This window comes from Pseudoclavibacter helvolus (assembly GCF_049707175.1).
Classification (GTDB): Bacteria; Actinomycetota; Actinomycetes; order Actinomycetales; family Microbacteriaceae; genus Pseudoclavibacter; species Pseudoclavibacter helvolus_A.
In genome coordinates, this window is sequence record NZ_JBNAFM010000005.1 from 115,344 (window position 1) to 173,014 (window position 57,671).

The 57,671-nt window shown below is 68.8% G+C and carries 44 protein-coding genes and 1 tRNA gene (2 of these 45 cut by a window edge); 20 read left to right on the plus strand and 25 right to left on the minus strand.

The window, feature by feature from the left end; genetic code table 11:
* Nucleotides 1-243: the end of a bifunctional metallophosphatase/5'-nucleotidase gene (locus ACPYN9_RS05705; protein ID WP_424464719.1), read on the plus strand. It extends 2,052 nt beyond the left edge of the window; 243 of the gene's 2,295 nt are visible here — the last part of the coding sequence; the start codon falls outside the window, past its left edge; its stop codon occupies nt 241-243.
* A gap of 171 nt (nt 244-414) precedes the next feature.
* Here ACPYN9_RS05705 and radA read toward each other — a convergent pair whose 3' ends face one another.
* Nucleotides 415-1,770, minus strand: a complete 1,356-nt coding sequence (gene radA / locus ACPYN9_RS05710) for a DNA repair protein RadA (RefSeq protein ID WP_424464720.1) — start codon at nt 1,768-1,770, stop codon at nt 415-417.
* Between the two features lie 161 nt (nt 1,771-1,931).
* On the opposite strand from radA, the gene ACPYN9_RS05715 reads away from it, so the two are divergent.
* Nucleotides 1,932-2,864, plus strand: coding sequence for a diacylglycerol/lipid kinase family protein (locus ACPYN9_RS05715; protein ID WP_424464722.1), 933 nt, complete (start codon nt 1,932-1,934; stop codon nt 2,862-2,864).
* Nucleotides 2,865-2,924: 60 nt separating this feature from the next.
* Nucleotides 2,925-3,014 (plus strand) — tRNA-Ser (locus tag ACPYN9_RS05720).
* A 108-nt stretch (nt 3,015-3,122) separates the two neighbouring features.
* Here the strand turns inward: ACPYN9_RS05720 and ACPYN9_RS05725 are convergent.
* The 3 genes from ACPYN9_RS05725 to ACPYN9_RS05735 all read right to left on the minus strand — a co-directional run bounded on the left by ACPYN9_RS05725 (nt 3,123) and on the right by ACPYN9_RS05735 (nt 6,016).
* Entirely contained in the window at nt 3,123-4,637 is a 1,515-nt protein-coding gene (locus ACPYN9_RS05725) for an FAD-dependent oxidoreductase (protein WP_424464724.1), read from the minus strand.
* A gap of 85 nt (nt 4,638-4,722) precedes the next feature.
* The gene (locus ACPYN9_RS05730; RefSeq protein ID WP_424464726.1) at nt 4,723-5,556 is read right to left on the minus strand and encodes a CPBP family intramembrane glutamic endopeptidase; all 834 of its coding nucleotides are present in this window, start codon (nt 5,554-5,556) and stop codon (nt 4,723-4,725) included.
* A gap of 97 nt (nt 5,557-5,653) precedes the next feature.
* Nucleotides 5,654-6,016, minus strand: a complete 363-nt coding sequence (locus ACPYN9_RS05735) for a hypothetical protein (RefSeq protein WP_424464728.1) — start codon at nt 6,014-6,016, stop codon at nt 5,654-5,656.
* Between the two features lie 264 nt (nt 6,017-6,280).
* Between ACPYN9_RS05735 and ACPYN9_RS05740 the strand changes: the two genes are divergently transcribed.
* Nucleotides 6,281-7,219, plus strand: a complete 939-nt coding sequence (locus tag ACPYN9_RS05740) for a DUF808 domain-containing protein (RefSeq protein WP_424464730.1) — start codon at nt 6,281-6,283, stop codon at nt 7,217-7,219.
* On the opposite strand, the gene ACPYN9_RS05745 is transcribed toward ACPYN9_RS05740, so the two are convergent.
* The 5 genes from ACPYN9_RS05745 to ACPYN9_RS05765 form a co-directional block, all read right to left on the minus strand.
* Nucleotides 7,220-8,734: a lipopolysaccharide biosynthesis protein gene (locus ACPYN9_RS05745; protein WP_424464732.1), complete on the minus strand. Its 1,515-nt coding sequence runs from the start codon at nt 8,732-8,734 to the stop codon at nt 7,220-7,222.
* Nucleotides 8,731-9,714, minus strand: a complete 984-nt coding sequence (locus tag ACPYN9_RS05750) for a glycosyltransferase family 2 protein (protein WP_424464733.1) — start codon at nt 9,712-9,714, stop codon at nt 8,731-8,733. The genes ACPYN9_RS05745 and ACPYN9_RS05750 overlap by 4 nt, the downstream gene beginning before the upstream one ends.
* 23 nt (nt 9,715-9,737) lie before the next feature.
* Nucleotides 9,738-10,472: a glycosyltransferase family 2 protein gene (locus ACPYN9_RS05755; protein WP_424464735.1), complete on the minus strand. Its 735-nt coding sequence runs from the start codon at nt 10,470-10,472 to the stop codon at nt 9,738-9,740.
* A gap of 135 nt (nt 10,473-10,607) precedes the next feature.
* On the minus strand, nt 10,608-12,782 hold the full coding sequence (locus tag ACPYN9_RS05760) for a hypothetical protein (RefSeq protein ID WP_424464737.1): 2,175 nt from the start codon (nt 12,780-12,782) through the stop codon (nt 10,608-10,610).
* Nucleotides 12,779-14,023, minus strand: coding sequence for a glycosyltransferase family 2 protein (locus ACPYN9_RS05765; RefSeq protein WP_424464739.1), 1,245 nt, complete (start codon nt 14,021-14,023; stop codon nt 12,779-12,781). The genes ACPYN9_RS05760 and ACPYN9_RS05765 overlap by 4 nt, the downstream gene beginning before the upstream one ends.
* Before the next feature lie 85 nt (nt 14,024-14,108).
* Between ACPYN9_RS05765 and ACPYN9_RS05770 the strand changes: the two genes are divergently transcribed.
* A complete protein-coding gene (locus ACPYN9_RS05770; protein ID WP_424464741.1) occupies nt 14,109-15,299 on the plus strand; it encodes a glycosyltransferase in 1,191 nt (396 codons plus the stop codon).
* A gap of 3 nt (nt 15,300-15,302) precedes the next feature.
* On the opposite strand, the gene ACPYN9_RS05775 is transcribed toward ACPYN9_RS05770, so the two are convergent.
* Nucleotides 15,303-16,820 carry an aminoglycoside phosphotransferase family protein gene (locus ACPYN9_RS05775; protein WP_424464743.1) on the minus strand — a complete coding sequence of 506 codons (1,518 nt, stop codon included), beginning with the start codon at nt 16,818-16,820 and terminating at the stop codon, nt 15,303-15,305.
* A gap of 52 nt (nt 16,821-16,872) precedes the next feature.
* On the minus strand, nt 16,873-17,763 hold the full coding sequence (locus ACPYN9_RS05780) for a LysR family transcriptional regulator (protein WP_424464745.1): 891 nt from the start codon (nt 17,761-17,763) through the stop codon (nt 16,873-16,875).
* A 135-nt stretch (nt 17,764-17,898) separates the two neighbouring features.
* Between ACPYN9_RS05780 and putP the strand changes: the two genes are divergently transcribed.
* Complete coding sequence (putP, locus tag ACPYN9_RS05785) at nt 17,899-19,419, plus strand: sodium/proline symporter PutP (RefSeq protein WP_424464747.1); 1,521 nt, start codon at nt 17,899-17,901, stop codon at nt 19,417-19,419.
* An 88-nt stretch (nt 19,420-19,507) separates the two neighbouring features.
* Here putP and ACPYN9_RS05790 read toward each other — a convergent pair whose 3' ends face one another.
* Nucleotides 19,508-21,223 carry an amidase gene (locus ACPYN9_RS05790; RefSeq protein WP_424464749.1) on the minus strand — a complete coding sequence of 572 codons (1,716 nt, stop codon included), beginning with the start codon at nt 21,221-21,223 and terminating at the stop codon, nt 19,508-19,510.
* Entirely contained in the window at nt 21,220-22,278 is a 1,059-nt protein-coding gene (locus tag ACPYN9_RS05795; protein ID WP_424464751.1) for an agmatine deiminase family protein, read from the minus strand. The genes ACPYN9_RS05790 and ACPYN9_RS05795 overlap by 4 nt, the downstream gene beginning before the upstream one ends.
* An 83-nt stretch (nt 22,279-22,361) precedes the next feature.
* Here ACPYN9_RS05795 and ACPYN9_RS05800 point away from each other — a divergent pair, with 83 nt between their 5' ends.
* From ACPYN9_RS05800 to ACPYN9_RS05810, 3 genes are all read left to right on the plus strand, one after another.
* A complete protein-coding gene (locus tag ACPYN9_RS05800) occupies nt 22,362-22,997 on the plus strand; it encodes a TetR/AcrR family transcriptional regulator (protein WP_424464753.1) in 636 nt (211 codons plus the stop codon).
* The gene (locus ACPYN9_RS05805; RefSeq protein WP_424464754.1) at nt 22,987-24,804 is read left to right on the plus strand and encodes a DEAD/DEAH box helicase; all 1,818 of its coding nucleotides are present in this window, start codon (nt 22,987-22,989) and stop codon (nt 24,802-24,804) included. The genes ACPYN9_RS05800 and ACPYN9_RS05805 overlap by 11 nt, the downstream gene beginning before the upstream one ends.
* A 235-nt stretch (nt 24,805-25,039) precedes the next feature.
* Nucleotides 25,040-25,501: a hypothetical protein gene (locus ACPYN9_RS05810; RefSeq protein ID WP_424464756.1), complete on the plus strand. Its 462-nt coding sequence runs from the start codon at nt 25,040-25,042 to the stop codon at nt 25,499-25,501.
* Between the two features lie 83 nt (nt 25,502-25,584).
* On the opposite strand, the gene ACPYN9_RS05815 is transcribed toward ACPYN9_RS05810, so the two are convergent.
* Nucleotides 25,585-27,903, minus strand: a complete 2,319-nt coding sequence (locus tag ACPYN9_RS05815) for an Ig-like domain-containing protein (protein WP_424464758.1) — start codon at nt 27,901-27,903, stop codon at nt 25,585-25,587.
* A 236-nt stretch (nt 27,904-28,139) separates the two neighbouring features.
* Here ACPYN9_RS05815 and ACPYN9_RS05820 point away from each other — a divergent pair, with 236 nt between their 5' ends.
* From ACPYN9_RS05820 to ACPYN9_RS05830, 3 genes are all read left to right on the plus strand, one after another.
* The gene (locus ACPYN9_RS05820; RefSeq protein ID WP_424464759.1) at nt 28,140-29,615 is read left to right on the plus strand and encodes a GH1 family beta-glucosidase; all 1,476 of its coding nucleotides are present in this window, start codon (nt 28,140-28,142) and stop codon (nt 29,613-29,615) included.
* Nucleotides 29,616-29,695: 80 nt separating this feature from the next.
* Complete coding sequence (locus tag ACPYN9_RS05825) at nt 29,696-30,283, plus strand: HAD family hydrolase (protein WP_424464761.1); 588 nt, start codon at nt 29,696-29,698, stop codon at nt 30,281-30,283.
* The gene (locus tag ACPYN9_RS05830; RefSeq protein WP_424464763.1) at nt 30,280-30,912 is read left to right on the plus strand and encodes a GyrI-like domain-containing protein; all 633 of its coding nucleotides are present in this window, start codon (nt 30,280-30,282) and stop codon (nt 30,910-30,912) included. Before ACPYN9_RS05825 ends, ACPYN9_RS05830 begins: the two co-directional genes overlap by 4 nt.
* A gap of 54 nt (nt 30,913-30,966) precedes the next feature.
* Here the strand turns inward: ACPYN9_RS05830 and ACPYN9_RS05835 are convergent, their stop codons facing one another.
* Genes ACPYN9_RS05835 through ACPYN9_RS05845 form a run of 3 tightly spaced genes read right to left on the minus strand, consistent with a single transcriptional unit; the run spans nt 30,967 to nt 34,150 of the window.
* Nucleotides 30,967-31,863, minus strand: a complete 897-nt coding sequence (locus ACPYN9_RS05835) for a glycine betaine ABC transporter substrate-binding protein (RefSeq protein ID WP_424464765.1) — start codon at nt 31,861-31,863, stop codon at nt 30,967-30,969.
* A 44-nt stretch (nt 31,864-31,907) separates the two neighbouring features.
* Nucleotides 31,908-32,885 carry an ABC transporter permease gene (locus tag ACPYN9_RS05840; protein ID WP_424464766.1) on the minus strand — a complete coding sequence of 326 codons (978 nt, stop codon included), beginning with the start codon at nt 32,883-32,885 and terminating at the stop codon, nt 31,908-31,910.
* On the minus strand, nt 32,882-34,150 hold the full coding sequence (locus tag ACPYN9_RS05845; RefSeq protein ID WP_424464768.1) for a quaternary amine ABC transporter ATP-binding protein: 1,269 nt from the start codon (nt 34,148-34,150) through the stop codon (nt 32,882-32,884). Before ACPYN9_RS05845 ends, ACPYN9_RS05840 begins: the two co-directional genes overlap by 4 nt.
* A 483-nt stretch (nt 34,151-34,633) precedes the next feature.
* Here ACPYN9_RS05845 and ACPYN9_RS05850 point away from each other — a divergent pair, with 483 nt between their 5' ends.
* Nucleotides 34,634-35,476: a CPBP family intramembrane glutamic endopeptidase gene (locus ACPYN9_RS05850; protein WP_424464769.1), complete on the plus strand. Its 843-nt coding sequence runs from the start codon at nt 34,634-34,636 to the stop codon at nt 35,474-35,476.
* A 313-nt stretch (nt 35,477-35,789) separates the two neighbouring features.
* The gene (locus ACPYN9_RS05855; RefSeq protein ID WP_424464771.1) at nt 35,790-36,731 is read left to right on the plus strand and encodes an endonuclease domain-containing protein; all 942 of its coding nucleotides are present in this window, start codon (nt 35,790-35,792) and stop codon (nt 36,729-36,731) included.
* A gap of 152 nt (nt 36,732-36,883) precedes the next feature.
* Here ACPYN9_RS05855 and ACPYN9_RS05860 read toward each other — a convergent pair whose 3' ends face one another.
* From ACPYN9_RS05860 to ACPYN9_RS05870, 3 genes are all read right to left on the minus strand, one after another.
* Entirely contained in the window at nt 36,884-39,385 is a 2,502-nt protein-coding gene (locus ACPYN9_RS05860) for a glycoside hydrolase family 65 protein (RefSeq protein WP_424464773.1), read from the minus strand.
* Nucleotides 39,382-40,221, minus strand: a complete 840-nt coding sequence (locus tag ACPYN9_RS05865) for an HAD family hydrolase (protein ID WP_424464775.1) — start codon at nt 40,219-40,221, stop codon at nt 39,382-39,384. Before ACPYN9_RS05865 ends, ACPYN9_RS05860 begins: the two co-directional genes overlap by 4 nt.
* 166 nt (nt 40,222-40,387) lie before the next feature.
* On the minus strand, nt 40,388-41,044 hold the full coding sequence (locus tag ACPYN9_RS05870) for a helix-turn-helix domain-containing protein (protein WP_424464777.1): 657 nt from the start codon (nt 41,042-41,044) through the stop codon (nt 40,388-40,390).
* Between the two features lie 59 nt (nt 41,045-41,103).
* Between ACPYN9_RS05870 and ACPYN9_RS05875 the strand changes: the two genes are divergently transcribed.
* On the plus strand, nt 41,104-42,072 hold the full coding sequence (locus tag ACPYN9_RS05875) for an NAD(P)/FAD-dependent oxidoreductase (RefSeq protein WP_424464779.1): 969 nt from the start codon (nt 41,104-41,106) through the stop codon (nt 42,070-42,072).
* Nucleotides 42,073-42,102: 30 nt separating this feature from the next.
* Here ACPYN9_RS05875 and ACPYN9_RS05880 read toward each other — a convergent pair whose 3' ends face one another.
* Nucleotides 42,103-44,508 (minus strand): PhoX family protein, encoded by a 2,406-nt coding sequence (locus tag ACPYN9_RS05880; protein WP_424464781.1) that lies wholly within the window; start codon nt 44,506-44,508, stop codon nt 42,103-42,105.
* A gap of 683 nt (nt 44,509-45,191) precedes the next feature.
* Here ACPYN9_RS05880 and ACPYN9_RS05885 point away from each other — a divergent pair.
* The 3 genes from ACPYN9_RS05885 (at nt 45,192) to ACPYN9_RS05895 (ending at nt 49,399) form a co-directional block, all read left to right on the plus strand.
* The gene (locus ACPYN9_RS05885) at nt 45,192-46,226 is read left to right on the plus strand and encodes an LLM class flavin-dependent oxidoreductase (RefSeq protein WP_424464783.1); all 1,035 of its coding nucleotides are present in this window, start codon (nt 45,192-45,194) and stop codon (nt 46,224-46,226) included.
* A gap of 175 nt (nt 46,227-46,401) precedes the next feature.
* Complete coding sequence (locus tag ACPYN9_RS05890) at nt 46,402-47,871, plus strand: NAD-dependent succinate-semialdehyde dehydrogenase (RefSeq protein ID WP_424464785.1); 1,470 nt, start codon at nt 46,402-46,404, stop codon at nt 47,869-47,871.
* Nucleotides 47,872-48,322: 451 nt separating this feature from the next.
* The gene (locus ACPYN9_RS05895; protein WP_424464787.1) at nt 48,323-49,399 is read left to right on the plus strand and encodes a hypothetical protein; all 1,077 of its coding nucleotides are present in this window, start codon (nt 48,323-48,325) and stop codon (nt 49,397-49,399) included.
* A gap of 253 nt (nt 49,400-49,652) precedes the next feature.
* On the opposite strand, the gene ACPYN9_RS05900 is transcribed toward ACPYN9_RS05895, so the two are convergent.
* The 3 genes from ACPYN9_RS05900 to ACPYN9_RS05910 are packed head-to-tail and all read right to left on the minus strand — an operon-like array spanning nt 49,653 to nt 56,090.
* Nucleotides 49,653-50,426, minus strand: coding sequence for a DNA-formamidopyrimidine glycosylase family protein (locus tag ACPYN9_RS05900; protein WP_424464788.1), 774 nt, complete (start codon nt 50,424-50,426; stop codon nt 49,653-49,655).
* Entirely contained in the window at nt 50,413-51,105 is a 693-nt protein-coding gene (locus tag ACPYN9_RS05905; RefSeq protein ID WP_424464790.1) for a pentapeptide repeat-containing protein, read from the minus strand. The genes ACPYN9_RS05900 and ACPYN9_RS05905 overlap by 14 nt, the downstream gene beginning before the upstream one ends.
* A gap of 26 nt (nt 51,106-51,131) precedes the next feature.
* Nucleotides 51,132-56,090: an Lhr family ATP-dependent helicase gene (locus ACPYN9_RS05910; protein ID WP_424464792.1), complete on the minus strand. Its 4,959-nt coding sequence runs from the start codon at nt 56,088-56,090 to the stop codon at nt 51,132-51,134.
* A 126-nt stretch (nt 56,091-56,216) separates the two neighbouring features.
* Between ACPYN9_RS05910 and ACPYN9_RS05915 the strand changes: the two genes are divergently transcribed.
* Nucleotides 56,217-56,396 (plus strand): PspC domain-containing protein, encoded by a 180-nt coding sequence (locus ACPYN9_RS05915; protein ID WP_424464794.1) that lies wholly within the window; start codon nt 56,217-56,219, stop codon nt 56,394-56,396.
* A gap of 10 nt (nt 56,397-56,406) precedes the next feature.
* On the opposite strand, the gene ACPYN9_RS05920 is transcribed toward ACPYN9_RS05915, so the two are convergent.
* Nucleotides 56,407-57,117, minus strand: coding sequence for an alpha/beta hydrolase (locus ACPYN9_RS05920; protein WP_424464795.1), 711 nt, complete (start codon nt 57,115-57,117; stop codon nt 56,407-56,409).
* A gap of 31 nt (nt 57,118-57,148) precedes the next feature.
* Here ACPYN9_RS05920 and ACPYN9_RS05925 point away from each other — a divergent pair, with 31 nt between their 5' ends.
* On the plus strand, nt 57,149-57,671 hold the 5' portion of the coding sequence (locus ACPYN9_RS05925; RefSeq protein WP_424464797.1) for a DUF4916 domain-containing protein. The gene runs 14 nt beyond the window's last position; 523 of the gene's 537 nt are visible here — the first part of the coding sequence; the start codon lies at nt 57,149-57,151; its stop codon lies off the right edge, out of view.

Genomic DNA, 57,671 nt, shown 5'->3' on the forward strand with positions numbered 1-57,671 from the left:
GAGCCGACGGCGACGCCCGAGCCGACGGCGACTGCTGAGCCGACGGCGACTGCTGCACCGACGTCAACGGCGACCGCGGCGCCGGTTCCGACGGCGACGACCCCCACGGCATCGGGTGACTCGCTTGCGACGACGGGCGCGGACGAGAACGCGATGTTCGCGGCCATCGCCGGCGCGCTTGCGCTGTTGGTCGCTGGTGGCGCTGTGATGCTGCTCCGCCGTCGCGCTGGTAGCGACGCGTAGCGACGTCACGTCGAACGTCGCAGCCGGCAGGCTGACGCACGACAGGCCCGGAGCAGTTGCTCCGGGCCTGTGGTGTTTCGGTGGCCGATGTGGTGGGATGCGTGGCGGGCTCGCGATGAGTGGCGCGGCTCGCTGCGACGCTCTGCAGGATGTCAGGCGCGATGGTGGATGTCAGGCGCGGCGGTTGACGCCGGTGAGCTTGGGCCCGATGGTGCGGCTGATGGCGTTGATGATGCTGCCGACGCTCGGGTCGACGATGTTGGTGAGTCCCATGCGGGTCGCCTCGGCCTCGCGGAGTTTGGTGGATGCGACTCGGCGGATCTCGCCGGCGAGGCTGACCTCGCCGAAGACGACGGTGCCGGGCGTGACGGGTTTGTTGCGCACGGACGACGCGATGGCGATGGCGATGGCGAGGTCGGCGGCGGGTTCCTGGAGTTTGACCCCTCCGACCGTGGAAACGTAGACGTCGCTGGTCGCGAGTTTGAGGTCACCGTGGCGTTCGAGGACTGCCATGAGCATGGCGACGCGGCTGCTGTCGACGCCGTTGGTGACTCGTCGTGGGTTGGGTGCGTTGGTGGGTTGGACGAGTGCTTGAATCTCGACTGGCAGCGCGCGACGTCCTTCGAGGGCGACGGTGACGCAGGTGCCGCTGACGGGTTCGGGGCGTTCGCTGAGGAAGAGGCCGGACGGGTCTGGCACTTCGGCCATGCCTTCGCCGGTCATTTCGAAGCATCCGACTTCGTCGGTGGGCCCGAATCGGTTCTTGATGGTGCGGACGAACCTGAGGGCCGTGTGTCGGTCGCCTTCGATGTGCGCGACGACGTCGACGAGGTGTTCGAGGAGGCGGGGGCCGGCGATCGTGCCGTCTTTCGTGACGTGGCCGACGATGATGACGGGGACGCCGCGTGTCTTTGCGACGCGGATGAGGGCGGACGCGACTTCCCGAACCTGGCTCGGTTGGCCGGCGAGTGAGTCGACGGTGTCGCTGGCGACGGTCTGCACTGAGTCGACGATGATGAGGCCCGGGTCGAGGCGCTCGATCTGGCCGAGCACGGTGGAGAGGTCGGTTTCGCTCGCAAGGTAGAGGGTGTCGTGGAGCGCGTTGGTGCGCTGGGCGCGCATCCGCACCTGGTTCACCGACTCCTCGGCGGATGCGTAGAGCACCGTGGTGCCCTTGGAGGCGACTCTCGAGGCGAGCTCCAGCAGTATGGTGGACTTGCCGACTCCTGGCTCGCCGCTCAGCAAGATGGCAGCGCCGGGGACGAGCCCGCCGCCGAGCACTCGGTCGAATTCGCCAATGCCCGTCGGTCGGTGCGCGACGTTGTCGATCGCGGCCTCTGTGATGGGGCGAGCGGCTCGTGATTCGCTGATGGTGGCCGCCTGGATGCGGCTGGCCGTCTGCGATTCAAACCGGTCGACGAGCGTGCCCCAAGCTTGGCACTCGGGGCATTGCCCGAACCACTTCAGCGACGTGGCACCGCACTCGGTGCACTTGAACGCTGGCTGCTGCTTGGTCTTCGGAGGCATGTACTCAGGCTAGGTGTGACCACCGACATTGGCGGGCAAGCGAGCCGCTTTCGCCGATCCTTCGGTTCGGAATGCTCGGAATGCTCGATGGTGCTTGATCGGGTGGATGCTCGCGTCGGCCCGTGCAGAATGGAACAGTGCGAGCGCAGAGAGTTCTGTATGTGGTGAATCCCGTTGCGGGCCTTGGCGCTTCGTCTGGTCTTGGGCGGCGGCTCGCGGGTGGTGCCGGGGCGTCGTCGTCGCCTGATCTTGAGGTTGTGCTGGTCGCGGCTGGGTCTCTTGAAGAGCTGCGTGCGCGGGCTGCCTCTGTGCTCGCCGGACAAGATCCACCGGAGGTGCTCGTCGTGCAGGGTGGGGACGGCATGGTCTCGATGGGGGCGTCGCTCGTCGCTGGTACCGGCATTCCTCTGGGTATCGTGCCCGCTGGCACTGGGAACGATTTCGCGCGCAGCGCGGGGCTCGAGCTTGGTGAGCCGGCAGAGAGCATCGAGCGGCTGCTGACCGCCCTGCGGACCGGCTCGGCCCGCGTCCGCGAGGTTGACGTCATGAGGGCTTCCGTGGATGGGGTGGAGCGGCTGGCCATCAACTCGATCAACGTCGGCTTCGATGCTCTGGTGAACCGTCGCGCCAACGAGCTGCAGCGTATTCCTGGCACCCTCCGATACTTGGTGGCGCTTGTCGACTCTGTCGGGCGGTACTCGACGAGCGACTTCGTACTCGCCACAGATGGAAGCGAACCGCTGCGCGTTTCGGCCGAACTCATCACGATTTTGAACGGCTCGACGATGGGCGGTGGCATAAGCATGGCCAGCCAGGCGCGTATCGACGACGGCGTTCTCGACCTGGTGCGGGTTGGGGGCCTCACGAAGCTCCGACTTCTCGCCTTCTTTCCTCTGGCGATGCTGGGCCGGCATCTGCGATTGTCGGCGGTCTCGCTTGAGCGCGTCAGGAGCCTTCACCTGGAGGTCCCGCCTGGCGTGCTCATCTACGCGGACGGCGAGGAGCTTCGAGGGCCCGGGGGAGGTTCGTGCACGCTGGATGTGCGGATCGAGCCAGCTGGCGTCCGTCTCGTACAGCCTCCCGATCGCGGCTGACGCGCCGTTAGGAGCGCTCGATTTGCATTGCACCCTAGGGGCCGTACTAAGATTCCCCACGGTGACGTGTCCGAGCGGCCGAAGGTGCAACACTCGAAATGTTGTGTAGGGGCGACTCTACCGTGGGTTCAAATCCCACCGTCACCGCCATCTGAAAGGCCCCGACTTCCCTGCAATTGCAAGGGAGCCGGGGCCTTTCGCTTTCACAAGCGCGCTCTCAGACACGACTTTCGCAACCAAGGAGCCTACGCGCTCGACTCAGGGCTGCGGCTTTTCGACGTTCGCGAGTCCCGTAGTCGCCGGGCCCTCGAGGCGTGTTCCGTCGGGCGCGAATCGAGAGGCGTGCAGTGGGCAGTCCCAGCTGCATGATTCGTCGTTCCAAACGACCACGCCGCCGAGGTGCGGGCAGACTGCCGAGACGGTGCGCGTCTGGCCGCCGACCGTACTCGTGGCGACCGGATGCACGCCGTCGCGCCCCACGCGCCCCTCGCCTTCGGCGGGGGTGGTGTCGTCTGAATGCGTCAGCGCCTTCCCCCACTCGCTGGTGAGCCTCGCCGCGGTGTGCGCGCCCCGCTCGACGAGCCCCAGCGCGCCCTTCGCACTGGGGGACCGGTCGTAGAGCGTCTTCATCCACTGCGTCCGGTTGCCGAGGATGCGCGCCGTCAGGTCGTGGGCTGCGGCGACACCGTTGGTCATGCCCCACTTCGCGAACCCGGTCATCGAGAGAATGCGGTTGTCGCGTGGGTCGAGGGGGCCGACGAGGGGGGTCGCGTCGACGTTGGTGTAGTCCTGCGCGGCCCACCGGTGCGTCTCGTGGAGTCCGGTGAACCGGTCGTGGGCCTGCGCGATGAGCTCGTCGACGAGATGCCGCGAGGAGACGGAGGCTCCGACCTGGTGGCCAGCGCCGCCGACCAGCAGGTAGTCGCCATCTTGGCGGTTGAGCTGACGGTAGGAGTGTCCACCTGTGTCCATAGACAGGTACATGCCCGTCGGTACCTCGTTGTCAGATCGGAACGACACGAGGTGCGACCGGTGCGCGGTGAGCCGAGTGAAGTGGAGTCCACGGTCCAGCACGGGGAAGCCGGTGGCAAGGATCAGGTGTGAGGCGGAGAACGAGACGAGTGCCGCATCCCGGCCCGTGGTCGCCTGCACCTCGACGTGCTCGCCCTGTTGCGTGGCGCCGGTGACGGTGACACCTTCGAAGACCATCGCACCGGCTCGGCGCGCGCGGGCGACAAGCGCGGTCGACAGCTCGTACGGGTCGAGCTGCCCGTTGCCGGGAACGGCGAAGAAGTTCACGACAGAGAACGGCAGCCCGTGATGGCCGCCCGTTTCGACGGGAAGCCCGAGCTCCTCGGCGACCGCGCGCTCCTCATCCACCTTCCTCGCCCCCGACCTCGTGGTGGCGAAGTTGATCGCAGGGCGAGTCTGCCAGGCGACGCCCTCGGACTCGCAGAACCCAGCCGTCCACTCGAGGCCTGCGCGGTTCGCGTCGACGTACGCGGCAGCGATCTCCGCGCCCCGCTTCTGCCGGACGCTCGACAGCTGCGAGCCCTGCAGCAACGAGAACTTGGCCGTGGTGTTGCCGGTCGCGAGCGCTGCCACGCTGCGCGCTTCGACGAGCGTGACCTTGAGCCCCGCCTCGCTCAGCAACACAGCGGCGACGAGTCCGGCGATGCCGGCGCCTGCGACGATGACATCGCTCTTGCTCGGCAGCTCGTGCAACGAGTCTGTGACGGGTCGGGTGGAGGTGTCGTGCCAGATCGAGGTCATGTGGGCTCCCGGTGTGATCGGGATGAGCGTCGCAGGTGCCCCTGGGGTTCCCCGACCCCTTGACATTCCCGACCTCGAACCTGAGCTACTGCGCGGTCGCTCCCGTCCGGAGCTCGCCGCCGCCCGGGTGCGCGCGGCCTCGAATGAAGAAGATCGCCACGAACCCGAAGAGAATCACGGGGAAGTTGCCGAGAGCGGCGACGGATGCGAGGGGGCCGTCGCCGGGGTGCGCCGCCGAGAGGAAGATGCTCGGGTCGGTGCTGGCATGCAGCAGGATCGGCCACAGCAGGTTCCCCGTGACGCGGAGCGTGAGGTACATGCAAATGCCGAATGCGAAGGTGTACAGCACTTGGATGGCCGTCGCGAAGATGCTCTGCCCGCCGAGCGCGTTGCCGGAGTGCATCGCGGCGAAGAGCGCAGCCGAGACCGTGGCCGTCGCGATCTCCGAGTGGCCAGCTTTGCGCATGAGGTTCACGACGTAGCCGCGCGTCAGCACCTCCTCAGCGAATCCGATGCAGAGACCGGCGAGCAGCCAGGCGAAGATGACGTCGAGGCCCGCGGCGGCGTAGTCGAGCGTCGCGAACCGAAGCACGTTGAAGGTGAGCACGACGGCGACGGCGATCCACATCCACCCACGGCCCCGGATCGGCTGCCGCGCGAACAGCTCGCGGAGCCAGCCGACCGAGAGCGCGAAGCCGACGAGCAGCAGCCCGCCGAGCGCGATCGGGAGCACGAAGTCGACGATGACGGTGCCAGCGGAGCCTGGTTCCATTCCTGCTTTCAGCGGCACGAACAGCAGTCCGCCCAGCTGGTACAGCACGTAGTAGGCGACCACGAGCAGGAGGGCCCTCCACCACTTGCCCCGCTCCCAGAACTGTGTCCAGCGAGACGTCGCGGTCGGGGCGGTGCTCGCGGTCATGCGCACTCCATGTCGTTGGGGAAAGCCGAGTCAGGGGGAGGCGCTCGACATGAGTCCAGAGCCTACTGAACGACCGCCCATCGGACAGCCGCGCTGCTCACCAGCCGTGCGCGTTCATCCACGCACGCCGGCGGTCCGCGTCCTCGCGGGTTGCGTCGCCGCGCCAGGAGTCGTGCTCGGCGAGCCTGCCGTCGTGGAGCTCGACGAACGCGAAGCAGACGCCGCAAACCCCGCGGCCGTTCGGGAAGCCGTCGGCGAGCGTTGCCGCAGGGGTCGCGGCCGTCCCACTCGCCGGGCAGCGCGGCGGGTCGGCGTTGGTGTCATTCCAGAGGATGCTCGACCCGGTTCTGTTGTGGAGGCCGAGGTGCCCGGCGCGGCGCGTGCAAATCTCGCCGTCCCGCCGGCTGAGACACAGCATGCGTGCGGCCCCCGGGAGCTGTGCGAGAGGACGATTGCTCATCGTTCGCCGATGAAGGGGAGCCGCTTGCCATCGAGGTCCTTCGACGGGAGGTTCGGGACGGCACGATGACGCATCCGGCAAGCCTAGGCACCGGCGCGCCAGACCTCCTGAGCGCCTGCTGGCAAGGGGAGCGAGAAGCCGCCGTCCCGCCCGCCGGCTGCGCCCCGGGCCTAGGCCGAGCCGATTGACCTGGATACCCGAGCAGACCTCTGTATGCTCTGTCTGCGGCGTCCGACGCTGCGATCTTTCACCTAGGAGAACACCGTGCCTGTTGGCCTGCTCGCCGTCGTCGACGACATCCTCACCGCCGCGCTCAAGGCCTCGGCCAAGTCCGCTGGAGTCGTCATCGACGACGCAGCCGTCACGCCCCAGTACGTCCAGGGCATCACCCCAGCGCGCGAGCTTCCTGTGGTCTGGAACATCGCCAAGGGTAGCCTCTTCAATAAGTTCGTGATCATCATCCCGATCGCATTGCTGCTCACCGCGTTTGCGCCCTGGGTGCTGCCCTTCCTGCTCATCATCGGCGGCGTGTACCTCTGCTTTGAGGGGGCTGAAAAGGTCACCGAGTGGTTCGGCCATCACCACAAGCTCGACGAAGACCATCCGCGCGACGAGAAGAAGCTCATCTCTGGCGCAGTCCGCACCGACCTGATCCTCTCGACTGAGATCATGCTCATCTCGCTGTCGAACCTCGACCCGAACCTGGGCTTCTGGATGCGGCTTGCCGCGCTCGTCGTCATCGCGCTCGCCATGACGGCCCTCGTGTACGGCGCTGTCGCGCTCCTGGTGAAGATCGACGACATCGGCCTCCACATGGCGACCCGCCGTGATCGCCGAACGCGCCACCTGGGCGTGCGCATCGTCCGCTCGATGCCCGCAGTGTTCCGAGTGATCAGCATCGTCGGCACCGTCGCCATGCTCTGGGTCGGCGGGCACCTCGTGATCATCAACGTCGGAGAAATCGGATGGCACGCCCCAGCCGATCTGCTCCACGAGATCGAGCACGCGATCATGAACACCGGCCCGGTCGTGGTGTGGCTCGTCGACACCCTGATCTCAGCGATCGTCGGCCTGGCCGTCGGCCTCGTGGTCGTGGGCATCACGCTACTCGTCGCGCGCATCCTGCCGAAGAAGCCCAAGGCCGTGACCTCCGGTGACGCTCCCGCCACGGCGGGCGAGGCTCCGAAGGCTGGCGGCCACTAGTCACGGCTCAAGCGGGCGACTTCGCTTGGCACCGGTGGTGCGCTCTCGGCGCAGCAACCCGACGACCTCCGAGTAGGAGGCGGTAAACCCGAACCTCAGGATGCACCAGACGGCGGGAAGCGAGACCGCAACGGTGACCGCCGCGCGCAGTGTCGCATCCATCGGCACGAACCACAGGCCGAAACCGACGAGCGCGACGCTCGCCCCGCACGCAAACGCCGGCGAATACGAGCGCAGCACCTCCCGCGTCTGCAGGCCCAGCACGCGGACCGCAACCGCCTGCTTCACCACGACGAAGACGCCAACCACGGCAAGCTGCGCGATCGCGACACCCATGATGCCGCCGAAGTGCGCGGCCGCGACGAGCGCGACCACGAACACGACGAGCTGCGCCGCCGAGAGCCGCATCGCCAGGCCGGGGCGACCGATCGCCTTGTACACCTCATTGATGCCGGAGCCGAGAGACCGGACCGCCGCGTACAGCGAGAGCACGATGAGCGGCTCGACCACCATGAGCCAGCCGTCGCCGAACAGCAGCGGCACGAGTGCCGGGGCGACGGTCGCCAAACCGACTCCCGCCGTCACCCCAAAGATCGTCTGCACGCGAAGCCCAAGCAGGTAGCTTCTCCGCAGCAGCACGGCATCGCTCCGCGTCTTCGCGTAGAGCGGGTAGAGGACCGCGGTCAGGATGTAGAGCGTGTTCACGACGGCGAACTCGGGGAGCCGGAACGCCAGCTGGTAGGTGCCGAGCGCCGCGGTCCCGAGGAATGCGGCGACGATCAGATAGTCGACCTCGAAGTTGACGCGCGAGATGATCTGGCTGCCCGCCGCGGGCATCCCGAACCTGGTCACTTCGCGAAAGTCTGCGCCGCTCCAGCGCCAGAAGCGCCACGGCGTCACGTCACGCAACGCGACCCAGCACGAGACGGCGTAGGCCAAGGATGCGGCGATGGAGCCGATGAGGAGCGCCCACACGCCGGCCCCGCCGAGGGCGAGCCCCATCGTGACGAGCCCCGTCACGATCGCGCGCACGATCGAGGCGGCCGTGATCGCCCTGAAACGCATGTCTCTTCGGAGCAGTGACTCTGGGACGGCGCACAACGACGCCCCGACCACGATCAGGCTCGCGGCCTGCAGCAGCGGCGCGAGGTCGGGTTGCGCGAACCAGATCGCGAACAGCGGTGCGAGGGCGACGAGGAGCACCGCGAGGAACGCGCCGAAGCCGAGTGTGATGGCCAACGAAGCGCGGATGATCGACGGGCGTCGTGTCACGACCACCAGGGCCTGTGCGATTCCCCCGTCGGCGACCGTCTCCGCGTACGCCATGATGACGAGCGCGAGGGTCACGAGCCCATACTGGTCGGGCGTCAGCGACCTGGCGAGCACCGCGGTCGTCGCGAGCAGGACGACGCGGCTCACGACCACGGCCGCCGACTGCATCGCCGCACCGTGAGCGGCGCTCCGCGCGAGCTGGCGCGGATCGAGCGAGGAGCCTGGTGGGGTGGTCTGGCTCATGCCCGGATGGGGGAGCGCGACAGCGCGCGCTGGCCGCCGCCTGCTCCCCTCGAGAGTCGACCGCGGACATAGCCGAGACCGGTGGCGCCGAGACCGCCCACGATTGCGGCAGCCCCCCGCGGGCGCCCAGCCCGAAGCTCGCGGAGCGCGCCGCGCCCGAGCACTCGAGCGACGTAGTCCTTCTCGGTCGTGAGCGCCGCCGTCGCGCCCTGCAGGCGCGCGATGGACGCTTTGGAGAGGCCTTCTGCGTAGCAGCGGCGGAGGAAGTAGGCCCACGTCGCCCGCGCCGGAGCCACCTCGTGGGTCACCGCTGCCCGCGGTTCGAAGACGAAGCGGGCGCCGGGCGTCGACGCCGCGATGCGGATGCAGAGTTCGGTCTCCTCACCGCCCAAGGGGACACGACCGATCCGCCCCAGCTCCTCTCGGAAGCCGCCAGACGCGACGAGCACGTCGCGGCGCATCGACATGTTGCAGCCCATCAGGTTGCGCACCGGGGCCGCTACGGTCGGCTGCCCCAGGTACGTGCATCCGACCACCCAGTCGAACTCGCCTGGCCCGGCCGTCGGGTCCTGGCTGGTGCCGGGCGTTGGATACATGGCCGGTCGGCCGTCCGGCCAGGCAGGTCGGGCCGAGCCGCCGACGCCGACGACCTCGTCATCCGTGTACTGGGCGACGAGCATCGCCAGCCAGTCGTCGTCGGGCACCGCGTCGTCGTCGAGGAACGCGACGAGGTCACCCCTGGCATGCTCGACCCCCGTGTTGCGCGCGCCCGAAAGACCCTGACGACGCGTGTTCTCGACGACAAGCGCTGCCGCGCCGAAGTGCGCCCGTGCTCGCTGCAGCAAGACCGGGTTGTGGTCGACGACCACGATCAGCTCCACCGGCGTGAGAGAACCACCGAGTGCGGCCGCCGCACCGCGCGCGATCGACGACCAGCGGTCTTCGGTGTACGCGCAGATCACCACGCTGACTGTCGGCATTGGCGCCCCCTGTGCCTCCGGACCTAGACCGATGTTAACGCCATCGCTCGGTCACGCGAGGTCATCGCACGACTGCGTTCGCTGGCGAGGGTCCGCAGCACACGCGTGCCGTCCGCCCAGGTGCGCAGGTGGCTCGCGCCGAATAGGCGGTGCCGCTCGAAGCTTGGCACCTCGCGGATGCTCGCGTCTGCTGCGGCCATTCGGCAGTTGATGATCGTCTCGATCTCGAAGCCGTCGCCCCACAGCATCTCGTCTGATCTGGTCTGCCCCGGCTCGGGCAGGTCGAGCACCGGCAGCATGTCGCGCCAGAACGCGTTGTAGCCGTAGCAGAGGTCCGAGAACCTCGTGCCGAACGCGAGGTTCGCGGTGAGGTTGAGGCCGGCGTTGCCGGCTCGGCGAAGCAACGTGATGTCTTCGCTGCCGCCGCCGGGCAGGAACCTGGAGCCCTTGGCGAAGTCGGCCCCGTCAATCAGCGCATCGACGAAGCGCGGGATCTCAGCCGGGTCGGCGGATCCGTCAGCATCGAACATGACGATGATGTCGCCACTGGCCGCTGCGAACCCGCATGCGAGCGCGTTGCCTTTTCCACGCCTCGTCTGCGTGATCAGCGTGGCGTCGGGCCGCTGCCGTGCGACGACCTCTGCGGTCTCGACTTCTGCGCCGGCCTCGACGACGATCACCTCGAGGTCGAGCGGCAGTCTCGGGAGCATCACCTCGAGGTTCGCGGCTTCGCTCTTCGCCGGGATGACAACGGTCACCGAAGGCGCAGCAGATCGTTCCACAAAGTTCCCCCCAAGGTCTGTGGGCTGAAGTGCGATTCCCCCCGCACGGCAGCGTCTTTGACGATAACAAACGAAATGGCCCGGGCCAAAGTGACCCGAGTTCGGAGCCGCTCAGTCGCGTCCCGAGGCTCGGTACGCCGCGATATCGAGGCGGAGTACCACCGATCCGTCCTGCTCGAACACTTCATTCCAGTAGCCGGTGCCCACAAGCGCGTCTCGGAGAAGCGCGAATTCGGATTCCGTCTGCAGTGCGTAAGCTTCGCCGAAGGTGCTCTGGACCGGCGACCACAGCGCATAGACGGGTGTGTCGATCGCCAGCGGCCCGACGTACGCGTCGAGACGCTCGGTCATCTCCACCGCGTACTCGTCCATCGTGACGCCGGGCGGCAACGATCTGACGGGCAGGTCGAGCTCCAGCCGTTCGACGAAGTCGACGTTCTCGTCCTTCGTGCGCGGTGAGGTGGGCAGGTCGCCTTCGCCGAGCAAGAGCGTCACCGGCCCGAGCCTGTCGCCGTTCGTGTCCTGGGTGACCAGGTTGACGGCGGCAATGTCGCCCTGCCGGACGTAGTGGATGCGGTCGAGCGCCGAGAACGCCGGGAGCCAGCACATGGCGAGGGCCAGCGTGAACGCGACGAGTCCCGCGCGTCTGGGCCAGCGAGCCTCGACGCGGAACGCGCTGATCGCGAGGCCTGCGAGCCACGGGATCCCGAACAGCGCAGCGCGGAAGATGCCCTCCTGCCCGTAGGGCGTGAGGACCAGGATGATGAGTCCGGTCGCGGTTGTCGCGGTCGCGGCGAGCGACAGGGACAGGGGTGGGCGGTCCTCGCGGGGTCGCCCGCGACGCAGCACCGCGTCGAGGAGCCGTTCGAGCACCACCCAGCCGGATGCGACGATCAGGAGCACGATGCCGCCGACGAGTCCGTAGATCGACCAGGTGACCTCGGAGAGGCGCACAAGCGGGAACGATTCCAGCGTGCGCGGCGGCAGGAAGTTGCCGGGACGGCCGAACTCGCTGAAGTTGAGGAACGCGGTGACGGCTCCTGCGTTGAGGAGTGTCCACACGATGGCCGGTCCCAGTACCAGCGCGGGCAGCCACCAGGGGCGCACGACGCGGAACGCGACGAGCACGGCCACCATGAGCCCGACGATGAAGGGGCTCAGCTGATGCGTCATCGCGAGCGCGGTGGCCAGCGGCAGCACCATGACGAGCTTGCCCCGCACGGAGGCCGACGACATGATGGCCGCAACGATCGCGAACGCGAAGCAGTAGGCCAGCGACTGCGGCGAGAAGTAGTCGGCGCCGATGGTGTCGACGAGCACGCAGAAGCCGACCGCGATCCACGCCGCACGAGGGTCTCGGACGATGCGGCCGAGGAACTCGCGCAGCACGACGATGCGGACGAGGCCGATCAGGAGCGGCCAGAAGCGGGCGAAGGCCACCACATCCTGCATCCCGCTCGCCTCGGCGACCCACGCGATCGCGCTGAAGAAGCCCGGCCACCCGTTGTAGACCTCGACGGAGGAGGCCGTCGTGTGCATCGTGAGGATCTGGTTGACCAGGTCGACGTGCTTGATGGAGGACGGCGACCGCGGGCCCTCGTAGTGCAGCGCGGGCGTGAGCATGATGACCACGAGCAGGGCGGTGGCGGAGACCGCGGAGCTCAGCTCGCTGCCCCGGCGCGACCAGACGAGCGTCAGCAGCACCAGGACGAACCCGACCGCCCAGGGCACACCGAGCGTGTGGAGGAAGCCGCCGAGTTGAGCCTCGACGCGCCCGGTGACGAGCACGGTTCCGATCGCAAGGACGGTGCCGATGGCCGCGACCACCATGAGCACGATGGGAGTGGCACCGGTGCGCTCGACGGGCGCTCGTCCAGCGGAACGACGGGCGCTCCAGGAGGTACGCAGCGTGCGGTCACGCCGGGCGCGTACCAGGGCGACGACACCGCTTCCCGTGGCGACGAGGGCGAGGGCGGCCGTCACTGGGGTCGGTGCCCAGAGTCCGGTGCGCATGAAGGCCATGGAGAGCAGCACGAGCAGCGTCGGACCCGTGACCACGGCGAGGGTCACACGTGACTGGGCGGTGAAGCTCGGGCCGTGAGCCCAGACCGCCGCCCCGAGGCCGAGGAAGAGGAAGGCGACGCCTGCACCGACGCGCAGACCGTCGAGGCCGGCGAGGAGGCCGATGAGGTATGCGAGGCCAGTGGCGATCGCGATGGAGGCGAGGACAGAGCGCGCTGGCGCGGAGCGCTTTGCCTGTCGTTGGAGTTGCTGCGCGCTGGTCACGGGCGCCCCATCCCTACCTGGCGGGCGCGGCTCGCGAACCTGGCCCGCGCGTATCGTGCCGGGCCGGCGAGGAAGCCGAGTGTCTCCTGGCGCCAGGCGCCCTTCGGGGCGGTGGCCCGCGCGGGCATGCGTGCTGCCGTTGTGCGGCGGATGCGCGAGAGGCGAGCCAGCCCGGCCGGCAGTCGGGTGGCGATGTCGAGCGCCGTGCTCGGCGTGCAGAGATACTTCGTGAGGTAGGCGGTGAGGCCGGTGCCGTAGCCGTGCAGCTGGCTGAGCAGGGCGTCGGCGTCGGCGCGGTGCTGATGCCAGACGAGCGCGCTCGGTTCGTAGGCGAGCGTGAACCCGCCGCGGAGGACGCGGACGAACATGTCGAGGTCTTCGCCGCCCTTCGTGGCGGTGCCCGCGCCGAGCGCCTCATCGAACTCGCCAACGCGATCGAGTGCCGCTCGGCTCAGGGCGAGGTTCGCGCCCGTGCCGAAGATGCCCGCCGAGTAGGGGTACAGCGGTGAGTCGTCGCGGCGCTCTCGAAGGTCGTAGCGCTCAGGGCTCATGCGGGCTGACCACGACGCGGAGCGGGCGTCGAAGTAGGCTTCGGCGCCGGTCTCGACCGCTGCGGTCGCGACGAGGCCGGTGACGCAGCCGACGCTGGCCTCGCTGGCGAAGGCGCGCGCCAACGCGCTGAGCCACTGCTCGTCGACAAGCACGTCATCATCGGTGTAGGCGAGGAACGCGCCGCGTGCCGCCGCGAGTCCTGCGTTCCTGGCCGCGGAGAGCCCCGCGCGTTCCTGCAGCACGTAGCGCAGGCGCGGATCGGTCTTGCCCAGCTCCTCAACCAGGTCTCGCGTAGCGGACGACGAGGGGGCGTTGTCGACGACAATCACCTCGAAGTTCGGGTAGTCGAGTGTGCGGATTCGGTCGAGGCAGCCAGCCAGGAGGTCGACGTGGTCGCGTGTGCAGACGATGACGCTCGCGAGCGGCGAGTCGGTGACCGACTGCGGCGCATCCGCGTTCACGTCGCCGAAGACTGCGGACACCCTCGCCCGGACCGCGTCAGCTGAAACCTCGGCCGGGGGAGCGTCGAACTCCACGTAGCCGATGGGTCGTCCGCTGGCCCGTGCGAGTACGCGGGTGCGCTGGTGCACCGGCCTCATCTGCTTGGGGCCGGTGAGTCCACCGCCGCCGAACAACTCGAACTCGCCGCACCAGATTCCTGGCGCGACTGTACGCGTCTCCTGTGTCATCCCACCCCGACTGCTCAACGACACGGCCCCCCGCCGCGAGCACATTCTAGTCAGGCCGTTCACTTCCCGGGCTATCATCGCCCGGATGAGGATGCTCTACGTCGTGGAATCGACGCCAACGGTCGACGCGCGCGGCGGTGACGGCAGCACCCTCATCCCGTACCGCGTCGCGCTCGCCCTACCGCCGACGGTCGACGTCGAGATCGTCGCCTTCGCGGGCCCGAGCCGGCCGGACGCCGCCCTCGGCACACGCGCCGAGAGCATCCACGAACTGCCAGAACGGGGGAAGCGGGACGCGCAGCTGCTTGCCCTCGTCGGGCGGGAGTCGTTCGGGACCGCCCTGCGCATGACCTCGCGGTCGCGCCGCCTGGTCCGCGACCGCTCGCGATCCGCGGACGTGACCCTCGTGCACGGCCCGCACCTGCTGCCGATGCTGGATGCCGTGGTCGGCCCCTGCGCCTACCAGACCGTCGACCCCTGGTCGTTCCGCTTGGAGGAGGAAGCGCGCGCTGCCACCTGGGCGCGCAGGCTCTACCGGCGGCAGCTCGCCTCGGCACGTGCCGCACGTGAGCGGGCCATCCCGGCTCGGGTCGAGCTCGCGACGGTCGGGCGGGGCGACGCCGACCGCTGGGCACGGCTCCTCGGCCGAGAGGTGACAGCCGTCGCGAACGGCGTGACGGTTGACGCGCCGACCGGCGCGGTCACGCGGGCGAGACCCGCGCATCCCACGATCTGCTTCACGGGCAGCCTCGACTACGCGCCCAATATCGACGCCGCGACGAGGCTCGTCCGCGACGTCGGCCCCGCGCTGTGGGCACAAGTGCCGGATGCGCGCATCGTGATCGCAGGGCGCCACCCGGTCGCGGCGGTCCTCGCGCTGCGCTCGGAGCGAGTGCAGGTGCTGGCCGACGTGCCAGCGATGGCGGCCGTGTACGCGGCGAGTGACCTCGCCGTCTTTCCTGACCTGACCGGCCTCGGCGTCCGCAACTCGGTCACCGAGGCGCTCGCGGCCGGCACGCCCGTCGTCGCGAGCACGGTCGCGGCCCGCGAGCAGCCAGCGCACGAACTGCTCACCGTCGCCGCGGGCGGAGACCATGCGGACAGGGTGGGCCGCGCGGGCAGCTTCGACGAGCTCGGCGAACTCACCGCGCTGGCGATCCGCGAGCTTCGTCGTGCACGAACGACCGAGCGCACGGCACCCCCGACCGCCGGGCTGCGCACCTGGGCGGACGCCGCGGGCGACTACCTCGCGCTCCTGGAACGCGCATCCCGTTGACGCTCAGCTCGACGCGTCGCAGTACCAGTCGAGCGCGTGGCGCCACAGGGTGACATCGCGGTCGTTCTCGATGAGCTCGTCCACGTCTCCCGCCGACGCGACGTGGAGTTGCAGCCGCTCGGCGAGCGTCGCCGACGAGCGCGCCCACGCGAGCAGGACGAATCCGGGATCGAAGTCGAGACCGTGGCCGCGGAGATGCTCGGTCAACGCCGGACGGCCCCGGCCACCCGGCGCCCAGAGCTGGTCGAACGCCCGCCGCTGCGAGTCTCTCGTGAAGGCGCTGCGGGAGGACTCCGCCCAATACTGCAGGTAGAACACCAGGTCGTGGCCTGGCACGCCGTGCTCGCGGGCGCGCTCCCAGTCGAGCACCCGCAGCTCGCCAGCCCTGGAACGCAGCAGGTTCGGATGGCTGAGGTCGCCGTGCTCGAAGACCGCCGGCATCGGTCGTTCACTGAACGCGGCGAGCGCCTCGTGGGTGCTCGACGCGAGCCGCGCCAACGCATCCTGCCCGCTCAGCGCGACAAGCCGCGCGAGGGGACCGACGACCTGCGCTTCGTACCAGCCCGTGCTCCTCGCAGGCTCCCTCGTGCGGGGCATCGCGTCGACGAAACGGAGCCCAGCGGCGAGCGCCGCATCGGGGTCGCGCGCGATCGCGGCCGGGTCCAGCGGCGAGCCGGAGATCGCCTCACGCCGGAGGAAGCGTGTTGCGCCGACGGTCGCGAACCCGTCGATCCGCGGCACCGCGCCGCCGAGTCCGGGCGCGGCCGCACGCAGCCCCTCGAGCAGGTCGCCCTCGCGCCTGATGCCGGAGTCGTCACCGGGTTGCCGCGGGATTTTGACCACCCAGGAACCCGGCGAGCCGACGGGCTCGCGCATCGCGACGACGTGGCGCGAGGTGTCGAAGCGCGGGGTGACGAGCACCGGGCTGGCGTCGCCGAACACCGGGTGCGGCTCGCGTGATCGCGCGACGACGACGTACCCCTGTCTGGCGAACAGCCAGTGCCCCCTCGCTCGACTCGCGAGCCGAGCCGCGAACGAGACGAGCCGCCCCGCTACCGAGCCGTCGTGCCTGCGGAGCGTCGCGTCGAGCGCCGCACGGTCGTGCAGCGGCACGAGCCGCGCCGGCCGTTCGAGGTCGGGTGCGCTCCAGTAGGCCAGCGGATGCGCCCCCGGGATGCGGCGGGCGTGCGCCAGAACGCGCGCCAGCGGAGCCGCCCGCCGACGCACAGCAGCAGCGCCGACCTCCACGCACAGCGCGCCGCCCTCGGCGACCGCGGCGAAGCCGGCCGCGAGGTCGATGGGGGAGTCGGACGCGACGAAGACAAGATCAAACGCGCGCGCATCCGCCCCGCCCGCATCCACGGGGCGCACTCCAGGCTGCAGCAGGCGCAGGGCCGCCAGCCTGCGCTCGTCGAGCGCGCCAATGTAACCCAGCCTGGCCGGCTCGAACACCCCGGTCAGGAAGCGCCAGTCATTTCGCCGCCACGCGCGCAGCTGCGACTCGAGCCCATGCTTCGGCACGGCGTTCCCCCACCTCCGGCGCCGCTTCGGCGCCACCCCGCGGCAAGACTAGCTACGCCGCGACGAGTTCCGCGAACGCGCTGCCGAGCGCGTCACGGACGAGCCTCACGTTCCTGCGCTCGCGGAGCGCGCCGCGGGTGGCCGTGAAGATGTCGCGGTGGGGTCGCCCCGGGAGGTCGAGGAAGCGCAGACCTCCGCCCGAGTCGGCGCCGACGAGCTGCGAGACCAGCCCGACCGCATGACCCGCGGCGACGAGCCGCAGATGGGTGTGCAGATCGCTCGCGACGTACCTGACCTCCGGTTCGAAGCCAGCCGCGCGGCACTGCTGCTCGGCCCACTCACGCGCCGCGGTGCCTGGCGGCTCCATGACCCAGGGGACGCCCCGAAGATCGGCGATCGAGGTGGCCTCCGACGCCTCCGCGGTCGCGACGGCAATCGCGTCGAAGCCGAGCACCTCGCGCTCGATGCCGTCCACATGGGGCCGCGTATGCCCCGGATACTCCTCGGCCACCACCAGGTCGTACCGGTGCGCCTCCAACTCAGAGAGCCCCTCCTCGGGAGACACGGCGTCGACCTCGACCCGCACCTCGGCATGCGCTGCCTCGAGCAGCGTGAGGGCGCGAGGAAGCAGTGAGCGCACCACCGACTCGAGCGCGGCGACTCGCACCGTCTCCGCGCCAGCGCGGGACGACGCAAGCTCGTCGCGAGTCCGCGTCTCCAGATCGAGCACGCGGGCCGCATGCTCGGCCAGCAGCACCCCCTGCGCCGTCAGGCGCACCCGCCGGCCGTCCTGCTCGAGCAGTGCGACCCCGACCTCCCGCTGCAGCAGCGCGAGCTGGTGGGAGACCGTCGAGGCACTGAAGTTCAGCGACTCCGCGACGGCCGTGATGGTTCCCCGAAGCTGCAGTTCGCGGAGCAGGCGGAGTCGACGCAAGTCCCACATTTCGGCAACCTTTCGGGATCATCGACGAGTTCTCTTCGATTATCTTCGCTTCTGGTACACGTTCCTACCAGCAAGACTGGAAGGTACGTGCATCCACAGGGGGAAGCGCGTCGTGTCCAGAAGGAGTCACCGCCGATGTCCGACCTGACTTTCCAGCTCATCGCGCTCGCGATCTACTTCATCGCGATGGTTGGCATCGGAATCTACGCATTCCGGAAGACCAAAGACCACGAGGACTACATGCTCGGCGGTCGGAACCTGAGCCCAGGCACCGCCGCGCTCAGCGCCGGCGCCTCCGACATGTCCGGCTGGCTCATGATGGGCCTGCCCGGCGCGATCTACGTCTCCGGGCTCATCGAAGCGTGGATCGCCATCGGCCTCACCATCGGCGCCTACCTCAACTGGCGCTTCGTCGCGCCGCGCCTCCGCGCGTACACGGAGGTCGCGAGGAACTCGATCACCATTCCGAGCTTCTTCGAAAACCGCCTCCGCGACCGATCGCGGCTGCTCCGCATCGTCAGCGGCATCGTGATCCTCATCTTCTTCACGTTCTACATCTCCTCCGGCATGGTCGCAGGCGGCGTCTTCTTCGAGGGCTCCTTCGGGGGCGACTACCTCGTCGGCATGCTGCTGGTCACGGGCGTCACGCTGCTGTACACACTGGTCGGCGGGTTCCTCGGCGCATCCTTCACCGACGTCGTGCAGGGACTCATGATGATGCTCGCCCTCGTCGTCATCCCCGTCGTCGCGATCTTCACGCTCGGCGGCATCGACGACGTCTCTGCGGCCATCGTCGAGTCCGGCGTCGAGCACACCGGCCTCATTCCCGCCGCCGGCCTCGACTGGGTGACCACGATCGCCGTCGTTTCCGCACTCGCCTGGGGCCTCGGCTACTTCGGCCAGCCCCACATCATCGTGCGCTTCATGGCCATGCGGGACCCGGGCTCCGCGACCGCCGCGCGCCGCATCGGCATGTCCTGGATGACGCTCTCCATGGTCGGCGCCGTCACCGCCGGCGTCATCGGCGTCGCGTACGTGCAGCGCAACGGCATCGAGCTCAGCGACCCAGAGGCGATCATGCTCGTCATGGCGCAGGTCATGTTCCACCCGATCGTCAGCGGCTTCATCCTCGCCGCGGTGCTCGCCGCCATCATGAGCACCATGTCGAGCCAGCTCATCGTGTGCTCGTCAGCACTCGTTGAAGACCTGTACCTCGTCATCGCGAAGAAGCAGCCCTCAGCGCGCAAGCTCGTCATCCTGGGTCGCGCGTGCGTCTTCGCCGTCGCCGTCATCGCCGGCGTGCTCGCCTTCGACCCGACCGGCACGATCCTGAGCCTCGTCGGCTTCGCCTGGGCCGGGTTCGGCGCGGCCTTCGGCCCTGCGATCCTGCTCAGCCTCTTCTGGCGCAAGCTCACCAACTGGGGCGCGCTCGCGGGCATGGTCACCGGCACGGCGACGGTCTTCGCCTGGTCGGCGCTCGGCACCGACCTCTACGAGATCGTGCCCGGCTTCATCGTCAGCCTCATCGCATCCATCGTCGTTAGCCTGCTCACCTACAAGCTCGACCCCGAGATCGACGGCGAGTTCGACCGGGCCAAGACACTCGTGGTGAAGAAGAAGGTCGACGCCGACGAGGAAGAGACCGTCTCGGCCTAGCCGCCTCGCCCGCGCCGCCCGCGCCGCCCGCGCCGCCCGCGCCGCCCGCGCCGCCCGCGCCGCCCGCGTTTCCGCGCCGCTTCGAGGGTCAGAGTCGAGGCGTGCGCGGGGGCTCCGTGCGCCGCTCGCCCGTCGCCTCGAACGCCGACGCGAGGCGCAGGAGCGCCGTGTCGTCGTAGGCGCGACCGGCGAAGGTCAGCCCGACCGGCATCCCAATGTCCGCCATCGTGCCCATGGGAACCGTCACAGTCGGGATGCCGAGGTGACGGATGGCGAGGTTGCCGTTGGCGACCCAGACACCGTTGCGCCAGCCCAGCTCCGCAGACGCCTCGTCGACGTCCATGTCGGCGCGGCCGACGTCGGCCACGGCAGGGAAGACGACGGCGTCGAGACGCTGCGCGAGCATCCACTCCTCCAGGTCCAGCCGTCTTGTCTCCTCGAGTCCGCGCACGCCGGCGGCGAGCTCGGGGATCTCCGTGAACGAGGCGACCGGATGCGCGCGCACGTGGTCGGGGTACGTCGCGATGTCGTCGTCAAAGCCGGTGTAGCGATCGGGCAGCGCACCCTCTGGGTGCGGGAAAATCCGCGCGCCGTCGACCTGAGCCAGTGAGTTCAGTCGCGGGTCGCCGTTCGCGGCGAGGAAGTCGTCCCACCCCCACGCAGAGAGATCGACGATCTCGCGCCGCAGGTATTCGGGCGAGACCAGCCCGCGGGTCGAGATCTTCGGCGCTCCGGGGCGGTCGCCCTCGTAGTTCGAGACGACCGGGAAGTCGACCTCGACGATCGTGGCGCCCGCCGCTTCGAGGTCGGCTCGCGCCGACTCCCACAGCTCGATGATGGATCGACGCGTCTCGATGCGTCGGCCTGTCGGCCCCCCGATGCCCGGCGCGTCAGACGTACCGGCCTCGGGGTCGGCGTTGAGGTACATGCGGGGCACGCCAATGCGCGTGCCAGCGAGCGCAGCCCGCGCATCCGCCTGGTTCGTGGGGCGCAACGCCGCATACGAGGCGGCGCGCACCTCAGAGGGGCGGGGGAGCCGCACCCACGGCTGCGCGCGCCAGAAGTCGCCCCGTGTCTCGGCATCGTCGGCGACGACGACGTCGAGGACCTCGAGCAGGTCCGCCATCGTCCTCGAATGGGGAACCACGACGTCCATGGTCGGCACGAGCGGCCAGTTGCCGCGCACCGAGATGACACCCCGTGAGGGGGTGTACGCGCAGAGGGCGTTGTTCGACGCCGGGGCGCGGCCGCTCGACCAGGTCTCCTCGCCGAGCCCGAACGCGGCGAAGCTAGCCGCCGTCGCCGTGCCCGACCCGTTCGACGACCCCGAGCCGAAGGCGCTCGTCAGGAACTCCCCGTTGTAGGGGCTCTCGGCGCGGCCGTACTCGCCGCGCTGCATGCCCCCGTTGGCCATCGGCGGCATGTTCGTAAGGCCGAGGCAGATCGCGCCGCCCTCCCGCAGACGCTCGATCGTGAACGCGTCGCGCTGCGCCACGAGGTCGGCGAACGCTGGACTGCCGGATGCGGCGGTCAGGCCACGAACGAGGTAGCTGTCCTTCGCCGTGTACGGGATACCGTCGAGCGGGCTCAGAGGGCCGCCAGCCGCCCGACGCTCATCGGAGGCGCGTGCCTCGACGAGCGCGTCCGGGTTGGCGACCACGACCGAGTTGAGGAGCGGACCAGCCGCATCGTAGGCGGCGATGCGCGCCAGGTAGGCCTCGACGAGCTCCACGCTCGTCACCTCGCCGCGCTCCAGCGCGCCGCGCAGCTGCGCGATCCCGGCCTCGACGACGTCGAAACTCATCGCGAGCCCCCGTCTTCGTTCCGTGCGGTCAGGCTCGGCTGCTGCTGCGTGATGCAGTGGATTCCGCCGCCTCTCGCGAAGAGCTCCCGCGCGTCCACCGACACGACCGTGCGCCCCGGGTAGACCGACTCGAGCACCTCTCGCGCCCGCGCATCCGCAGCCTCGTCGTCGAAACCGCACGCCACGACGCCGTCGTTCGTGACGAGGTGGTTGACGTAGCTCCAGTCGACAAAGCCCTCCTCGTCGCGCAGCGTACTCGGCGCGGGAATGCCGACGATCTCGAGCTCGCGGCCCGCCGCGTCACGCTGACCGGCCAAGTGCTCGCGCAACTCGGCGACCACGGCGTGGTCGGGATGCGCGGGGTCGAGCTGCTCGTGCAACAGCAGCGTGCCGGGGGAGGTGAGCGTGGCCACGATGTCGACGTGGCCGTTCGTGCCGAACTCGTCGTAGTCGCGGGTGAGGCCGCGCGGCAGCCAGATCGTGTGCGTGGCACCGAGCGTGCGGGCGAACTCCGCTTCGACGCGGGCCTTATCGGCGAGCGGGTTGCGCCGCTCGTCGAGCTGCACGGTCTCGGTCGCCAGCACCGTGCCCTCCCCGTCGACGTGGATGCCGCCGCCCTCGTTCACGAGCAGTGAACTGACGAGCTGGGCACCGCTCGCCTCCGCCACGATCCGTCCGATGCCGGCGGACTTCTGCCATTCGGCCCACGCAGGGGCGCCCCAGCCGTTGAAGATCCAGTCGACGGCGCCCAGCGTGCCAGGACGCTCGTCGTCGGTGACAAACGTCGGGCCGATGTCGCGCATCCAGAACTCGTCGAGCGGCGCCTCGAGAATCTCGATCTCCTCGCCGAGCATGCGACGTGCGCGAGAGAGCTCGCTGGGGTCGACGACCATCGTGACCGGTTCGAAGCGGGCGACGGCGTGGGCCACGGCGGTCCAGGCGTCGTAGCCGGCCTCGCGCTTCGCTGCCGAGTCGCCGAGGGTGATGCCCTCTCGGGGGAACGCCATCCACGTGCGGTCGTGCGGCGCGGTTTCGGCGGGCATTCTCCAAGCCATCTCCGGCTCCTTCGGTGGTCGATGTCTCTGTTATTGATCAAGTGATCAACAATTGCTCGAAGAGTAAGTAGACTCGGGACATCGTGTCAAGAGCAACCAGGAAGCCAGCAGCCGAGCGCCGAGCCGACATCTCGGCGGCCGCCATGACCCTCGCCCTCAAAGAAGGCCTCGCGAGCGTCACCATGCGCGCCGTCGCCACCCGCATCGGCGTCGCACCCGCACTCGTCGCCCACTACGAGCCCAACATGGACGAGCTCGTCACCACCACCTTCCGCGCCATCGTCGGCGGCGAGCTCGACGAGCTCGAACGACAGCTGGCGCCCATCCCGTCGCCCTCCGACAAGCTCGACCTCCTCGTCAGCACCCTCCTTGACGGAAGCCGCGACGCCGTCACCCACGTCTGGGTCGACGGATGGTCGCTGGGGCGGAGGAGCGAGACGCTCGCGGAGGGCGTGCGCGCCGAGATGGACCGATGGCACGAATCCATCACGCGCATCCTGGTCGCCGGCAGCGAAGCAGGCGAGTTCGGCGTGCGGGAAGCCGACGCCGTCGCATGGCAGATCCTCGGCATGATCGACGGGCTCAACGCCCACGCGCTCGTGCGGTGGGGGAGAGACGGCGAGCGCCCCGACCTGCTCCGTACAGTCCTGGATGCGATACTCAGACCAGAAACCGCCCAAAATCCTACAGAAACGACTAGTCTAAAGCGTGACTTCTAGCAATTCTTCCGTTCAGACCGAGGCTGAGGCTCCCTCCGCAGAGGCCCAGGCCGCGACAACATTCGCCGATCTCGGTCTCGACGGGCCAGTACTCAAGGTCCTCAGCGATGTCGGGTACGAGACTCCCTCCGCCATCCAGGCCGCGACGATCCCCACCCTCCTCGAAGGCCGCGACGTCGTCGGCCTCGCCCAGACGGGAACCGGCAAAACCGCCGCGTTCGCGCTCCCCATCCTCTCCCAGCTGGACGTCGACCAGAAGACGCCGCAGGCGCTCGTCCTCGCCCCGACCCGCGAACTCGCACTCCAGGTCTGCGAGGCTTTCGAGAAGTACGCGGCGCGCATGCGCGGCGTGCACGTGCTGCCCATCTACGGCGGGCAGGGTTACGGCGTACAGCTCTCAGCCCTGCGTCGCGGCGTGCACATCGTCGTCGGTACCCCCGGCCGCATCATGGACCACCTCTCGAAGGGCACGCTCGACCTGAGCGAGCTCAAGTTCCTCGTGCTCGACGAGGCCGACGAGATGCTCAAGATGGGCTTCGCGGAAGACGTCGAGACGATCCTCGCCGACACCCCCGACACCAAGCAGGTCGCGCTCTTCTCCGCGACCATGCCCTCGCAGATCCGCCGCATCTCGAAGAAGTACCTCAACGAGCCGGCCGAGATCACCGTCAAGACGAAGACCACCACCTCGTCAACCATCACCCAGCGCTACCTCATCGTCAGCTACGCGCAGAAGGTCGACGCGCTCACGCGCATCCTCGAAGTCGAGAACTTCGAAGGCATGATCATCTTCGTTCGCACCAAGAACGAGACCGAGGGACTCGCTGAGAAGCTCCGCGCCCGCGGGTACTCGGCCGCCGCCATCAACGGCGACGTTGCCCAGGTCCAGCGCGAGCGCACCGTCAACCAGCTCAAGTCCGGCAAGCTCGACATCCTCGTCGCAACGGATGTCGCCGCGCGCGGACTCGACGTCGAGCGCATCAGCCACGTCGTGAACTTCGACATCCCCACCGACACCGAGTCGTACGTGCACCGCATCGGCCGCACGGGGCGTGCAGGTCGCACCGGCGACGCCATCAGCTTCATCACGCCACGCGAACGGTACCTGCTCGGCCAGATCGAGAAGGCCACCAAGCAGGAGCTCACGCAGATGCAGCTGCCGAGCGTCGACGACGTCAACACGACGCGCCTCACGCGCTTCGACGACGCCATCAGCGAGGCGCTCACCCAGACCGACCGCGTCGAGAAGTTCCGCGACATCATCGACCACTACGTCCGTCACCACGACGTTCCGGAATCCGACGTAGCCGCTGCGCTCGCGATCGTCGCGCAGGGCGAGACGCCGTTGCTCCTCGACGCCGAAGCCGAGCGCAAGGAGCGCTTCGAGCGCAACCAGCGCGAGCAGGAAGAGCGCCGCGCCCGCCGCGAACGCGACGGTGGCGGCGACAGTCGAGGCTCGCGCGGTGGCGACCGACGTGACGGAGGCGAGCGGGCACCGCGTCGCTCGCGCTCCAACGGCAAGCCCATGGCCATGTACCGTCTCGCCGTCGGCAAGCGCCACAAGGTGGAGCCCCGACAGATCGTCGGCGCGCTCGCGAACGAGGGCGGCCTCAGTCGCGACGACTTCGGAGCCATCGACATCCGCCCCGGCTTCTCGCTCGTCGAGCTACCCGCCGACCTGTCGAACGACGTGCTCGACAAGCTCACCGGCACCCGCATCTCGGGCAAGCTCATCGAGATCACCCCAGATCGCGGGCCCTCGCGCGACTCGAGTGACCGCCCGTACAAGAAACGCTACGACAGCTAAGTCGAGCCGAAAGATGCCCCTTCGCCACACGGCGAGGGGGCATTTCGCGTCTGCCGACAGGATGCTCCTGTGCCTCCTCCGGTCACGCTGCGGAATGAGGGCTCGTGGGCCCGCGGAGTGATGTTGTCGGCGATCCGTAGGCGCCGGTGATGAGATCCCCCGGATCCGCCTGTTCGGGGGCGAGGGCGGCCGTACGTTCGAAGCAGAACCACCGCACGAACAGCCAGGAGGAACCATGAGCTCGACCGCCACACCCCGAACCACCACCCCAGGCACGCGAGGCGCGCGCCTCGCCGCGCGCATCCTCGCCACCGCAGCGGCCGGCGGGCTCTCCATCGGGGCGCTTGCCGGCTGCAGCCTGCTCCAGCACGACGCGTGGGCGGTCAGCTACGAAGCCGTCGTCGTCTCCGGGGCTGCTGCCGACGCGAGCACCACCGTCGAGTACACGGACCGGGCGAAGCGCGGTGAAGCGCAAACCAAGATCACGCAGGAGGCAGCGGTCGGCGGCGGGGCCGTGGTCTACGAGTCCATCGCGGAGCTGGACGAGAACGTCTCGGTCACCGTCGCGGCCGTGCCCGGAGCGGTCGTGAGCTGCGCCATCAAGCTCGACGGCGAGCGGATCCTCGCCGAGGCGCAGTCCGAAGTCGGAGAAGCGGTCGAGTGCACGGCCACGACCCCAGCGAGCCTCGACGACTGATCGCGGCGCGCACTCGCGCTGCAGCAACGAAAAGGCGGGCCACCCTGAGGGTGACCCGCCTTCTCGGCGTCAACTGCGTCGCGTTAGTCGCGAGCGGTGCGTCGGCGCGTCAGCAGGAACAGCGCGCCTCCAGCGAGGAGCAGCAGCGCCGCCGCTGGCGCGAGCCAGGTCGGCATCTCGCCACCGGTCGTTGCGAGGTTGCCGCCCTGACCCGGACCTGCCGGAGCCGGCTGAGTAGGCTCAGTCGTCGGCTGCTCAGGATCGGTCGTCGGCTGGCCGGGGACCGTTGGGGTCGCCGTCTGCGTGGGCGTGGGCTCCGGGGTTGCGGTCGGCGTCGGCTCTGGCGTGGCCGTCGGAGTCGGTTCCGGGGGCGCGGTCGGAGTCGGCGTCGGCGTGGGCTCCGGTGTTGCGGTCGGAGTGGGTTCCGGCGTTGCGGTCGGAGTCGGTTCCGGCGTTGCCGTGGGCGTGGGCTCTGGCGTTGCGGTCGGAGTGGGCTCTGGCGTTGCCGTGGGCGTGGGCTCTGGCGTTGCGGTCGGAGTGGGCTCTGGCGTTGCCGTGGGCGTGGGCTCCGGTGTTGCGGTCGGAGTGGGTTCCGGCGTTGCGGTCGGAGTCGGTTCCGGCGTGCCTGTCGGCGTTGGCGTTGGCGTGGGCTCTGGCGTTGCGGTCGGCGTCGGCTCCGGGGTGGTCGTCGGCGTCGGCGTGGGCTCTGGCGTGACCGTCGGCGTCGGAGTCGGTTCCGGGGTCGCCGTGGGCGTGGGCGTGGGCTCTGGCGTCGCGGTCGGAGTCGGTTCCGGCGTGGTCGTCGAAGTGGGCTCCGGCGTTGCCGTTGCGGTCGGCGTCGGCGTCGGGGTCGAAGTTGGTGTGTTCGTGACCGTGATCACTCCGCAGTCGTTCGACTTCGTGAGGTCAACCGTGTATGGGCCCGAGACGCTCGAGGTGTAGCCATCGACCTCGACCTCCTCGATCGTGTAGGTGATCGGCTCACCTGGGTTGAGCTGCGTCGGCAGGTTCTGCCAGACGTAGTGCTGTGTTCCGGGCTGCAGCGTGACGCTCTGGTCGGTGAGCAGCGCGCCATCAAGGCCGACGGCGGGTTCGCCGTTCGCGAGGAGGTGGAACGTCGTCACGGGGACGTCGAGCGGGCCCTCACCCGGAGCGGCTGGGCACGTTGCCGTGGCAGCCAGCGGGGCGGCCTGGGCCGAGTCGGCCCACTCCTTGACGAGCATGAGCGACGTCGTCGGCTGGTTGGCGTACTCGCCGGATCCCCAGCCGGACGCGCTCACGAACTTGAACCATCCGCCATCGATGATCTCTCCGTCGATCTCGGTCGACGTGATGCTGGCGGAGTTCTTGATGTCCGCGTTCACCTTGGGCAGTACAGTGCGGTACGCGATCGCGTACTGTGCGTTGTCGCTCGGCGTGACGCCCTTGGAGGCTAGGAAGTCGCTGATCTTCAGTTCAAAGGTGGTGGACCCGTCAGCCTCGGTGCCGAACGTGAGGAAGCCGCTATCGGCGAGGCCGGCGAACGATTGCGTCGAGCCGCCGTCGCGCACGCTGAGTGTGATGAAGTTCTTGAGGTACGGGCCCGCGAGCAGGCCTGCGAGCTCCGCTTCGGTGAGCGTGCGGCGTCCGTCGTTCGGGTCCTGCATGAGCTCCGGAGTGAAGCCGCCGAGGTTCTGGAGCTTGTCCTTGAGGATGATGTTCTGGCCGAGAGCCTGCGCTTCACCGGTCTGCCAGTTGTTGAGCTCGACGAACCACTGCGCGAAGATCTGTCCGCTGTTTGCGGGCTGCACCCAGGCGTAGTCGTATGCGTAGGAGTCCAGCTTCAGCTTCTGCTGCAGGTTGACGGAGTCCGAGCTGTTTCCCGACCACTTGTTGATCATCATGGGGTTCTCGCCCGGCGCGGCGCCGTACTTGACGACGGGGAAGTACGCGGACTCGCCACCGATGGTGACCTGGTTGTCGACGGGAGTGCCCTCGTCTGGGGTCTTCACGTAGGTGACCAGGTACTCGAATCCGCCCGCGACGTTGGTTGCGCCTGCAACTGCGTCGGTGAAGGTGACCGTCACGGACCCCGTGCCGCTCGGAACGGCCGTAGCGATCTGCCCGAGAGCGACGCTGTCGCCGGATCCGACCTCGAAGCCGTCCGGGAGCGTGACCACAAACGAGTCGCCGGGTGCGACGCCGGTCGGCATGCTGAAGTCAAACATCAGCTTGTAGGGCTGGTTCGGTGAAACGGTGTCCACGACCTGGCCGGAGGCGTTGGTCAGCTTAACACCGGTTGTCGTCGGCTGAACCGTTGCCGCAGCGGCGGGCTGAGCCGCGAACGTCAGCCCTCCGAGTGCGAGTGCCGCGACGAGCAGCAGCTTCAGCACCGCCCCCGCGGTGCTTCTTAAGGTGTGCATCACTTCTTGTATCTCCCCCTCTGCTGGCCCCCCTGGCACAGCACGACTCTCTAGCTTACGGTCCGGTCCAACCGCTTGGTCGGCCCTGTGTTATGTGAACAGATATTTCGCGGGATCGCAATGTCGGCTTGTAGGGATCCGTGCACACCATGGGTGTTTTCGCGACGCCACGGTTGCTCGCAGATCCGCGTCCGTCCAGCACGCAGAAGGCACCCGCGTGCTTCGCTAGAGTGGGCATGCGCGACGACGCGTGTCCCACTCAGTCAAGGAGCATCGTGCCCGAACCCACCGCGGCCTCTTCCCCCCGAGTCTTCTCCGACGATTTCGTCTGGGGGTCCGCAACAGCCTCCTACCAGATCGAAGGCGGTGCCGCGGAAGGCGGACGGACTCCCTCGATCTGGGACACCTTCTCGCACACTCCCGGCAAGGTCGAAGGTGGCGACACCGGCGACGTGGCCATCGACCACTACCACCGCTGGCGCGACGACGTCGAGACCATCAAGGAGATGGGACTGGATGCGTACCGCTTTTCGATTTCGTGGTCGCGAGTCCAGCCAGGGGGCTCCGGTGACTTCAACGAAGAGGGCATCCGCTTCTACTCGGAACTGCTCGACGCACTCGTCGCGGCTGGCGTCAAGCCCGTCGCCACGCTCTACCACTGGGACCTGCCCCAAGAGCTGGAAGACGAAGGCGGCTGGGCTAACCGCAACACCGCCTACGCGTTCGCCGAATACGCCGCCCGCATGGCGCGCGAGTTCGGAGACCGGGTGCACACCTGGTCGACGCTCAACGAACCGTTCTGCACGGCCTACCTGGGCTACGCATCCGGTGTGCACGCCCCCGGTCGCACCGAGCCTGCCGCAGCGCTCGCGGCGTGCCATCACCTGAACCTCGCGCACGGGCTCGCGACCCGCGCGATCCGCACCGAGGTCGGCGAGGACGCCGTCGTCTCGGTCACCCTCAACTTCCACGTCATCCGCCCGGACAACCCTGACTCCGCTGAAGATCGCGACGCCGTCCGCCAGATCGACGCGCTCGCCAACCGTGTCTTCCTCGGGCCCATGATGTCCGGACACTACGACGACGACCTCATCCACGACACCCGTGACGTGACGGACTGGTCGTTTGTCCTGCCTGGCGACACCCAGCTCATCCACCAGCGCATCGACGTACTGGGCGTCAACTACTACACAACGTTCCGCGTGAAGAAGTACCTTGGCACCGGCGAGCGCTCTCGCAACGACGGCCACGGTGAGTCCGCAGCCAGCCCCTGGGTCGGCGTCACCGACATCGACTTTGTCGATCAGGGAGCGCCCTACACCTCGATGGGGTGGAGCATCTTCCCGGACGGCCTCACCGAACTGCTCGTCGGCCTGAGCGAGCGCTACCCGGGGCAGGCCCTCATGGTGACCGAGAACGGGGCCGCGTTCCCCGACGTTGTCAGCGACGACGGGCTCGTGCACGATCCGGAACGCGTTGCCTACTACCACGACCACATCGCGGCGATCGCCGACGCCATCGCCGCCGGCGCCGACGTGCGCGGTTACTTCGCGTGGTCGCTCTTCGACAACTTCGAGTGGGCGTTCGGCTACAACATGCGCTTCGGCATCCTGCGCGTCGACTACGACACCCTCGAGCGCACCTGGAAGGACTCAGGTCGCTGGTACCAGCAGCTCATCGCGACCCGCACGCTCCCCGTGGCGGGTGCATGAGCTCGGTTGAACTCGTCATCTTCGACTGCGACGGCGTGCTGGTCGACAGCGAGGTGCTCGCGGTCCGAATCTAACGCCAGATGCTCGCAGAGCTCGGATGGGAGCTGACCCAGGACGAGCATGTCTCGCGTTTCCTCGGCACCTCGCAGGCGACGTTCGAGCGGAAGCTGCAGGAAGGGCTGGGGCGTCCCGTACCCGACGGGTGGTTCGATCTGCAGCGTGAGACGCTCTTCCGCGCATTCGACACCGAACTCACCGCTGTCGATGGCCTACCCGAGGCGCTCGCCATCATCCAAGACGAGCTCGGTCTTGCGAGCTGCGTGGCCTCCAGCGGCGACCACGCGAAGCTCAGCAAGACACTTGGCCACACGGGCCTCTCCGCCCGGTTCGAGGGGCGCGTGTTCAGCGCCACCGAGGTCGCACACGGAAAGCCCGCCCCAGACCTCTTCCTTCACGCGGCAGAGCGTATGGGCGTCGACCCGGCGAGGTGTGTCGTCGTCGAGGACAGCGCCTTCGGCGTGCAGGCGGCGGTGGCCGCCGGGATGCACGCCTACGGGTACGCGGGCGGGCTCACCCCCGGCCAGTGGTTGGAGGACTCTGGCGCAGAGACCTTCGGCCACATGTCCGAGCTGCCCGACCGCATTCGCGCGCGGACTCACCGCGCATGACAGGCACCGCCAAAATCGACTTCAAGAAGGAACTCGACTCCTACCGGGCGAAGAGCGGGGAGTTCCGGGTCCTCGATGCGCCGAGGCTGCAGTACCTCATGGTCGACGGGCACGGTGACCCGAACACCTCGACCGAGTTCGCGAAAGCCGTCGAAGCCCTCTACCCGGTGGCGTACGCCATGAAGTTCGGGAGCAAGACGGAACTCGGCCGTGACTACACGGTCATGCCGCTCGAAGGGCTCTGGTGGTCCGACGATCTGGCGGCGTTCACACACGCACGCGACAAGTCGCAGTGGAGCTGGACCCTGCTCCTCATGACGCCAGACTGGATCGACGTGCATCGATTTAATGCGGCCGTCGCCAAGGCGGGCGCGAAGAAGCCTCCGGAGTGGCTCGATCGCGTTCGCTTGGAGTGGCTAGATGAAGGCACCGTGGTGCAGACCCTGCATCGGGGCTCCTTCGACGATGAGGGGCCGACGCTTGCCCGCATGCACGACGAGTTCATTCCAGCAAACGGGCTGCACATGACCGGCAAGCACCACGAGATCTACTTCAGCGACTTCCGTAAAGTACCGGCCGACAAGATGAGAACCATCCTTCGCCAACCAGTCGCGCGTCTCGCATCCTGAGACACCAAAGGCGGGCCGCTCGGTGAGCGGCCCGCCTCGGGCTGTGCGTGGGGTCTACGCGGTGAGCGAGTCCACGTACTCCTGGTTCTCGGAGATCCACTGCTCGACGATGGGTGCGTAGTCGTCGGTGTCGTTCTCGTTGAACATCACGTTCTCCAACGAGTACAGCTGGTCGGAGTCCATCTTGAAGTTCTGGATCCAGCCGGCGACGGTCGGGTGCGTCTCCATGAGATCTGCCTTCCCGAACGAGTGGATGCCCTCGGCGTCACCCAGCAGACCCTGCGGGTCCTCAAGGTCACGGATCGGGAACGCGTCGTACGCCCAGTGCGGGCGCCAGAGCGTCACGACGATGTTCTCGCCGTTGTTCGTAGCCGTCTGCAGCTCGGTCAGCATCGCGGCGGTCGATGAGGTCTGGAAGTCCAGGCCGTCGAGCTCGTAGCCGGGGATCACGTCGTCCTGCATGACCCGCGTGAGGCCAGCGCCCGGCTCGATGCCGATGATGGTGTTGCCGAACTGGTCAGCGGCACCGGCGAGCTCGTCGATCGACGTGATGGGGGAGTCTTCGTTGACGGCGACGGTCAACGATGCCTCATCGTTCCATGCGCCGAGGTCGACCATGTTGTCGCCATACTCTTCGACGTAGTCGGCGTGCGTGGCGGGCAGCCACGTGTCCAGCGTCAGGTCGTAGTCGCCGGTGGAGAGGCCGGAGTAGACAGGCGCCGGGTCTGCGTACTCGAGCTCGACTTCGTAGCCCTGCTCGGTGAGGATCGCCTTCCACAGTTCGGACGCGGCGATGCCCTCATCCCAGCCGTTGAAGACGGCGATCGTGATGTCCTTCTGGTCGCCGTTCTCGAGCGTCTCGGCTTCAGCGTTGCCGGAGCAGCCGGTGAGGGCGAGTGCGGCGGCCGAGGCGGCCGCGATCCCGGTGATGATTCGTTTCTTGGTACGCATTCGCGTCCTTTCGTTTCTGGTTGGGGGAGTGGAGGTGTGGTGGGTCAGGCGGAGCCGGCTGCGACCGGTTCGCGCGCCGGCGCGGCCTTGGCGTCGACCTGCTCGATGTCGCCTGCCGCCTCGCGCTGCTTGGTGCGCTTCGAGCGGAGGATGGACGGCACCCGGCGCTTCTGGCCTGCGAAGGCGGCCGTCACACGGTCGAGGAAGATGGCGAGGATGACGACCGAGATGCCGGCCTCGAAGCCGAGCGCGACGTCGATGCGGTTCAGGCTCTGCACAACCTGCGCGCCGAGCCCGCCAGCGCCGACCATGCCGGCGATGACGACCATCGAGAGCGCCAGCATGATCACCTGGTTGACACCAGCCATGATCGAGGGCATCGCGAGCGGCAGCTGGATCTGACGCAGGATACGGCCGGGCGTCGCACCGAACGCGCGGCCGGCCTCGACAACCTCCTTGTCAACGCCGCGGATGCCGAGCTCCGTCATGCGCACGCCGGGCGCCATCGCGAAGATGATCGTCGCGACGATACCGGGGACCACGCCGACGCGGAACAGGATGAGCGCCGGGATCAGGTACACAAACGCGGGCATGGTTTGCATGAAGTCGAGGATCGGCTTGACGGCCGCGGAAGCCGCATCCGACTTCGCGGTCCAGATGCCGAGCGGGATGCTGAACAGGATCGCGAGCGCACTGGCGACCAGCACGAGCGCGAGCGTCGCCATGGCGTTCTCCCACTGGTTGACGCCCACGATCATCAGGAAGCCGACGAGGCTCCCGACGGCGAGCTTCCAGCCCTTGGCGAAGAAGGCGACCGCGGCAACGACGATCAGGATCGCCCAGAACGGAGGCGTCTCGAGCACCCAGTAGACGCCCTCGTACATGCCCTGGAACAGCGAACGGATGACAGCGAACAGACCGTCGAGCGCCTCCGTCAGCCACCGGACGACCGCCTCCGCGCCTTCCCCGAGGGGCAGACGGAACGTGGCTGGCAGGGTCGTGAGTGCGGTGGCCGCGATCATGCGTTGCTCCCTTCGAGCGTCTCTGCGATGTCCGCCGGGCTCACGCTCGTGACGGGGTCGATGACCGGGAGGAGCCCGGTGGTGCTCGGAACGTTCGCGAGCGACGCCAGGATCGTGATGCGGGGGACCACGCCGAGGAGACGCTGGTTCTCATCCACCACGGCGATGGGCAGCGTCGAGTCGACCGACAGCTCGAAGAGGTCCGAGAGCGGTGTCTCGGGGGAGACCATGGCGATGTCACGCTTGATCGCGCTCACCAGGTCGGGCTGGCTGTCCTTCACGAGGCGCATCACGTGACGGTCGATGACGGCGCCCTCGAGCTTGCGTCCGGCAGAGATGATGAACGCCCCACCGGTCTGCGTGTCGCGCATGACGCGCAGCGCGCCGCGGGGCCCAGCGCTCTGCGGCACAACGGCCCGGGCGGGCTCCATGACGCTGCCTGCGGTGAGCACGCGCGCGCGGTCCACATCCTGCACGAACTGGGCGACGTAATCGTTCGCCGGGTCGGTAAGGATCTCCTCCGGAGTTCCGATCTGCACGATCGCGCCGTCGCGCATCACGGCGATGCGGTCGCCGAGGAACATCGCCTCGTTGAGGTCGTGCGTGATGAAGATGATGGTCTTGCCGAGCTCCGCCTGCAGATCGACGAGCTCCTCCTGCATCTCGCGCCGGATGAGCGGGTCGAGCGCGCTGAAAGCCTCGTCCATGAGGAGGATGTCGGTCTCAGCCGTCAGCGCGCGGGCGATGCCAACGCGCTGCTGCATGCCGCCGGACAGCTCAGACGGGAGCGCATCCGCCCACTGGCCGAGGCTGACGCGCTCGAGCACCTTGCGCGCACGCTCATGGCGCTCCGCGCGGGGCACGCCCTGCACCTCGAGGCCGAAGGCCGCGTTCTCGAGCACCGTGCGGTGCGGGAAGAGGGCGAAGTGCTGGAACACCATCGAGACGTGGTTCTGGCGCACGCTACGAACTTCGGCGGCATCAGCCGTTGCGAGATCGGTGCCGTGGATGACGATGCTGCCGGCCGTGGGTTCGAGCAGGCCGTTGAGGGTGCGGATGAGGGTGGATTTGCCCGAGCCGGAGAGGCCCATGACAACGAAGATCTCGCCCTGCTTCACATCGAAGGTGGCGTCGATGACTGCCGCGGTGACTCCAGGGCCGAGTTCAGATCTCGGCGTTCCGGAGCTCAGTCGCTTCGCGGCTTCCTTGGGCTTGCGCCCGAAGACCTTGGTGAGGCCTTTCACAGACACAGCTGTGTCGTTCACGCGTTCTCCCTGCGGTAGATGGATCGGACGCGAAAGGTCGCAGCGGAACGCCGAACGGCCTCGGGGGAGAGGCCATCGTGGCGGCGTGCGTGGCACCATGCGGAGCTGCGCCGAGATCTCGATTGGGCGCGGCGACCGCCCCGGACGCGCGCTGCCGATCGAGATTGCCTCACTGAGGCAGCGGATGAAGCGTTCCGGGCTGGTCTTTCGCGGGGCATCGCGGCGCCGAACCGGTGTGGCGGCGATTGCTCCGAGAGTCAACGCTAGCAAGGGGCTTTCGCTCCGAACCGTCTGAGAGGCCTGATTTTCCGCCTCAGACGCCGATTCCGTCGGGTAGCGACCCAGCGTCTCGCCTACGCTCATGCGGATCGCAGCGAGATCGGGGATAGTTACCGGAGCGTTACATCGTTCGCCGGAACCGGGGCCGAATTCGGGCGCAGACGGCGAGATGAGCCGCTCAACTTGGCCTGCGAAGATTGCCGAATGAGCGACCGAGCGCACGACCCGCCCGTCACCGTCACCCCAGCACGCGCATCCGAGCGGCTGAAACTGCTGCACCTGCTCGCAGCGCTCCTCGTCGTGTGCAGCGCGACGGTGCTCTTCGCGTTCGAGAACAACCTCGGCTACCTGCCGCTCGCCGCAGGCATCGCCCTCGGGTTCTTCGCCGACCGCGGCCTTGGGCGCGACCTGCTGCTCATCGGAATCGGCATGGGCATCATCAGCCTCCACTCGATGAAGGCCGACATCTCCTGGGGCAACATCTTCGTCATGGGCACGGTGCTCTCGCTCGCCGTGGCCGTGCCCTACGCCATCTCAAGGTGGGTCTACAAGGACCACGCCGTGCGGTTCCCGCTGCGCCGAGGCACGCCCTGGTCGAGGCTCGAGAAGCTCTGGCTCGGACTCGTCCTCGTGCTCGGCTGGCTCATCCTGCCCTTCTACTTCATCACCTCCGGCGTCTACCAGAACTGGCCCGCCGTCACCACGGCGTCAGAGATCGGGCGCCTCTTCGTCGGCGTCGGCTTCGTCGGCATCTGGGACGAGCTGTTCTTCATCTGCACCGTCCTCACCCTGCTGCTCCGGCACTTCCCGTTCTGGGTTACCAACGCGCTCCAGTCGATCGTCTTCGTGTCCTTCCTCTGGGAACTCGGCTACCAGTCGTGGGGTCCGCTGCTCACGCTCCCCTTCGCGCTCATCCAGGGCTGGATCTTCACGAAGACCAAGTCACTCACCTACGTCATCTGCGTGCATCTGCTGTTCGATCTCGTCGTCTTCCTCGTCATCGTGCACGCCCACCACCCCTCCTGGCTGCCGATCTTCCTCTACTAGCCCCGCGCCCGCCCCGCCCCGCCCCGCGCGCCGCCGCGCCTCCCCCGCCCCGCCGCGCGCCGCCGCGATCGCTGCCAGCCATACGGCCGTAATGCGGCCTTCAGAACGGCGCTTTGGCTGGCAGCGATGCGCAGTCGGATGCGGGTTCGGGCATATTGACTGGCAGTGTTCGCCCTCCATGCAGCTGGCCAGCGCAGAGCACAGGACTCCCTGCGTGAGCAACTCTGGTGTCACACAGTCTGTGGATGGTGCTCCCTACACAGCCCTCGAGTTCGATGGGCGCGTGGATGCACAGCAAAATTACGCTCGCCGCATGCGTCGACCTCGACCACTGACCGAAGACCTGACCATCAGTGAGGGATTCTCCACACGCCAGGCTCTCGACAACGACGTCCCGAGCAAGCGTCTGCGCGCAGGCGACCTCGTCACGCCCCATCACGGCATCCGAATGTCGTCGCGAGTTCTCTCTCCGCATGGCCTCGACCAGAGTTTCGCGAGTGCCGGCCTCATCGAGGGGGAGGTCCTGGCGGACGTATCCGGAGCCCGCTGGTGGGGGCTTCCGCTGCCACGAAGCCTGGAGGAGGAGATGCTGACGCACGTGGCGGTCGCGAGACCTTCGCATCCACCGAGCGGCAAGCGAATAGTGGGACATCGGCTTGATCCGAAGCGGTTCGTCACGGCGCAACTCCGTGGCGTTCAGACGCTTGCGCCCTCCTCGTTGCTGGCGCACCTCGCCGGGCGACTCGAACTGACACAGGCGGTGGTGTTTGCGGATGCGCTGCGCACGTCATTTGAGCACTATCCAGGGCGCAGTAATGACGTGCCCGTGTACTCGCTCGAAGAGCTCTCGGCGGTGGCACAGCTCTGGAAGGGGCGGCCGGGAGCCGGGAACCTTCGCGCCGCGCTCGAGCTTTCCAGGGCAGGGTCGGAGTCCCCGAAGGAGACCGAGCTCCGTCTCTTGATCATCGGGGCGGGCTTCGGAGAGCCAACCATGCAGCACAAAATCTACGTGCCTGGTTATGGGAAGGCCCGCATCGACCTCGCGTACGTTCGGGAGAAGATCGCCATCGAGTTCGAGGGAGAGGGACATTTCTCGGATCCGGCGGCGGCTCGAAGGGACCTCGAGCGGACCGAGGCTCTGCAACGGGCCGGTTGGCGGGTGATCCGGGTAACGAAAGCCGACCTTCGTCGACCATGGAACCTGCTCGAGAGCATCCGTCTCGCCCTCGCCGAACGAGCAGGTCTGCGTGCGTGATCCCTGCCAGCCAAACGGCCGTTCTGCGCGCCGAAGAACGGCCGTTTCGCTGGCAGTCTTTCGGCGAGATCGCAGTGATCGCATGGAGCGCCACACAGCGACGCCGCCTGCCGGAGCAGACGGCGTCGCCGTTCGTGGATGCGCGGTCGGGGCTAGTCGAGGCCCGCGTCGAGCACCGCGTGGTCGACCGAGATCGTCGGGATCGAGGCCGTGATGACCGAGCCGTCCTCGCGGATCGAGCCCTCGATGTCGCTCAGCGTCGGGTAGCCCTCGAGCTCCTCGACGGCGCCGAGCTTGACCGTGGTCGGCTCGCCCGGTGCGATCGCGACGCGGCGTCCGCGCACGAACACCTCGGCGCCCGAGCCGGTCTCGGCGGTGAACGTCATCGAGTCCTGCTCCAGGTCGACGCGGATGCGCGAACCGCGCAGCGTGATGCGGAACTCGAGGTGAGACCAGTCGGCGGGGAGGCGCGGGTCGAAGGTGATCTTGCCGCCGTGGTCGCGCATCCCGCCGAAGCCGTAGACGAGCGCGCTCCAGATTCCGCCAGTCGAGGCGATGTGGATGCCGTCGCTCGTGTTGTGGTGCAGGTTGGCGATGTCGACGAACAGCGCGGTGGAGAAGTAGTGCTCTGCGAGGTCCGCGTAGCCGACCTCGGCCGCGATGATCGACTGCACGACCGCCGAGAGTGAGGAGTCGCCCGTCGTGAGCGCGTCGTAGTACTCGAAGTCCTTGCGCTTCTGCTCCGGCGTGAACTCGTTGCCCTGCAGGAGGAGCGCGAGCACGACGTCGGCCTGCTTGAGCACCTGGAACCGGTAGATCACGAGCGGGTGGAAGTGCAGCAGCAGCGGTCGCTGCGACGGCGGCGTGTTCTCGAGGTCCCACAGCTCCTTCTCGAGGAACTGGGCGTCCTGCGGGTGGATGCCGAGCTTGTCGTCGAAGGGCAGGTACATGGCCTCTGCGGCGGCTGACCATTCGACGAGCTCTTCCTCGGCGAGGTGGAGTCGCATGGTGAGCCGCTCGAAGGCCGTCGGGTCGGTCGCGCGAAGCCGTTCGCAGGCGTCGTAGGCGGCACGCAGGTTGGCCTTCGCCATGACGTTGGTGTACAGGTTGTCGTTGACGACGGTCGTGTACTCGTCGGGGCCGGTGACGCCGTGGATGTGGAAGTGGTCGTCGCCGCCGGTGCGCCAGAACCCGAGGTCGGCCCAGAGGCGTGCCGTCTCGACGAGGATGTCGATGGCTCCTTGCGCGAGCAGCTCGTCGTCACCGGTTGCTGCCACGTACTGCACGAGCGCGTGGGAGATGTCGGCGTCGATGTGGTACTGCGCCGTGCCGGCCGCGTAGTAGGCGGACGACTCGAGGCCGTTGATGGTGCGCCACGGGAAGAGGGCGCCCTTCTGGTTCATCTCGTGCGCGCGCTGACGTGCCGCGTCGAGCATCTGGTGGCGGAAGCGCAGGGCGTTGCGGGCGACGTTCGGGGCCGTGTAGCTGAGGAACGGGAGGACGTAGACCTCGGTGTCCCAGAAGTAGTGCCCGCCGTAGCCGGAGCCGGAGACGCCCTTCGCCGCGACGCCGCCGCCGTCGGTGCGCGCCGTGGCCTGCGCGAGCTGGAACAGGTTCCAGCGCGTCGCCTGCTGGTAGACGGGGTGGCCGTGGATGACGATGTCGCTGCGGTCCCAGAAGTCGTCGAGCCATTCGCGCTGCCACGTGTAGACGTCTTCGACGGCGACCTCGCGCATCCGATCGAGGGTGCGGTCTGCGCGGTCGGCGAGCTCGCGCGTGGGCACGCTCTTCGACGTGTGGTAGGCGACGTGCTTGATGATGCGCACGGGCACGCCGGGCTCGGCGCGCACGCGGAGGGCCGTCTCTGCGAAGTCGGCGTCGACGCGCGTCGTCGCGTCCCACTCGTTGTCGGTGATGATGTCGTGGTCGGCCGCGACGGCGATGGTCATGCCCGAGTGCGTGGTGCGGTAGGCGAGCATCGAGCGCAGGCCCTCCTCGCGCGCGATGCGCGACTGGAGCACGCGGTCGGTGAAGGACTCGGCCTTGCGGGGGTCGAAGGCGACCTCGGTCTCCTTCTTGCCGCGCTGGAACTCGTCGCCGCCGTCCTGGCGGTTGATGATCTGGCTCGAGAGCAGGATGGAGGCGCCGCGGTCGACCATCTCGACCTCGTAGTCGAGGAGCACGTAGTGGCGGTCGGTGAACGACACGAGACGGTGCGAGCGGATGCGCACGTGCTTGCCGGACGGGGTGCGCCAGTCGAGTTCGCGCGTCAGGACGCCGTCCTTGAACGAGAGCACCCGCGAGTACGAGAGCAGATCGGCTTCGCTGATGACGAGCGGCTCGTCGTCGACGAAGAGGCGGATGATCTTCGCGTCGGGCACGTTGACGATGGTCTGGCCGACCTGGGCGAAGCCGAAGGCGTCTTCCGCGTGACGGATGGGCCACGTCTCGTGGAACCCGTTGATGAAGGTGCCGTACATGTACCCGTCGCGGCTCTCCTCGAGGTTGCCGCGGAGGCCGAGGTAGCCGTTGCCGGTGGCGAAGAGGGTCTCGACGAGCCCTTGCGAGTTGGCGTCGAACTCGTGCTCGACGAGGGCCCACTCGTCGAGTGGGAAGCGGTGCCGGTCCAGCGGGTCTTCCGTGGAGAGGTTCATGCGTTGCCTTCCTTGCTGTCGGGCGCGACAGCGTTGCTCTCAGGGGAGAGGGTCGTGCTGTCGGTGGCGGCAGCTTTGCTCTCGAAGTTGGTGAACACGGGCACGAGCTCGGCCAGGTCGTCGACGACGGTGTCTGCGCCGGACGACATGAGCTCCTCGTGGCTCGCTTCGCGGGAGACGCCGATGACGAGTCCGAAGTTGCCGTCTCGCCCTGCTTGGACGCCGGAGTGGGCGTCTTCGACGACGACGCAGTCGGCGGCGGTCAGGCCGAGCAGCTCTGCTGCGTAGAGGTACGTGTCTGGCGCGGGCTTGCCTGCGATGCCGTGCTGGGCGGCGACGAGTCCGTCGACGACGGTCTCGAAGCGGTCGAGCAGGCCGGCTGCGGTGAGCACGGGCACGGCGTTGCGCGAGCTGGAGACGACGGCGACGCGGAGGCCGCTCGTGACGGCGGCGTTCAGGAACTCGACCGAGCCGGGGTAGGCCTGCACGCCGGTCTCGGTGAGCTCGGCGTTGAAGGTGTCGTTCTTCCGGTTGCCGAGTCCGCAGACGGTTTCGAGTTCCGGCGAGTCGTCGGGCGTGCCGTCTTCGAGCGTGATGCCGCGGGAGGCGAGGAAGGAGCGGACGCCGTCGTAGCGTGGCTTGCCGTCGATGTAGCGGAGGTAGTCGTCGTCGGTGTACTCGGGGCCGATGCCCTTGAGTGCGAGGTAGTCGGTGAAGAGTCTCGCCCAGGCGCGCATGTGCACCTCGGCTGTCGGCGTGATGACGCCGTCGAGATCGAAGAGTATGGCTTTAGAAGTGGTGAGCTGTGTCACGTCTCGAAGACGAGGAGCGATCATTGCATCCGACCTTGCATCGTTGGGTGGCGCCGTGGCGCCGTTCTATGGTGCACGACAGAATTCACCGGTGTGCTCCTCCCTCGTTGCACACCGCAGATCCCCGGCGCGGTGTTCAATATCGTAGGGGTTCTCGGTGGCCTCATGCGCCCATATTCGGACGATCCGTTCAGCCGGTTTCGTGGATGTGGCTGCGTTCGGCCTGACGGCTGAAGAGCGACAGGATCTCGAGGGTCGTGTCGCCGTCGTTGGTCATCGAGTGGGGACGAGTGGTGTCGAATTCTGCGGCTTCTCCGGGGTCGAGGATGGTGACCTCGTCGTCGAGTTGGAGGCGGAGCCGTCCGGCGAGCACGTAGCACCACTCGGTGCCTTCGTGGACGCGTAGGGTGACGGGCTTGTCGCGGTCGGCTGGCTTCTGTGGCGCGACGAGCACCTTGAACGCCTGCATGCCGTCGGTGGCGCGTGAGAGGGCCAGGTAGACGCGGTCGCCGCGTCTGACGGGCTTGGGGTGGATGCGCGGGTCGCCGGTCGAGGGGGCGCCGACGAGGTCGTCGAGGGGCACGCGGTAGCAGCGGGCGAGAGGCAGGAGCACGTCGAGTGATGGGCGCCGTCCGCCAGATTCGAGGCGGGAGAGGGTACTGACGCTGAGGCCGGTCTCGTCGGCGACTTCGCTCAGCGTCATGCCGCGTGTCCGCCTGATCTCGCGGAGGCGGGGGGCGACTCGGCTGAGGGCTTCGGTGATGCCGAGAGCAGGGTCAGCGGTGGTGTCGGCAACTTGGGCTGTTCCGGGATGGTGGTGTGGTCCGTGGTCGTGTGCTGCGATCATGCTTGCGAAGATAGCAAACGTGATTGCCAAAAGCGCGACTACTGGTCGAGACTTGCGACATGACTCACCAGGATGCGCCGTCCACGACGGCATGGACAGAGACCGAGACCGTCATCTGGGACGCCATCGTGATCGGCGCGGGACCCGCAGGGCTGAGCGCGGCGCTCACCCTCGGGCGCGGACGCCGTCAGGTGCTCGTGCTCGACCACGGGGTGCCCCGCAACCGCTTCACCGACCACATCCACGGGGTCCTCGGGCACGAGGGCCTGGCGCCGGGCGAGCTGCGCCGCATCGGGCGGGCGGAGGTCGAGGCCCACGAGGGGGTCTTCGAGGTCGCAGAGGTCGCGGCCGTCGCACCGGTCGCCGAGGCAGATGGCACGCGAGTGCTCGTCACCGCGGAGGATGGGCGGGTGTTCCGCGCGCGCGCCGTGGTCGTGGCGACCGGTCTGCGCGATGAGCTCCCGAATGTGCCCGGCCTCCGGTCGCTGTGGGGGCGCGGCGTGTACGCCTGCCCGTTCTGTGACGGCTACGAGGTGCGGGATCGCGCCATCGCGGTGCTGGCGACGGGTGAGCACTCGGACATGAAGGCGCACCTGCTGCGTCAGTGGAGCGCTGACCTCGTGCTGCTCGTCAACGGGTCGTTCGATCTCGGTGCGGCGGAGGCGCGGGCGCTCGCGGCGCGGGGAATCCGGGTCGAGCGCTCGGGCGTCGACGAGGTCGTCGCGGGTTCGGATGGGCGACTGCGCGGCGTGCGCCTCGCGAACGGTACCGAGCTGGAGCTCGCGGCGATCTTCACGAACCCGGCGTTCGTCCCGCTGACCGCCATGCTCGACGGCGTCGAGACGCGCGGCCCCGAGCATCCCGAAGCCCGCGTCTGGGTGGTCGGCAACGCGGGGGATGCACGGGCGAACGTACCCGTCTCGATCGGCCAGGGTGCGACGGCCGGCGGCGACGTCGCCTTCGCGCTGCTCATGGACGAGATCGAGGCCGCCACCTCGGAGGCCGAAGCGGGCGAGCAGCGGCACTAGCCGCGGCCCGCCCGCCCGCCGGTGCCTACCTCAGAGCGCGTCGGTGTCGCCCTCGCCGGCCTCCGCGGGCCGGTCGGCGCGCTTCCGAAGTGCCGCGGCGGTCGCGAGCGCGCCCGCAGCCAGGACCGCGGCCCCGCCGATCGTCGGCGCGAGCAGGTCCCCGCCGGTCGACGCGAGTCCGTCGGGAGAGGCCGTGGCGCTCGGGGTCGGGGTCGCCCACCCGGGGGTGGATGCGCTCGGCGTGGTGGTGCTCGTCGCTCCCGGCATGCCCGTGGGGGTCGCGGTCGGTGTCAGCGGGGGTGCTGACGTCGGCGCAGTCGTTGCCGTCGGCGAGGTCGTCGGGGTCGGGGTAACCGGCACCTCCACCAGCTGCTCTGCCGGCAGCACCTGCACGATCGTGGGCCTGGGGCCCGCGAAGGAGCCAGCTGGGGCGGGAGTGCCCGACGGCACGAAGTCGGGAAACAGCGAGTTCTGCGCCTCGAATGTGCCGTCCTCACCCGGGTGCTGGACGGCGACGAACACGTGGCGCTCGCTGTCGTGGATGACGGGCCCGCAGGTCTCGCTCTCGCGCGGGACGGCGAGGAACTGCTCGACGTTGCCGCGCTCGGGGCCCTCGAGCGTCACCCGGAACAGCCCGTCGTTGTAGCCGATCGTGCTGGGCGCGCCGTCGGTGGAGATCCAGAGGTTGCCGACCGAGTCGAAGGCGAGGTTGTCCGGGCAGGAGATGGGCGAGACCTGCGCCGCCGGGAAGCCCGAGAAGTACGCCGACGAGTTCTTCGCAGGATCGCCGCAGAGCATGAGCAGGTTCCAGGTGAAGCTCGTCGCCGTCTGGTCGCCGTCGGCCTCCGTGAGCTCAACCACGTGCCCGTCGCGGTTCTCGGCGCGGGGGTTCGCCTCGTCTGCACCCGCGCGTCCGGGCGTGCCCCGGTTCGAGTTGTTCGTGCAGGCGACGTAGACCTTGCCGGTGAAGGGATTGGGCTCGACGTCTTCGCACCGGTCCATCTTCGTGGCGCCCGCGAGGTCGGCCGCGAGGCGCGTGTGCACGAGCACCTGGTCGACCGACATGCCCGCGATCTGCGAGGCTCCGCCGACAACGAGCGGCAGCCAGGTTCCGGTGCCGTCGAACGCCGCATCGCTCGGCAGGGCTCCGGTGCCCGTGATCTCAGCGGCTGGCGAGTTGCCGGCGAACTGCGCGACGTACAGGTCGCCGTTGGCGAGCAGCGTCATGTTGTGGGCGCGGTTTCCCTCGATGTAGGTGTCGCGCGAGACGAACTTGTAGAGGTAGTCGAAGCGCTCGTCGTCGCCCGTGTAGGCGACAACCTTGCCGTTCGAGGCGATGGAGATGTTCGCCCCCTCGTGCTTGAGGCGTCCCAGCATCGAGTGCTTCTTCGGGGTGCTCGTCGGGTCGAGCGGGTCGATCTCGATGATCCAGCCGAACCGGTTGGCTTCGTTCTCATAGCCCGCGTTCCTCGTGTCGAAGCGCGGCGCATCCAGTTCCCAGCCTCGTGCGGTCTCGCTGTCGGTGAGGCCGTAGCGCTTGTCTTCGGCCGAGGCGCCGGGGGCGCGGAAGTAGCCGTTGAAGTTCTCCTCGCCAGAGAGGATCGTGCCCCACGGGGTCGTGCCGCCTGCGCAGTTGCCGAGGGTGCCGTTGATCCAGCGGCCCGCGGGGTCGTCGACGGTCTTCAGCAGCGGCGAGCCGGCCGCAGGGCCCGTCATCTCGTAGACGGTGTTGAGCAGGAACCGGCGATTACGCTCGGCGCCGACGACGTAGTTCCACGGGTGCTCGGCGGATGCGCGCTCGAGCTCGACGACGGACAGCCCGTGCGCGGCGCGGCCGACGGCGCGCACCCGCTCCTGCTCGTTCTCGAGCTGCGCCGCGGGGAACATGATGTTCTCGTTGGTGTACTCGTGGTTGACGAAGAGCAGCGCGCGGAGGCCGTTCGAGCCGTCGAGCGGCAGGATGTCGGTGTAGTCGCAGTTGTAGCCGAACTGCCTCGCCTGCGCCGCTTCGGTCTGGTTCTCCGGGTCGAAGGCCGGGCTGTCGGCGAAGAGCGGGTCGCCCCAGCGGATGAGGGCTCGCCAGTCGTACCCCTCTGGCACGGTGAACGTGTCCGACATCGCGTCGACCGGGGAGATCGGGGAGAACTCGAGGGGAGACGTGGCGGGGCCGAACGGCGATGCGCTCGGGGTGGCCTCGGCCCTCGGGGCGGCACCGAACGCCAGCGTGATCGCGCCGGCCAGCCCGGCGCTCGCGCCGAGCATGGTGCGGCGCGAGAGCTGCGCAGACACGATGTCGCGGAAGTACGAGTTCGACGACGTGTTGCAGACCTCGCCGGTGCAGGCGTTGGCGCACTTGAGGGCGCAGGTTACGGGGCTGCGCTTGCCCTTCGTGTGGCCCAGCATCGGGAGGAATGTGCGGCGCGAGACATCGGTCATGGGGGGAAGCTCCTTCGTCGGGGACTCGACGAGGCAAGCAGCGGCCGCGAAACGGCCGGTGGTATCCGGGTGAATGCCCGGTGAACCCGCGTCAGGCCGCCCTAACGTTCATCGCCCCCGCGGTCACGTTCCGAGAGGGCGCGGAGTGTGGAGGTGTGATGCTCACGCACGGTCCGCACGGTCCGCACGGTCCGCACGGTCTGCACGGTGACGCAGGGTGACGCTCGGCCTGCGCTCGACTCGATGAAGTCGTCGGCGAGTCGCACTTTCCCCGTGTCAACGGGGACAGGGGGTGGGGTCCGGCATGCGCTCCATGCTCCACGTCTCGCTACGCTGCCCGGGGCGCGAGCGACCGTGTACGCTCTGCGGCCGGGCGCGGTCGGTCTGAAGGCGAGGCCCGCCTGAGTTGACGTGCCCGGGTGTTTCTTGGCATCATCGTCGAACTTCATTCGATTGCATGGATCACCGCGTTGAGCGCACCGCCTCGCCGCATCCAGCTCGACCACAAGCCGCGCCGCCTCGGGGATGCCGTGTTCCCCCGGGGCGGCGCTTTCTTGCGCTCATCGAGGTCCTCCCTGTGCTCAGCGACTCCTTCTCGCGCCGGTCGAACGGGGCCGTGAAACGGGCTGCGAGGCGGGCGGCGATAGGGTGCATGTAATTGCATTGAAATGGATGGAGCTGCCATGACCGGCACGATCGAGTTCGGCCTCAACACCTTCGGCGACGCGACCAACGACCTCGACGGGCAGCCGCGCTCGCACGCCCAGGTCATCCGCGACGTCATCGAGGAAGGAGTCCTCGCCGAAGAGGTCGGCATCGACGCCTTTGCCGTGGGCGAGCACCACCGAGACGACTTCGCCATCTCGACCCCAGAAACCGTGCTCGCCGCCATCGCCGCCCGGACCGAGCGCATCCGCCTCGGCAGCGCCGTCACCGTGCTCAGCTCCGATGACCCCGTGCGCGTCTTCCAGCGCTTCTCCACCGTCGACGCGATCTCCCGCGGCCGCGCCGAAGTCATGCTCGGCCGCGGCTCGTTCACCGAGTCCTTCCCGCTCTTCGGCCTCAACCTGCAGGACTACGAGGTGCTCTTCGAGGAGAAGCTCGACCTCTTCATGAAGATCGCCGCCGGCGGGCCCGTCAGCTGGAGCGGAACCGTGCGGGGCGCCCTCAACGACGTCACCGTGCATCCGCAGCTCGAAGAAGGACGACTCCGCGCGTGGGCCGCCGTCGGCGGCACGCCCCAGTCAGTGGTGCGCGCGGCCCAGTACTCGATGCCGCTCATGCTCGCGATCATCGGCGGCGAGTCCGCCCGATTCGCGCCGTTCGCCAACCTCTACCGCCAGGCCAACGAGCAGTTCGGCCACCCCAACGGCCTCATCGGGGCGCACTCGCCAGGGCACATCGCCGCGACCGACGAGGAGGCGCGCGAGGAGCATTGGCTGAACTACCGCACGATGATGATGCGCATCGGCAAGGAACGCGGATGGTCGCCCATGCAGTACGAGCAGTACGTGCAGGAAACGGGGGAGCGAGGCGCGCTGTACGTCGGATCGCCGGAGACGGTCGCCCGCAAGATCGCCGCGACCGTGCAGGTGCTCGGGCTGCAGCGCTTCGACCTCAAGTACAGCGCGGGCACGCTGCCGCACGAGCACAGCATGAAGGCCATCGAGCTGTACGGAACGAAGGTCATCCCGATGGTGCGCGACCTGCTCGCCTAGCCGCCGCCCGTCGCGCCGACGCATTGTGCGGATGCACGACCGCGGCGCGGCGGGCAGGGCAAAGTGTTCGTGTAGCGCCCAGCCCGCACGAGTAGCGTTGAGGCAATCATCGGCCCGAGCCGCCACGCTTGAGCCAGCCACGCTTGAGCCCGCCACCACCTGAGGAGTTTGCACAATGACGTATCCCAACGAAGCGGAACTGCTTGCGAAGGTTCCCGGCCAGCTGTTCATCGGCGGCGAGTGGGTCGACGGCGCCGACGAGCCCTTCGCGGTCAACGACCCCTCGACCGGCAAGGCGCTCAAGCACATCGCCAACGCGAACCCCGAGCAGGGCATCCAGGCACTCGACGCCGCCGTCGCCGCCCAGGAGGACTTCGCCCGCATGGCGCCGCGCGAGCGCGGAGAGATCCTGCGTCGCGCGTTCGACATCCTGCAGGAGCGCCGCGACGAGATGGCACTCATCATGACGCTCGAGATGGGCAAGCCCCTCGCCGAAGCCCAGGGCGAGGTCACCTACGGCGGCGAGTTCCTCCGCTGGTTCAGCGAGGAAGCCGTCCGCGTGCACGGCCGCTACGGAACGCAGCCCGAGGGCACCGGTCGCATGATCGTCTCCAAGCACCCCGTCGGCCCCGCGTTCCTCATCACCCCCTGGAACTTCCCGCTCGCCATGGCGACGCGCAAGATCGCCCCCGCCATCGCCGCCGGATGCACCTCGGTCGTCAAGCCTGCATCCCTCACGCCCCTCACGACCCTCTACTTCGTGAAGATCCTCGAAGAAGCCGGCCTCCCGAAGGGCGTCGTCAACGTCATCACGACGCGCAGCACCGCAGCCGTCTCGTCGCCGATCATCGCCGACCCGCGCCTGCGCAAGATCTCCTTCACCGGCTCGACCGGGGTCGGCCAGGGCCTCATGAAGGAGGCGACGAAGAACGTCCTCCGCACGTCGATGGAGCTCGGCGGCAACGCGCCGTTCGTCGTCTTCGAGGACGCCGACCTGGACAAGGCCGTCGAAGGCGTCATCGCCGCCAAGTTCCGCAACATCGGCCAGGCCTGCACCGCCGCGAACCGCATCCTCGTGCACACCGACGTCGCTGACGAGTTCGCGCGTCGCGTCACCGAGAAGGTGTCGTCGTTCAAGATCGGCCGCGGCACCGAGGACGGCGTCATCATCGGGCCGCTCGTCGAGGACAAGGCGGTCGACAAGGTCGCGTCGCTCGTCGACTCCGCGGTCGCCGCTGGCGCCGAGCTGCTGCACGGCGGCAAGCGCGTCGAGGGTGACGGCTCCTTCTACGAGCCGACTGTGCTCAACCGCACGCCCGCGTCGAGCGAGATCTTCCGCGAGGAGATCTTCGGACCGGTGCTCTCCATCACGACGTTCGCCGACGAGGACGAGGCCATCCGCCTCGCGAACGACACCGAATACGGCCTCGTCTCCTACGTGTTCACGGAGGACCTCAAGCGCGGCCAGCGCCTCATCGACCGCATCGAGACGGGCATGATGGGCCTCAACATCGGCGTCCTCTCCAACGCCGCCGCACCGTTCGGCGGCGTCAAGATGTCCGGCATCGGCCGCGAGGGCGGCTTCGAGGGCATCGAAGAATACCTCTACACGAAGTACACGCTCACGCCGAACCCCTACGCGTAAGCAGCGCGGAGACGCGCCTCCCGCATCTGTCGATCCCGCCGCCGGCCTCGCGCCGACGGCGGGATCGTCGTCTGTGTACTGTGTCCGCCTCCGTCCCGCCCCGTCCTCGCGTCCTACGACGAAGAGTTGTGGCAATGTGCACCTGCGGTTCGCGGCAGCTGCGCTTTGCCACAACTGCGTGCGCTGAGGGCGGATGCGAGCGGGGCGGATGCGAGCGGGGCGGATGCGAGTGGGGCGGAGGCAGGCGTTCCGTATGGCCCGCGGCCCGCGGCAGAGTTGTGGAAGAACGTTCTTGGTTCGCGCCGGAGCGACACTTTGCCACAACGCTGTGGGGTGAAAGCGGGGACTGGGGTGAAAGCGGGGGCGGTGGTGCGGCGGCACGGCGGGGAGGTTGTCCACAGCTTTGTGAACCCGATCGTTCGGCCACCCGCGGTGCTCCTAGCCTCGAACGATGGGAGCAGCGGTCAGGGGCGGTACCGAGAGCGGGAATCGGCGGGACGACGCGGGGCATGGGCGGGGACGCGCGCCGCGCATCCCGTTGCCGAGCGAGCTGCGGTATGCGGCGTTCAGCGTCTCGGAAGCGCGTGCCGCGGGTGTTTCGATTGGACGCCTCAGGAATCGTACCGAGGCACGGCCGTTCCACGGGGTTCGGGTGCCGGACGCCCCAATCGATCCCTCGAGCTTCGGCCTCCTCCTCGGTCCTCGCGGTTCAAGCGATGAGTTCGAGGCGCTGTCGGAGCGGATGCGGGACCTCGACCGAAGCTATCTCCCGATCATGCCGGAGGCTCAGGCGTTCGGCGGTGCCTCCGCGGCTCGTCTCTACGGTCTCCCGCTCCCGCTGCGGCTACTTCGCGATCCCACGGTGCACGTCATCGTTCCCAAGGGGCGAAATCCGCCGCGCGGGAGGGGCGTCTCAGCACGGTCCGTGCCGCAGCGGTTCTGGCATGTCGGCACGTTGCGCGGCGCCCCGATCGCGTCCCCTGAACTTTTGTACTGTCTGCTGGCGCGAGAGCTGAGCGTGCACGAGCTCGTGCAGCTGGGTGATGCGCTGATCTCCGAAGCGGGCAACTATCCGGGCCGGACGCTGCCGTGGGCCCTCACGAGCAGAGAACAGCTGGCCGACGCGGCCGCGGCGTGGGCGGGATGCTCGGGCGCCGCTCGGCTGCGCGCGGCCACGGAGCTGCTGCGTGACGGAGTCGAATCGCCGTGGGAGACGGTGACGCGGCTCGTGCTGGTTGAGTCTGGGTATCCCGAACCGCTGGTGAACTTCCAGCTCATGTCGGGGGCGCGGAGGGTCGCGCGGCTCGATCTCGCCGACGTTCGCGCTCGCATCGCGTACGAGTATGACGGTGACGGCCACCGGAAGGACAAGCGCCAGTGGCGTCTCGACATCACGCGCAGCCGTGAGATCCAGGGCGAGCGCTGGAGCCATGTCCGTCTCACGGTGGCTGATCTTGAGCCGGCCGACAAGTTGGAGGCGTTCACGGCCTACGCGCATCGCCTCCGTGCGGAGCGGCTTGCCGAGTAACACGGCGCGAGGCACGAAACACACGGTTGCTGGGCGCGTTGCGCGACAGGGTTGTGGCCAAGTGTCGTTCGCGTGCGGCGGGGGTGCACATTCCCACAATCTTGTGGAGTCTCGGGTGGTTGCGGGTGGTTGCGGGTGGTTGCGGGCGCGTTGTGGGGCAGGGGGCAGGGTTGTGGCGAAGTGTCGTTCGCGTGCGGCGGGGGTGCACATTCCCACAATTTTGTGGCGTCTCCGGGCGGCCGGCGAGCGACCGCTACGGCGCCGGCTGGCAGCTGGGGCACCAGGCGGCGACGCGCTCCCGGCCCTGGAGGCCGCGCTGGATGCGGGTCCCGCAGCGCAGGCATGGCCTGCCGTACCTGCCGTACACGTAGGTGCGCTTGCCCGGCCGCAGGTCGCCTGTCGTCGTGCGCTCCACTCGGTCGCGGTTCGCGACGATGAGCTTGTGAGCGAGCTCCATGAGGCGGTCCAGGTCGCCTGCCGCTGCCACGGGGGTGTGCGGATGCAGGCCGCGCAGGAACAGGAGCTCCGTCACGTACACATTGCCGAGACCCGCGAGGTTGCGCTGCTCCAGCAGCGCGCCGGCGAGCTCGGCTTCGGGGTCGCGGCGCAGATTCGCGACGGCGAGCCCCGCATCCCAGTCGTCGCCCAGCAGATCCGGGCCGAGGTGGCCGACCGCATCCGCCTCGTCGTCGCCGGCCAGCATCTCGACCACAGCCAGTTCGAAGCCGACTGCGCTGCCCGCCGCCGTGCCGAGCACGGCTCTGGCCTGGTAGTCGGGTCGCGGCCACCTGCCGCCGACAGGGACAAGCTGCCAGCTGCCATCCATGCCGAGGTGCGTGTGCAGGGTGTGCTCGCCGATGCGAGTCAGGAGGTGCTTCCCGCGAGGCACGACCTCGTCGACCTTGAGCCCTGCGAGGTTCAGCGCCGCGTACTTGGGCACCCGCAGCTCGAAGCGGGTCAGCTCGCGACCCGCGAGGGCGCGGTTCAGGCGCGTCGCCGCGCGATACACGGTGTCACCTTCCGGCATCGCGCACCTCGATGCCCAGGTGCGCCGCGAGGTGGGGAGCGAGCGCGTCGAGCTGCGACGGCGTCACGGTGACGCCGCGGAGGCCCTCGAGGCCCGTGATGGTCGAGAACTCCAGCCCACGCAGATCGACGTGCTCGAGGCGTGCGCCCGTGAGGTCGAGGATGCCGGTGCGGCTCTCCGCGAAGGCAACGCGTTTGGCGGTGGCGCCGCCGAGGTCGATCTCGTCGAAGGCGCAGTCCGCGAATCGCACGTCGGTGATCGTCGCACCGCGCAGGTTGACGTATCCGAGGCGGTTGTCGCGGAACTCCACGTTCTGAAAGTCCGATTCGTGGAGGTCCGCGGAGCCGAGCCGAGACGCCGACCAGCTGACGGACCGAAACGACTGGCGCTGGCCTTCGACGACGGGCACCTCGACCCGCTCGAGCACGCATTCGCTCACTCGGCCTGAGTGCAGCAGCAGCCTCCGCGCCGTCAGGCCTTCGACGCGGCATTCGGAGAACGTCACCCCGGCGGCGTCGATCTCGTCTCCGCGTACGTCAGTGAAGTGCTGGAGCTCGTGCACGCGCGCTGTCGCGAAGTCCTCCGGGCGGGCCTCGTCGAGCTCGGGAAGGAACGGCGCCTCGATCCGCGCCTCAGTGCCGCCAGCTTTGCTGCCTCGTCGTCCGCGTGCTGCTGCCAAGATGCTGCCTTTCGTTTGGGGTGGGGTCAATTGCCTGGCCGCATGCGCAATCCGCGGGTCGTGAGCGAGAATCCGCCCTCTTGCAGCATGCTCGCGAGCGGTGTCTCGAGCACAAACGTGCCGTCGACGCGTTCGATCACGAGGTTCGGGATGCGCGCGCGCCTCACTGTCTCAGCGAGCGACCGGGCGGCCGCGCGCAGGACCTCGTCGGAATCGGTGAACGTCAGCAGCGTCTTTCCGCCACGTTCCACGTAGAGCGCGAGCTCGCCGTCGACCATCGTGACGAGGCCGCCGGCCTTCCTGCCGGGTCGGTGCTTCGTCTGCGACTCTTCTGCGTCGGGCCAGGCGAGTGCGGACCCGTAAGGGTTCGCCGGGTCGGTCGCCGCGAGCGTCATCGTTTCGAACCGCTTCTCGGCGTCAAGCTCGTTCGTGAAGCTCCGCAGCCGGTCGACGGCACCGACCGTCGAGAACTGGGCCGCGCCGAGCTTCTCGATGAAGTACCCGCGCCTGGCCTTGCCGGACTCCTCGAAGCGAGCCAGCACACGGTAGACGAGCGCGAACCCGCCGAGCACCTCTTCGGCCATGACGCTGCCTCGGGTGACGATGCCGTAGCGGTCGAGCAGCAGGTCGCCGATGGCGAGGCCGCGCTCCGTCGCGTCGGTCACGCCGTTCAGTCCGAGGGTCCACCGGCCGCTCGTGTGCGGCTGCGAGGCAGCGGGGCGCTGGGCGGCGAAGGCGGATGCGGTCGGGCTGCCCGCGGAGTCGGTCGGTGCCATGGCGACTCGGCCTCGGTAGAGCCGGCCGCGGGCGGCCCGGCTCGGGGCGCGGTGCGCCGAGGTGCTCGCCGAGCCCGGGCCGCCGGAGAGCAGCGCGCGAAGCGGGGCGAGCGTGTCGTTGGTCACGCGCCCCTGCCACACGAGCGCCCAGAGCGCGTCGGAGAGCTCTCGGTCGCCGATCGACTCGGGTTCGAGCATGAGCCGCACGTGCCTGGCGAGCTGGGGGAAGAACCCAGCCCCGGACCCGGCCAGGGCGTCGAGGATGTGCCTGCCGCGCGCATCCGGTTCGCCTTCCGGCTGGTCGGGCAGGGTGAGGTGGGCCGTGTCGGCGAGGTGGAGGCTGATCCACCCGTCGCTCGAGCCGATCGCACCGTGGCCGCGCCACAGCACCTCGCCGGCTGTCGTGAGCTCGTCGAGCATGCTCGGGTGGTAGTCGCGAACCCGAGCGGGGAGGATGAGGGTCTCGAGCGCGGATGCGGGCACCGGCACCCCGGCGAGCTGGTCGATGACGGTGATGAGGCCGTCGATGCCGCGCAGGTCGCCGCCGACGTGCTGCCAGGCGGGGAGGAACCTCGCGAACGCGGCGTGGTCGACGGGTTCGATCTCGCTGCGGAGCGCCGCGAGGGAACGGGAACGGAGTCGCTTGAGCACGGTCTCGTCGACCCACTCCGAGCCTTCCCGATCGGGCCGGAACTCGCCCTCGACGACGCGGCGGGCGAGCTCCAGGCGGGTGAGTGCCTCGCGCACCACCGCCTGCCCTGTGCCGTAGCGCTCGGCGACCTCGGCGACGGAGAACGGGCCGTGCGAACGGGCGTAGCGGCCGACGAGGTCACCGACAGGGTCGTCGACCGGGTCGATGAAGGCGACCGGCACGCCGATGGGCAGGGCCACGCCGAGCGCATCCCGCAGCCGGCTCGCGTCTTCGATCGCCGCGATGCGTTCGACACCGGCGATGCGCACGCGGAGGGCACGCTTGGCCGCGACGAGCTCGGCGGCGTACTGTTCGGCCATCTCGACGCTCGCGCCCGAGGGCGCCGCCGAGGATGCCGCAGCCGAGGTGGCCGACGCTTCAGAGCCTGTAGCTGCTGAGGTCCCGTCGACCGGCTCGGCACTGTGGTCGGCTCTGTGGTCGTCCGTGTCGTCGTCCGCGTCGGCCTCGCGGAGCCGCGCAGCGATCTCCTCGACGCTGATCGGCCCCAGCACCCGCAGCAGGTCGGCGACCCCCTCGGCGTCACGGGCTCGGCGGTCGGGGGCCGTGCGCTGGAGCTCGGCCTCGAGCTGCGCGATGACCTTCGCGTCGAGCAATTCCCGCAGCTCGACTCGCCCGAGGAGGTCGGCGAGGAGGCTCGTGTCGAGGGCCAGCGCGGCCGCTCGACGCTCGGCCAGCGGACTGTCGCCCTCGTACATGAACGCACCGACGTAGCCGAACAGCAGCGTCCGAGCGAAGGGCGACGCCTGTTCGGTGGTGACGTCGACGAGTCGCACCTCGCGACCGGCGATGCGCTTCGCGAGGTCGACCAGCGCGTCGAGGTCGTACACGTCGTGCAGCACCTCGCGCACCGCCTCGAGGATGATCGGGAACGTCGGGTACTGCTTCGCGACGTCGAGCAGTTGCGCCGCCTTCTGCCGCTGCTGCCAGAGGGGCGAGCGCCTCCCGGGGTTGAGGCGCGGCAGCAGCAGCGCGCGAGCCGCGGCCTCGCGGAACCGCGACGCGAACAGCGCCGAGCCACCGACCTCGCGCGCGACGATCTGCTCGATCTCGTCGGCCTCGAGCACAAACAGCTCGGCGCCGGGCGGCTCGGCGTCGCCTTCGGGGATGCGCACGATGATGCCGTCGTCGCTCGCGACGACACCGCCGTCGATCCCGTAGCGGTCCCGGATGCGCGCGGCGACGATGAGGCCCCACGGCGAGTGGACGGGGGATCCGTACGGCGAATGCAGGACGATACGCCAGTCGCCGAGCTCGTCGCGGGTGCGCTCGACGATGAGCGTGTGGTCGCTCGGCACCTGGCCGGTCGCCTCCTGTTGCTCGCGGACGTACGCGACGGCGTTCTGCACCGCGTTCGCGTCCATGAGTGTCGCGAGAGCCTCTGGCACCTGCCCCCTCGCGGCGATCTCGCGCGTGATGGCCCCGATGGCTTGCCCGAGCTCGGACGGGCGCCCCAGTGCGTCGCCGGTCCAGAACGGCAGGCGCCCCGGCTGCCCGTATGCGGGGGTCACCAGCACGCGGTCGAAGGTGATCTCGGCGATGCGCCAGCTCGTCGCCCCGAGCGCGAAGACGTCGCCGACGCGCGACTCGTAGACCATCTCCTCGTCGAGCTCGCCGACGCGGCGCGGGCCTCGCTGGGCATTCGCGTCTTCCGAGCCTGCGAGGAAGACACCGAAGAGGCCCCGGTCGGGGATGGTGCCGCCAGAGGTGACGGCGAGTCGCGCGGCACCTGGCCTGCCGGTGAGGGTCCCGAGGTCGCGGTCCCAGACGAGGCGGGGCCGGAGCTCTGAGAACTGGTCTGACGGGTACTTGCCGGAGAGGAGGTCGAGGGTCGCGTCGAAGAGGGGGCGCGACAGCGACGCGAACGGGGCCGAGCGGCGCACGAGGTCGAACCATTCCTCGACGTCGAGGTCTTCGATCGCGGCGGCCGCGATGGTCTGCTGCGCCAGCACGTCGAGCGGGTTCGCGAGCACCCGCATCCGCTCGATCTGGCCGGTCACCATGCGGGAGGCGAGCACCGAGGAGTGCAGCACGTCTGCCCGATGCTTGGGGAAGATCGTGCCCTCGGAGGTCTCGCCGACCTGGTGGCCCGCGCGGCCGACCCGCTGAAGGCCGCTCGCCACGGAGGGCGGCGACTCGACCTGCACGACGAGGTCGACGTCACCCATGTCGATGCCGAGCTCGAGGCTGGAGGTCGCGACGACGCAGCGGAGGGTGCCGCTTTTGAGGGCGTTCTCGACCTCGGCACGCGACTCCTTCGAGACCGAGCCGTGGTGGGCTCTCGCGAAGGCGAGCGGTGCGCCTGAGGACTGGCCCGCCTGCCCCATCGAGACGGCGGGCGGGCGCTTCGGGTCGGCCTTCGGCTTGGCGCTGTGGTCTCCGGACGACCAGCGCACGCCCGGCGCGGCCGCGCTGAACGGGTCGCGATCTTCGGCCGCCTCGATCGCCGGGGCATCACCCGCGGCCCGCTCCTCGGCGATCTCGTTGAGCCGCGCCGTGAGCCGCTCCGCGAGCCGCCTGGAGTTGACGAACACGATGGTCGAACGGTGCGACTCGACGAGGTCGGCGATCGCCTCTTCGATGTGCGGCCACACCGAGCCGCTCTCTTCCGGGTCGACGGCAGGGTCCCGGAGCGATCCGGCTGCCGCGCCCGTCTCGAAGCCAGCGAACGGGTCGGCGTCGGTGACGGCACCGGATGCGTCTGTCGACGTCGGCGTCGCAGCCCCCGCCCGAGTCATGCCGATGTCGCTCAGGTCTTCGACCGGCACCCGCACCTCGAGCTTGAAGGTCTTCGTGCTCGGGGGTGCGACGACCCTCACCGGCGCGTTGCCCGCGAGGAATCGCGACATCTCATCGAGCGGTCGGACCGTCGCGGAGAGCCCGATGCGCTGCGCCGGCTTGTCGAGGAGGGCGTCGAGTCGCTCGAGCGTGAGCGCCATGTGCGCGCCGCGCTTGCTCGAGGCCACGGCGTGCACCTCGTCGATGATGACGGTGGTCACACCGGTGAGCGTCTTCCGTGCCTGCGACGTGAGCATGAGGTAGAGGGACTCGGGCGTGGTGATGAGGATGTCTGGCGGATTGCGCAGCTGCTGCCGGCGCTCCGCCGGGCTCGTGTCACCTGAGCGCACGCCGACGCGGATGTCGGGGGCGACGGCGCCGAGCCGCCTGGCGGTCTGCGTAATGCCGACGAGGGGCGAATGCAGGTTGCGCTCGACGTCGACCCCGAGTGCTTTCAGTGGCGAGAGGTAGACCACGCGCGTGCGCCGCTCGGGGCTCGACTCCGTGCTCTGCGCGCCGCGCTCTGCGGCCAGCTGGTCGATCGCCCAGAGGAAGGCGCTCAGGGTCTTGCCGGAGCCCGTCGGCGCGACGACAAGCGTGTGGTGCCCTGCCGCGATCTCACGCCACGATGCGTCCTGCACCGCGGTCGGGCTGACGAACGCCCCGCGGAACCACTCCCGGGTGGCGGGGGAGAAGGCATCCAGCGCGGTCAATTCAGGCATGACACCAACAGAACCACACACCACCGACATCAGCCTTCAGGGGGAGAGGATCAACCTCCCGGCGGACGATCATCCAGGCGGGATGGGTCAAGCTGGAGGCACCACGTTCTGAAGGAGTGATCTCATATGAAGCGTCTTGTCCGCCCCCGCAGCGGTCGCGTCATCGCCGGTGTCTGCGCGGGTATCGCGCAGCGGTTCGGCTGGTCGCCGTTTGTCGTCCGCCTGCTCACGGTGCTGTCGATCCTGATCCCGGGTCCGCAGGTCATCATCTACCTGGCCCTCTGGCTGCTCATCCCGAACGAGTAGCGCGGGGCGTTCAGGGCGCGAGCTCTCCGAGCACATGCTCAAGGAACGCCGCCATGCGCGGCAGCTCGCTCTCTGAGACCGCATGACCGAGGCCCGCCTCGACGTAGATCTCTGCGTCGGCGTGGGCCTCGAGCCATGCGGCCGTGTGCTCGACGGCGAGCGCGGGAATGACCGTGTCGGCGTAACCTCTGCCCCAGAAGACCGGTGGCCGGGTCTGTGCCAGCTCGGCGTCGCCCGGCAGCGTACCGACGGCGACGAGCCCTGAGATCAGGAGCGCGCCCGCGAAAGCACGCGGGCGCTGACGCAGCGCCTGCATGGCGACGATGCCGCCCTGAGAGTAGCCGAGCAGCGCCACCGGCGCGCCCGATGCGAACACGCCGAGCCCGTCGAGGAGCTCGAGCACCGCGGATGCTGCGTCGTTCGCACCCTGTTCGAGGCCGAGCTGCGCGTCGGCGTCGACGGCGACCTCTCCGGTGAGCGGGTCGGCGAAGCGCAGCGGGAACCACTCGCGGCCACCCTCAGGCTGAGCGTGCGGCGCCGGCACCGAGACGTAGCGGTAGCCCTGCGGCAGCTGCCCGGTGAGGCTGAGGATGTCGCTGCCGTCGGCCCCGTAGCCGTGCAGACCAACGACGAGCGGGACGGTGCTGGTCGCTGCCGTCGCAGCGTCGCCGCCGCGCCAGAGCAGTGTCGTCGGATCGATGCCTGTGGATGCTGTGCTCACCCGGGAAACATACATGGTCCACAATGGGGACATGACGGTGCGCACTCCTGATCCCGAGTCCGGCTGGATGAACGACGACGAGCTCGCGCTCGTGCGGCGTCGCGTGCCGATGCTGTATGTCGAAGCCATCCCGGTTCGCGTCGACGCCACGGGCAAGGTTGAGCACCTCGGTGTGCTGCTCCGCGCCGACAGCCAGGGCGTGATGACGCGCTCGTTTGTGTCCGGGCGCGTGCAGTACGGCGAGTCGATCCGGGATGCGCTGCTGCGCCACCTCGAGAAGGACCTCGGCACCATGGCGTTCCCTGCGTTGCCGCAGGCGCTCGCCCCCTTCACCGTCGCGGAGTTCTCGCCCATGCCTGGCTCCGGGCTGTTTGACGCGCGTCAGCACGCGGTGGCGCTCGAGTTCATCGTGCCGGTCGCGGGGGAGTGCAACCCTCGGCAGGACGCGCTCGAGATCACGTGGCTCACCCCGCAGCAGGCCCTCGACCCCGACCTCCTCGAGGAGCTGGAGGGCGGGCGGGGTCAGGTGCTGCGCACCGCGATCGGTCACTTGG

Coding starts and splice junctions, on each gene's coding strand:
- radA (WP_424464720.1), bottom strand. CDS start 1,770: ATGCCTCCGAAGACCAAGCAGCAGCCAGCGTTCAAGTGCACCGAGTGC.
- ACPYN9_RS05725 (WP_424464724.1), bottom strand. CDS start 4,637: ATGACCTCGATCTGGCACGACACCTCCACCCGACCCGTCACAGACTCG.
- ACPYN9_RS05730 (WP_424464726.1), bottom strand. CDS start 5,556: ATGACCGCGAGCACCGCCCCGACCGCGACGTCTCGCTGGACACAGTTC.
- ACPYN9_RS05735 (WP_424464728.1), bottom strand. CDS start 6,016: ATGAGCAATCGTCCTCTCGCACAGCTCCCGGGGGCCGCACGCATGCTG.
- ACPYN9_RS05745 (WP_424464732.1), bottom strand. CDS start 8,734: ATGAGCCAGACCACCCCACCAGGCTCCTCGCTCGATCCGCGCCAGCTC.
- ACPYN9_RS05750 (WP_424464733.1), bottom strand. CDS start 9,714: ATGCCGACAGTCAGCGTGGTGATCTGCGCGTACACCGAAGACCGCTGG.
- ACPYN9_RS05765 (WP_424464739.1), bottom strand. CDS start 14,023: ATGACACAGGAGACGCGTACAGTCGCGCCAGGAATCTGGTGCGGCGAG.
- ACPYN9_RS05770 (WP_424464741.1), top strand. CDS start 14,109: ATGAGGATGCTCTACGTCGTGGAATCGACGCCAACGGTCGACGCGCGC.
- ACPYN9_RS05780 (WP_424464745.1), bottom strand. CDS start 17,763: ATGTGGGACTTGCGTCGACTCCGCCTGCTCCGCGAACTGCAGCTTCGG.
- putP (WP_424464747.1), top strand. CDS start 17,899: ATGTCCGACCTGACTTTCCAGCTCATCGCGCTCGCGATCTACTTCATC.
- ACPYN9_RS05790 (WP_424464749.1), bottom strand. CDS start 21,223: ATGAGTTTCGACGTCGTCGAGGCCGGGATCGCGCAGCTGCGCGGCGCG.
- ACPYN9_RS05795 (WP_424464751.1), bottom strand. CDS start 22,278: ATGGCTTGGAGAATGCCCGCCGAAACCGCGCCGCACGACCGCACGTGG.
- ACPYN9_RS05810 (WP_424464756.1), top strand. CDS start 25,040: ATGAGCTCGACCGCCACACCCCGAACCACCACCCCAGGCACGCGAGGC.
- ACPYN9_RS05815 (WP_424464758.1), bottom strand. CDS start 27,903: ATGCACACCTTAAGAAGCACCGCGGGGGCGGTGCTGAAGCTGCTGCTC.
- ACPYN9_RS05820 (WP_424464759.1), top strand. CDS start 28,140: ATGCGCGACGACGCGTGTCCCACTCAGTCAAGGAGCATCGTGCCCGAA.
- ACPYN9_RS05825 (WP_424464761.1), top strand. CDS start 29,696: ATGCTCGCAGAGCTCGGATGGGAGCTGACCCAGGACGAGCATGTCTCG.
- ACPYN9_RS05830 (WP_424464763.1), top strand. CDS start 30,280: ATGACAGGCACCGCCAAAATCGACTTCAAGAAGGAACTCGACTCCTAC.
- ACPYN9_RS05835 (WP_424464765.1), bottom strand. CDS start 31,863: ATGCGTACCAAGAAACGAATCATCACCGGGATCGCGGCCGCCTCGGCC.
- ACPYN9_RS05840 (WP_424464766.1), bottom strand. CDS start 32,885: ATGATCGCGGCCACCGCACTCACGACCCTGCCAGCCACGTTCCGTCTG.
- ACPYN9_RS05850 (WP_424464769.1), top strand. CDS start 34,634: ATGAGCGACCGAGCGCACGACCCGCCCGTCACCGTCACCCCAGCACGC.
- ACPYN9_RS05855 (WP_424464771.1), top strand. CDS start 35,790: ATGCGTCGACCTCGACCACTGACCGAAGACCTGACCATCAGTGAGGGA.
- ACPYN9_RS05860 (WP_424464773.1), bottom strand. CDS start 39,385: ATGAACCTCTCCACGGAAGACCCGCTGGACCGGCACCGCTTCCCACTC.
- ACPYN9_RS05865 (WP_424464775.1), bottom strand. CDS start 40,221: ATGATCGCTCCTCGTCTTCGAGACGTGACACAGCTCACCACTTCTAAA.
- ACPYN9_RS05870 (WP_424464777.1), bottom strand. CDS start 41,044: ATGATCGCAGCACACGACCACGGACCACACCACCATCCCGGAACAGCC.
- ACPYN9_RS05875 (WP_424464779.1), top strand. CDS start 41,104: ATGACTCACCAGGATGCGCCGTCCACGACGGCATGGACAGAGACCGAG.
- ACPYN9_RS05880 (WP_424464781.1), bottom strand. CDS start 44,508: ATGACCGATGTCTCGCGCCGCACATTCCTCCCGATGCTGGGCCACACG.
- ACPYN9_RS05885 (WP_424464783.1), top strand. CDS start 45,192: ATGACCGGCACGATCGAGTTCGGCCTCAACACCTTCGGCGACGCGACC.
- ACPYN9_RS05890 (WP_424464785.1), top strand. CDS start 46,402: ATGACGTATCCCAACGAAGCGGAACTGCTTGCGAAGGTTCCCGGCCAG.
- ACPYN9_RS05895 (WP_424464787.1), top strand. CDS start 48,323: ATGGGAGCAGCGGTCAGGGGCGGTACCGAGAGCGGGAATCGGCGGGAC.
- ACPYN9_RS05900 (WP_424464788.1), bottom strand. CDS start 50,426: ATGCCGGAAGGTGACACCGTGTATCGCGCGGCGACGCGCCTGAACCGC.
- ACPYN9_RS05910 (WP_424464792.1), bottom strand. CDS start 56,090: ATGCCTGAATTGACCGCGCTGGATGCCTTCTCCCCCGCCACCCGGGAG.
- ACPYN9_RS05915 (WP_424464794.1), top strand. CDS start 56,217: ATGAAGCGTCTTGTCCGCCCCCGCAGCGGTCGCGTCATCGCCGGTGTC.